General features: G+C 35.0%; 62 protein-coding genes and 1 riboswitch (1 of these 63 running past the window's edge). Of the genes, 33 read left to right on the forward strand and 29 right to left on the reverse strand.

The features are described from left to right. Window positions 1-227: 227 nt before the first annotated feature. The 6 genes from QZ136_RS01380 to QZ136_RS01405 all read left to right on the forward strand — a co-directional run bounded on the left by QZ136_RS01380 (window position 228) and on the right by QZ136_RS01405 (window position 4,371). On the forward strand, window positions 228-635 hold the full coding sequence (locus tag QZ136_RS01380; protein ID WP_291399534.1) for a cobalamin B12-binding domain-containing protein: 408 nt from the start codon (window positions 228-230) through the stop codon (window positions 633-635). A gap of 41 nt (window positions 636-676) precedes the next feature. Continuing rightward, a complete protein-coding gene (locus tag QZ136_RS01385; RefSeq protein ID WP_291399535.1) occupies window positions 677-1,459 on the forward strand; it encodes an enoyl-CoA hydratase-related protein in 783 nt (260 codons plus the stop codon). 125 nt (window positions 1,460-1,584) lie between these two features. After that, complete coding sequence (locus QZ136_RS01390) at window positions 1,585-2,988, forward strand: sigma-54 dependent transcriptional regulator (RefSeq protein ID WP_291399536.1); 1,404 nt, start codon at window positions 1,585-1,587, stop codon at window positions 2,986-2,988. A 256-nt stretch (window positions 2,989-3,244) separates the two neighbouring features. Further along, on the forward strand, window positions 3,245-3,562 hold the full coding sequence (locus QZ136_RS01395; protein ID WP_291399537.1) for a YtxH domain-containing protein: 318 nt from the start codon (window positions 3,245-3,247) through the stop codon (window positions 3,560-3,562). 12 nt (window positions 3,563-3,574) lie between these two features. Beyond that, a complete protein-coding gene (locus tag QZ136_RS01400) occupies window positions 3,575-3,922 on the forward strand; it encodes a phage holin family protein (RefSeq protein ID WP_291399538.1) in 348 nt (115 codons plus the stop codon). Beyond that, window positions 3,919-4,371, forward strand: coding sequence for a hypothetical protein (locus QZ136_RS01405; protein WP_291399539.1), 453 nt, complete (start codon window positions 3,919-3,921; stop codon window positions 4,369-4,371). The genes QZ136_RS01400 and QZ136_RS01405 overlap by 4 nt, the downstream gene beginning before the upstream one ends. Before the next feature lie 34 nt (window positions 4,372-4,405). Here the strand turns inward: QZ136_RS01405 and QZ136_RS01410 are convergent, their stop codons facing one another. Further along, window positions 4,406-5,335 carry a GDP-L-fucose synthase gene (locus tag QZ136_RS01410; RefSeq protein ID WP_291399540.1) on the reverse strand — a complete coding sequence of 310 codons (930 nt, stop codon included), beginning with the start codon at window positions 5,333-5,335 and terminating at the stop codon, window positions 4,406-4,408. A 55-nt stretch (window positions 5,336-5,390) separates the two neighbouring features. On the opposite strand from QZ136_RS01410, the gene trmB reads away from it, so the two are divergent. The 7 genes from trmB to QZ136_RS01445 all read left to right on the forward strand — a co-directional run bounded on the left by trmB (window position 5,391) and on the right by QZ136_RS01445 (window position 13,669). Beyond that, a complete protein-coding gene (gene trmB / locus QZ136_RS01415; RefSeq protein ID WP_291399541.1) occupies window positions 5,391-6,041 on the forward strand; it encodes a tRNA (guanosine(46)-N7)-methyltransferase TrmB in 651 nt (216 codons plus the stop codon). After that, window positions 6,042-6,383, forward strand: coding sequence for an MGMT family protein (locus tag QZ136_RS01420; protein WP_291399542.1), 342 nt, complete (start codon window positions 6,042-6,044; stop codon window positions 6,381-6,383). It begins immediately after the preceding gene. Window positions 6,384-6,402: 19 nt separating this feature from the next. After that, window positions 6,403-6,747, forward strand: coding sequence for a carboxymuconolactone decarboxylase family protein (locus QZ136_RS01425; protein ID WP_291399543.1), 345 nt, complete (start codon window positions 6,403-6,405; stop codon window positions 6,745-6,747). A 63-nt stretch (window positions 6,748-6,810) separates the two neighbouring features. Continuing rightward, window positions 6,811-7,380, forward strand: a complete 570-nt coding sequence (locus QZ136_RS01430) for a DNA-3-methyladenine glycosylase I (protein ID WP_291399544.1) — start codon at window positions 6,811-6,813, stop codon at window positions 7,378-7,380. 31 nt (window positions 7,381-7,411) lie between these two features. Next, window positions 7,412-10,228, forward strand: a complete 2,817-nt coding sequence (polA, locus tag QZ136_RS01435) for a DNA polymerase I (RefSeq protein WP_291399545.1) — start codon at window positions 7,412-7,414, stop codon at window positions 10,226-10,228. 752 nt (window positions 10,229-10,980) lie between these two features. Next, window positions 10,981-12,402, forward strand: coding sequence for a glycogen/starch synthase (locus QZ136_RS01440; protein ID WP_291399546.1), 1,422 nt, complete (start codon window positions 10,981-10,983; stop codon window positions 12,400-12,402). 1 nt (window position 12,403) lies between these two features. Further along, complete coding sequence (locus QZ136_RS01445) at window positions 12,404-13,669, forward strand: glucose-1-phosphate adenylyltransferase (RefSeq protein ID WP_291399547.1); 1,266 nt, start codon at window positions 12,404-12,406, stop codon at window positions 13,667-13,669. Window positions 13,670-13,812: 143 nt separating this feature from the next. Here QZ136_RS01445 and QZ136_RS01450 read toward each other — a convergent pair whose 3' ends face one another. From QZ136_RS01450 to QZ136_RS01470, 5 genes are all read right to left on the reverse strand, one after another. Further along, on the reverse strand, window positions 13,813-14,496 hold the full coding sequence (locus QZ136_RS01450) for a hypothetical protein (protein WP_291399548.1): 684 nt from the start codon (window positions 14,494-14,496) through the stop codon (window positions 13,813-13,815). A 14-nt stretch (window positions 14,497-14,510) separates the two neighbouring features. Further along, entirely contained in the window at window positions 14,511-14,666 is a 156-nt protein-coding gene (locus tag QZ136_RS01455; protein ID WP_291399549.1) for a hypothetical protein, read from the reverse strand. Between the two features lie 83 nt (window positions 14,667-14,749). After that, a riboswitch (SAM-I-IV-variant riboswitch) is annotated at window positions 14,750-14,843 on the reverse strand. Window positions 14,844-15,070: 227 nt separating this feature from the next. Then, window positions 15,071-15,505, reverse strand: coding sequence for a hypothetical protein (locus tag QZ136_RS01460; protein ID WP_291399550.1), 435 nt, complete (start codon window positions 15,503-15,505; stop codon window positions 15,071-15,073). 12 nt (window positions 15,506-15,517) lie between these two features. Beyond that, window positions 15,518-15,892 carry a hypothetical protein gene (locus tag QZ136_RS01465; protein ID WP_291399551.1) on the reverse strand — a complete coding sequence of 125 codons (375 nt, stop codon included), beginning with the start codon at window positions 15,890-15,892 and terminating at the stop codon, window positions 15,518-15,520. A 289-nt stretch (window positions 15,893-16,181) separates the two neighbouring features. Next, entirely contained in the window at window positions 16,182-16,583 is a 402-nt protein-coding gene (locus QZ136_RS01470; RefSeq protein WP_291399552.1) for a DUF3293 domain-containing protein, read from the reverse strand. 412 nt (window positions 16,584-16,995) lie between these two features. Between QZ136_RS01470 and QZ136_RS01475 the strand changes: the two genes are divergently transcribed. The 9 genes from QZ136_RS01475 to QZ136_RS01515 all read left to right on the forward strand — a co-directional run bounded on the left by QZ136_RS01475 (window position 16,996) and on the right by QZ136_RS01515 (window position 28,689). Continuing rightward, complete coding sequence (locus tag QZ136_RS01475) at window positions 16,996-17,193, forward strand: helix-turn-helix transcriptional regulator (protein ID WP_291399553.1); 198 nt, start codon at window positions 16,996-16,998, stop codon at window positions 17,191-17,193. Window positions 17,194-17,205: 12 nt separating this feature from the next. Next, the gene (locus QZ136_RS01480; protein WP_291399554.1) at window positions 17,206-18,558 is read left to right on the forward strand and encodes a DUF262 domain-containing protein; all 1,353 of its coding nucleotides are present in this window, start codon (window positions 17,206-17,208) and stop codon (window positions 18,556-18,558) included. A gap of 12 nt (window positions 18,559-18,570) precedes the next feature. After that, window positions 18,571-18,963: a hypothetical protein gene (locus QZ136_RS01485; protein WP_291399555.1), complete on the forward strand. Its 393-nt coding sequence runs from the start codon at window positions 18,571-18,573 to the stop codon at window positions 18,961-18,963. Between the two features lie 25 nt (window positions 18,964-18,988). Next, a complete protein-coding gene (locus QZ136_RS01490) occupies window positions 18,989-20,497 on the forward strand; it encodes a class I SAM-dependent DNA methyltransferase (protein ID WP_291399556.1) in 1,509 nt (502 codons plus the stop codon). Then, window positions 20,494-22,161, forward strand: coding sequence for an ATP-binding protein (locus tag QZ136_RS01495; protein WP_291399557.1), 1,668 nt, complete (start codon window positions 20,494-20,496; stop codon window positions 22,159-22,161). Before QZ136_RS01490 ends, QZ136_RS01495 begins: the two co-directional genes overlap by 4 nt. Before the next feature lie 200 nt (window positions 22,162-22,361). Then, the gene (locus QZ136_RS01500) at window positions 22,362-23,510 is read left to right on the forward strand and encodes a restriction endonuclease subunit S (RefSeq protein ID WP_291399558.1); all 1,149 of its coding nucleotides are present in this window, start codon (window positions 22,362-22,364) and stop codon (window positions 23,508-23,510) included. After that, window positions 23,510-26,701, forward strand: coding sequence for a type I restriction endonuclease subunit R (locus tag QZ136_RS01505; RefSeq protein WP_291399559.1), 3,192 nt, complete (start codon window positions 23,510-23,512; stop codon window positions 26,699-26,701). Before QZ136_RS01500 ends, QZ136_RS01505 begins: the two co-directional genes overlap by 1 nt. Before the next feature lie 42 nt (window positions 26,702-26,743). After that, window positions 26,744-27,358, forward strand: coding sequence for a hypothetical protein (locus QZ136_RS01510; protein WP_291399560.1), 615 nt, complete (start codon window positions 26,744-26,746; stop codon window positions 27,356-27,358). Between the two features lie 443 nt (window positions 27,359-27,801). After that, window positions 27,802-28,689: an HNH endonuclease gene (locus QZ136_RS01515; RefSeq protein ID WP_291399561.1), complete on the forward strand. Its 888-nt coding sequence runs from the start codon at window positions 27,802-27,804 to the stop codon at window positions 28,687-28,689. 371 nt (window positions 28,690-29,060) lie between these two features. Here QZ136_RS01515 and QZ136_RS01520 read toward each other — a convergent pair whose 3' ends face one another. The 15 genes from QZ136_RS01520 to QZ136_RS01590 all read right to left on the reverse strand — a co-directional run bounded on the left by QZ136_RS01520 (window position 29,061) and on the right by QZ136_RS01590 (window position 41,527). Then, window positions 29,061-29,933, reverse strand: coding sequence for a hypothetical protein (locus QZ136_RS01520; RefSeq protein ID WP_291399563.1), 873 nt, complete (start codon window positions 29,931-29,933; stop codon window positions 29,061-29,063). A gap of 116 nt (window positions 29,934-30,049) precedes the next feature. After that, window positions 30,050-30,847, reverse strand: a complete 798-nt coding sequence (locus QZ136_RS01525; RefSeq protein WP_291399565.1) for a hypothetical protein — start codon at window positions 30,845-30,847, stop codon at window positions 30,050-30,052. Window positions 30,848-31,045: 198 nt separating this feature from the next. Further along, a complete protein-coding gene (locus QZ136_RS01530) occupies window positions 31,046-32,068 on the reverse strand; it encodes an MBL fold metallo-hydrolase (RefSeq protein ID WP_291399567.1) in 1,023 nt (340 codons plus the stop codon). Between the two features lie 10 nt (window positions 32,069-32,078). Continuing rightward, complete coding sequence (locus tag QZ136_RS01535; RefSeq protein ID WP_291399569.1) at window positions 32,079-32,531, reverse strand: hypothetical protein; 453 nt, start codon at window positions 32,529-32,531, stop codon at window positions 32,079-32,081. A 196-nt stretch (window positions 32,532-32,727) separates the two neighbouring features. Then, on the reverse strand, window positions 32,728-33,750 hold the full coding sequence (locus QZ136_RS01540) for a hypothetical protein (RefSeq protein ID WP_291399571.1): 1,023 nt from the start codon (window positions 33,748-33,750) through the stop codon (window positions 32,728-32,730). An 896-nt stretch (window positions 33,751-34,646) separates the two neighbouring features. Then, window positions 34,647-34,991 (reverse strand): hypothetical protein, encoded by a 345-nt coding sequence (locus QZ136_RS01545; RefSeq protein ID WP_291399573.1) that lies wholly within the window; start codon window positions 34,989-34,991, stop codon window positions 34,647-34,649. A 3-nt stretch (window positions 34,992-34,994) separates the two neighbouring features. Then, window positions 34,995-35,426 (reverse strand): hypothetical protein, encoded by a 432-nt coding sequence (locus QZ136_RS01550; protein ID WP_291399575.1) that lies wholly within the window; start codon window positions 35,424-35,426, stop codon window positions 34,995-34,997. Between the two features lie 187 nt (window positions 35,427-35,613). Then, window positions 35,614-35,883 carry a hypothetical protein gene (locus tag QZ136_RS01555; RefSeq protein ID WP_291399577.1) on the reverse strand — a complete coding sequence of 90 codons (270 nt, stop codon included), beginning with the start codon at window positions 35,881-35,883 and terminating at the stop codon, window positions 35,614-35,616. 1 nt (window position 35,884) lies between these two features. Beyond that, window positions 35,885-36,175, reverse strand: a complete 291-nt coding sequence (locus QZ136_RS01560) for a DUF6804 family protein (protein ID WP_291399578.1) — start codon at window positions 36,173-36,175, stop codon at window positions 35,885-35,887. Window positions 36,176-36,989: 814 nt separating this feature from the next. Further along, on the reverse strand, window positions 36,990-38,243 hold the full coding sequence (locus tag QZ136_RS01565) for a HipA domain-containing protein (RefSeq protein ID WP_291399580.1): 1,254 nt from the start codon (window positions 38,241-38,243) through the stop codon (window positions 36,990-36,992). 5 nt (window positions 38,244-38,248) lie between these two features. Continuing rightward, window positions 38,249-38,485, reverse strand: coding sequence for a helix-turn-helix transcriptional regulator (locus QZ136_RS01570; RefSeq protein ID WP_291399582.1), 237 nt, complete (start codon window positions 38,483-38,485; stop codon window positions 38,249-38,251). A gap of 622 nt (window positions 38,486-39,107) precedes the next feature. Further along, the gene (locus QZ136_RS01575) at window positions 39,108-39,410 is read right to left on the reverse strand and encodes a helix-turn-helix transcriptional regulator (RefSeq protein ID WP_291399583.1); all 303 of its coding nucleotides are present in this window, start codon (window positions 39,408-39,410) and stop codon (window positions 39,108-39,110) included. Then, window positions 39,394-39,744 (reverse strand): type II toxin-antitoxin system RelE/ParE family toxin, encoded by a 351-nt coding sequence (locus tag QZ136_RS01580; protein WP_291399585.1) that lies wholly within the window; start codon window positions 39,742-39,744, stop codon window positions 39,394-39,396. The genes QZ136_RS01575 and QZ136_RS01580 overlap by 17 nt, the downstream gene beginning before the upstream one ends. Window positions 39,745-39,967: 223 nt before the next feature. After that, window positions 39,968-40,246, reverse strand: a complete 279-nt coding sequence (locus tag QZ136_RS01585) for a YbaB/EbfC family nucleoid-associated protein (RefSeq protein ID WP_291399587.1) — start codon at window positions 40,244-40,246, stop codon at window positions 39,968-39,970. Between the two features lie 69 nt (window positions 40,247-40,315). Then, on the reverse strand, window positions 40,316-41,527 hold the full coding sequence (locus QZ136_RS01590; protein WP_291399588.1) for a serine hydrolase domain-containing protein: 1,212 nt from the start codon (window positions 41,525-41,527) through the stop codon (window positions 40,316-40,318). Window positions 41,528-41,708: 181 nt separating this feature from the next. Here QZ136_RS01590 and fumC point away from each other — a divergent pair, with 181 nt between their 5' ends. The 8 genes from fumC (at window position 41,709) to QZ136_RS01630 (ending at window position 48,578) form a co-directional block, all read left to right on the forward strand. Beyond that, window positions 41,709-43,106: a class II fumarate hydratase gene (fumC, locus tag QZ136_RS01595; protein WP_291399590.1), complete on the forward strand. Its 1,398-nt coding sequence runs from the start codon at window positions 41,709-41,711 to the stop codon at window positions 43,104-43,106. A gap of 50 nt (window positions 43,107-43,156) precedes the next feature. Continuing rightward, on the forward strand, window positions 43,157-43,660 hold the full coding sequence (locus tag QZ136_RS01600; protein ID WP_291399592.1) for a fumarate hydratase: 504 nt from the start codon (window positions 43,157-43,159) through the stop codon (window positions 43,658-43,660). Window positions 43,661-43,666: 6 nt separating this feature from the next. Beyond that, complete coding sequence (locus QZ136_RS01605) at window positions 43,667-44,464, forward strand: S1/P1 nuclease (RefSeq protein ID WP_291399594.1); 798 nt, start codon at window positions 43,667-43,669, stop codon at window positions 44,462-44,464. Window positions 44,465-44,484: 20 nt separating this feature from the next. Continuing rightward, on the forward strand, window positions 44,485-44,928 hold the full coding sequence (locus QZ136_RS01610) for a low molecular weight protein-tyrosine-phosphatase (RefSeq protein ID WP_291399597.1): 444 nt from the start codon (window positions 44,485-44,487) through the stop codon (window positions 44,926-44,928). Between the two features lie 28 nt (window positions 44,929-44,956). Continuing rightward, entirely contained in the window at window positions 44,957-46,348 is a 1,392-nt protein-coding gene (gene hisS / locus QZ136_RS01615) for a histidine--tRNA ligase (RefSeq protein WP_291399598.1), read from the forward strand. Between the two features lie 356 nt (window positions 46,349-46,704). Next, window positions 46,705-47,142 carry a Rieske 2Fe-2S domain-containing protein gene (locus QZ136_RS01620; protein ID WP_291399600.1) on the forward strand — a complete coding sequence of 146 codons (438 nt, stop codon included), beginning with the start codon at window positions 46,705-46,707 and terminating at the stop codon, window positions 47,140-47,142. 12 nt (window positions 47,143-47,154) lie between these two features. Continuing rightward, window positions 47,155-48,030: a DUF5777 family beta-barrel protein gene (locus QZ136_RS01625; RefSeq protein WP_291399602.1), complete on the forward strand. Its 876-nt coding sequence runs from the start codon at window positions 47,155-47,157 to the stop codon at window positions 48,028-48,030. Beyond that, window positions 48,024-48,578: a YceI family protein gene (locus tag QZ136_RS01630; RefSeq protein ID WP_291399604.1), complete on the forward strand. Its 555-nt coding sequence runs from the start codon at window positions 48,024-48,026 to the stop codon at window positions 48,576-48,578. Before QZ136_RS01625 ends, QZ136_RS01630 begins: the two co-directional genes overlap by 7 nt. Window positions 48,579-48,643: 65 nt before the next feature. Here QZ136_RS01630 and QZ136_RS01635 read toward each other — a convergent pair whose 3' ends face one another. The 3 genes from QZ136_RS01635 to QZ136_RS01645 form a co-directional block, all read right to left on the reverse strand. Continuing rightward, window positions 48,644-50,953, reverse strand: coding sequence for a TonB-dependent receptor (locus tag QZ136_RS01635; protein WP_291399606.1), 2,310 nt, complete (start codon window positions 50,951-50,953; stop codon window positions 48,644-48,646). An 85-nt stretch (window positions 50,954-51,038) separates the two neighbouring features. After that, window positions 51,039-51,383, reverse strand: a complete 345-nt coding sequence (locus QZ136_RS01640; RefSeq protein WP_291399608.1) for a hypothetical protein — start codon at window positions 51,381-51,383, stop codon at window positions 51,039-51,041. A gap of 128 nt (window positions 51,384-51,511) precedes the next feature. Continuing rightward, window positions 51,512-52,528 carry a Gfo/Idh/MocA family oxidoreductase gene (locus QZ136_RS01645; RefSeq protein ID WP_291399610.1) on the reverse strand — a complete coding sequence of 339 codons (1,017 nt, stop codon included), beginning with the start codon at window positions 52,526-52,528 and terminating at the stop codon, window positions 51,512-51,514. A gap of 179 nt (window positions 52,529-52,707) precedes the next feature. On the opposite strand from QZ136_RS01645, the gene QZ136_RS01650 reads away from it, so the two are divergent. Genes QZ136_RS01650 through QZ136_RS01660 form a run of 3 tightly spaced genes read left to right on the forward strand, consistent with a single transcriptional unit; the run spans window position 52,708 to window position 54,533 of the window. Then, entirely contained in the window at window positions 52,708-53,046 is a 339-nt protein-coding gene (locus QZ136_RS01650; protein WP_291399611.1) for a hypothetical protein, read from the forward strand. A 12-nt stretch (window positions 53,047-53,058) separates the two neighbouring features. Then, a complete protein-coding gene (locus QZ136_RS01655) occupies window positions 53,059-53,760 on the forward strand; it encodes a peptidylprolyl isomerase (protein ID WP_291399613.1) in 702 nt (233 codons plus the stop codon). Between the two features lie 5 nt (window positions 53,761-53,765). Further along, complete coding sequence (locus tag QZ136_RS01660) at window positions 53,766-54,533, forward strand: exodeoxyribonuclease III (RefSeq protein WP_291399615.1); 768 nt, start codon at window positions 53,766-53,768, stop codon at window positions 54,531-54,533. On the opposite strand, the gene QZ136_RS01665 is transcribed toward QZ136_RS01660, so the two are convergent. The 5 genes from QZ136_RS01665 to QZ136_RS01685 form a co-directional block, all read right to left on the reverse strand. Then, window positions 54,534-55,106 carry a 5-formyltetrahydrofolate cyclo-ligase gene (locus QZ136_RS01665; protein WP_291399618.1) on the reverse strand — a complete coding sequence of 191 codons (573 nt, stop codon included), beginning with the start codon at window positions 55,104-55,106 and terminating at the stop codon, window positions 54,534-54,536. Window positions 55,107-55,246: 140 nt separating this feature from the next. After that, entirely contained in the window at window positions 55,247-55,807 is a 561-nt protein-coding gene (gene efp, locus QZ136_RS01670; RefSeq protein WP_291399619.1) for an elongation factor P, read from the reverse strand. A gap of 96 nt (window positions 55,808-55,903) precedes the next feature. Next, window positions 55,904-56,521 carry an ATP-binding cassette domain-containing protein gene (locus QZ136_RS01675; protein WP_291399622.1) on the reverse strand — a complete coding sequence of 206 codons (618 nt, stop codon included), beginning with the start codon at window positions 56,519-56,521 and terminating at the stop codon, window positions 55,904-55,906. Window positions 56,522-56,548: 27 nt separating this feature from the next. Then, window positions 56,549-57,334: an acyl-ACP--UDP-N-acetylglucosamine O-acyltransferase gene (gene lpxA / locus QZ136_RS01680; RefSeq protein ID WP_291399624.1), complete on the reverse strand. Its 786-nt coding sequence runs from the start codon at window positions 57,332-57,334 to the stop codon at window positions 56,549-56,551. After that, window positions 57,331-57,671, reverse strand: partial view of a bifunctional UDP-3-O-[3-hydroxymyristoyl] N-acetylglucosamine deacetylase/3-hydroxyacyl-ACP dehydratase gene (locus QZ136_RS01685; protein WP_291399626.1) — the 3' end only. Its footprint extends 1,072 nt past the window's final position; the window shows 341 of its 1,413 coding nt (coding positions 1,073-1,413); its start codon lies off the right edge, out of view — the gene reads right to left on this strand; its stop codon occupies window positions 57,331-57,333. Before QZ136_RS01685 ends, lpxA begins: the two co-directional genes overlap by 4 nt.

Raw genomic sequence — 57,671 nt, forward strand, 5'->3', positions numbered from 1 at the left:
TTGCTCATAAAATTTAAAAATAAGTCTTTATCATTTCAAAGATATATCTTTTACTTTACTGTTATTAGATTTTCTTTCGTTTAACGAAATTGATTTTCCAGTACAACAGTCAAATCGTATCTTCTATTGACTTTCAGAAGAGGCCCGCTTAATAAAACTGATATTTTAATACGAACGGCAATGCAAATTTCTTCTTACTTTTACTTTGTATAAATTATGATGGAAAAATGAATCGTCCAATACGAATACTTGTTGCCAAAGTTGGCCTTGATGGCCATGATAGAGGAGCAAAAATCATAGCCACTTCACTAAGAGATGCGGGAATGGAAGTAATTTATACAGGCCTCAGACAAACACCTGAAATGGTGGTTAATACCGCTCTTCAGGAGGATGTTGATGCTATTGGCGTTTCCATTTTATCTGGTGCACACATGACAGTTTTCCCCAAAATTATGCAGTTTATGAAGGAAAAAGGTCTAAACGATGTCTTAGTAACTGGAGGTGGGATTATTCCTGAAAATGACATGAACGCACTCCATTCAATGGGGGTTGGTAAGCTTTTTCAACCTGGCACAAATACTCAAGAAATCGTATCTTATATTAGCAATTGGGTGAAAGAAAACCGAAATTTTTAAAATTCGAATAGCTAAAACCCTTCATTTAAATCAATTATATTATGGATTTGACCAACCTACTTGTAGAAACACGCGACCGCATTTTATACATTACTATCAATCGTGAAAGTAAATTAAACGCTTTAAATAAACTAACTCTTGCCGAGCTTCATGATGTAATTACACAATCTTTTCATGATGATGCTGTTGGAGGAATCATCATCACTGGTGCTGGTCCCAAAGCATTTGTTGCAGGTGCAGATATCTCCGAATTTTCTGATTTCAATTCGGATGAGGCAAGAGAACTGGCACGCGAAGGTCAAACCAAAGTGTTTGACGTAATTCAAAACAGTGAAAAACCAATTATTGCAGCAATTAATGGCTTTGCCCTTGGTGGGGGATTAGAACTCGCCATGGCCTGCCACATTCGGGTAGCCTCTACAACAGCAAAAATGGGACTTCCAGAGGTCAGCCTAGGTTTAATACCCGGCTATGGTGGCACTCAACGATTAAGTCAGCTAATTGGCAGAGGAAGAGCCTTAGAAATGATTCTAACAGCGGATATGGTCAAAGCGGATGAAGCCTACAGAACCGGTTTGGTAAATCATACCGTTGAACCCGATCAACTAATCCCCAAATCAGAGGAAATACTTAAGAAAATGATGAGTCGCTCACCCTTTGCCATAGGATCAGCCATTCGAGCAGTAAATGCTGCCTTTATTGAAGGTGAAAATGGATTTGAAGCAGAAATTACTGAGTTTTCAAATTGTTTTGGTTCCGACGACTTTAAGGAAGGTGTTTCTGCATTTTTAGAAAAAAGAGCTCCCGAATTTAAAGGAAAATAGTATTTCTGTCTTTTTTCTAGGCAAGACTCTTTATTACGAGTGTAGAAAATATTTCCCAATTGTTAATAAAATTTATAAATTCGACCTGGTTTAGTCTATCCCAAATTAAAGGCTAGGCATTTACTATGAATAAAATATTAATAATTGACGATGAGGTAAACATCGGCATACTTCTTTCTAAGTTTTTAACAAGAAATGGATTTGAGGTTAGTACAAGCACTAGCGGTACAAATGCCCTTGAATTAATGACTAAGGAGTCTTTTAACCTAGTTTTATGCGATTATAGGCTTGAAGATACCGATGGGAGAGAAATATTAAGAACAATTAAGAATACCTATCCTAATACAGGAGTTATCATAATAACTGGATACTCAGATATCAAGCTAGCCGTTGAACTAATAAAAATGGGAGCTTATGATTATATCACCAAGCCTCTTTATCCAGATGAAATACTGAATACCATTAATAAGGCTATTGAAACACAAAGGCTTATTAATCAGGCTAATAGTGAGCCTCTAGAAACAGAAAAAGATGGCAAAGTAGAGCTGGCTGTAATGCCAGAAGAATTTGTAGTTGGTAAAGGCTCCGCATCGCAAGAACTCTTAAAACAAATAAAGCTTGTTGCTCCTACAAATTTTAGTGTGATTTTAAATGGAGATAGCGGAACAGGTAAGGAGTCTGTTGCTAAAAGCATTCACTTCAATAGTAAACGTAGAGATATGCCTTTTATTGCTATGGACTGCGGTTCATTAACAAAAGATCTTGCGGGAAGTGAATTTTTTGGTCATGAAAAAGGCTCATTTACTGGCGCGCTCTATACCAAAATTGGTCATTTTGAAATGGCAAATGGCGGTACTCTGTTTTTGGATGAGGTTGGAAATTTATCCTATGAAATTCAGGCCGCACTTCTTAGAACTGTCCAAGAACGAAAAGTTAAACGAATTGGTAGCACAAGCGAAATACCCCTTGATGTTCGCATTATTGTTGCAACCAATGAAAACCTGAGTGATGCCATTCAAAAAGGTAGGTTTAGAGAAGATCTTTTCCACCGCTTCAATGAATTTAACATTGTTGTGCCTCCACTACGTGAAAGAGGTAAGGATATTTTAATTTTTGCGGAACATTTTCTAGAGCAAACCTGTGAGGAGCTCAATAGAAAAGTGCCCATTTTTTCAGTTGAGGTTAGCGAATGTTTATTAGGCTATAGCTGGCCGGGTAATGTTCGCGAGCTTAAAAACGTAATCAGACGTGCGGCTTTATTAAGCGAGGGAAATGTAGTCCAGTTAAAGGCCCTACCACTCGAAATCTCTACTTTTTCGAAAGGTACAGACCTAGAAATTACACTTGAAGCAAAAATTGCTAAAAACTCCAACAAGTACGACCTCAAAAATGCCGCATTAGAGGCAGAATACGAAACCATCTTACAAGTATTAAAAGAGGTAAATTTCAACAAAACAAAAGCTGCCAAAATTTTAAATATTGATAGAAAAACCCTCTACAATAAAATGAAATTAATAAATCTGGAATAAAACCGAAAAGCCTTAAAACCTAATCATTTATTTGTTGTTCTATTAATAGTATAAATTGAATGATAATCAGGTGGCAGACAATATTGGCTTGATTATTGGGTTAATATCTTAGGATTTATAATTGCATATAGCTACGAACATCAATCCCTAATTACTTGGTTTATATGCATTTACTAAATTAATTATGCCTAAGGTTTATAATTTTAGATTTAGAGAGAAATAGTAAATTTTATAATTTTTAACCAAAAAGAAGATCATGAGCGATAACACAAAAGTTTTAGCAGCCTTGCTAGCAGGAGTAGCGGCAGGAGTAGCAATCGGAATTTTATTTGCCCCAGATAAGGGATCAGACACCCGCGATAAATTAACAGATTCTCTAAAAAATCTGGGAAATAGCATAAAAGATCGAGCAGCGGATGAAATAAATAATTTAAGTAATTTCAAAGAAAAAGTTGTTGACGGCATAAAATCAACCATAAAAACAGCAGAAAAGGAGTACTCAAAAACTCGCCACGACTTTGATTCGGCTTTAGATAAAACAGAAGGGGATTTAAATTCGATAATAAAATCTTAAATTTAAATTCTTATGGAAGAAGAATTTGAACATCAAAAGCTTATTGAAAAGGTTACCGACTACGTAAACGTTCGTAAAGAGCTAACACTACTCAAGACTGTTGATAAAGGATCGCAAATATTTGCCAATTTCTTAAGCGATATCCTCGTGCTGGTATTTGCAATCCTAGCATTCTTGTTTGGTAGCTTTGCTTTAAGTTTTTACCTATCCGAGATTTTGGGAAACTCATACAGTGGATTCCTAATTGTTGCCGGATTTTATTTGCTAGTGGCGATTATTCTAAATTCCATTAAAGACAAATACCTCGAAAAGAAGATTATGAATGTCATCATCGCAAAGTTTTTCAGAGATAGGAAATGAGAGCTAAAATTCAAAACATAGACGATTTACGAGCGGAGATTCAGCGTTTAGGTCAGGTCCGGGTAGAAATGGAGACTGACCTTAAAATTGAAGCAGAAAAAATCACGGCCAAAATCAAGGCCCCTTTCCTTCTTTTAAATAAGTTAAGTCAGTTTTTAGGCATTAGCAAAGGAAAAGAAGATGGTAAAGATGATGGCGATTGGGTATCAAGTATCTTCCGTATCGGATTACCTGTATTGATGAATAAATTTATTTTTCCGAAATCTGGTTTTCTCATGAAAGCGCTTTTAGCATTAGTCACACAAAATGCGGCAAAAGCTTTTAACAAAGATTTCATGGGTAAAATGATAGATAAACTAAGTGATTGGCTAAAAAAGCGTGGTGATAAAAGTAAAAAAGATCCAGAAATGGCAGATTATGGAATTCCACCAGATAGTGAAACATATTAAAAAAACCCCTTTTGATGAATCAAAAGGGGTTTTTTTATGCATGGTTTTTAAGGAAATCTTGATAAACAAGCTTTATTCCTTCTTCTAATTCTATTTGATGTTTCCAGCCCTTAGCATGAAGTTTTGAAACATCCATCAGCTTGCGAGGTGTGCCATCAGGCTTTGTGGTATCAAAAACTAAATTGCCTTCAAAGCCAATAACCTTCTGAATTAATAAAGCCAAATCCTTTATGGAGATATCGCTACCTGTACCAATATTTATAAAGCCAGTCTCATTGTAATTTTCCATTAAATAGAAACAGGCATTTGCTAAATCATCAGAAAATAAAAATTCACGCTTCGGACTCCCAGTACCTAAAATTGTGACCTCCGAAGCAGAATTTACCTTTGCCTCGTGAAATTTTCGAATTAAGGCTGGTAAAACATGTGAATTTTGAGGATGATAATTATCACCATAACCGTATAAATTGGTTGGCATTACCGAAATAAAATTGCAGTCATACTGTTCGCGATAAGCTTCACACATTTTAATTCCCGCAATCTTGGCAATAGCATAAGGCTCATTGGTAGGCTCGAGTAAACCGGTAAGTAAATACTCCTCTTTTAGGGGTTGTGGTGCCATTTTAGGATAAATACAGCTCGATCCCAAAAACATAAGCTTCTTAACTCCATGAACGTACGACTGATGAATAACATTCATTTGAATAGCCAAATTTTCATAGATAAAATCAGCCTTATAGGTACTATTTGCCAAAATACCACCCACTTTTGCAGCGGCCAAAAACACATAGTCGGGCTTCTCCATCGCAAAAAAATCGGCAACAGCCTGCTGATTTCTAAGATCAAGCTCCGCAGAAGTTTTAACCAGTAAATTAGTATAGCCCTCGGCTTCCAACTTACGTAGTATGGCAGAACCCACCATCCCTCGGTGCCCTGCAATATATATTTTTTGTCCTTTTTCCAATATTATAGAGTATTGAAGCAAAGATAAATTATTTTTACAGGCTTTAAGACATGAAATGGGTAAGGACAAACTAAAACGCTTTGCTGAGATCGCTACTTTTGATAATGTGATCGAGCTTGATAATGGAAAAATATTAAAAAGCCAATGGGCACAAACGCATTTTAAGAATAACAATCCAGTAATTCTTGAATTGGGATGTGGAAAAGGCGAATACACCGTAAATCTGGCACGTCTTTTTCCGGAAATTAATTTTATTGGTGTTGACTATAAAGGAAATAGGATATGGAGGGGAGCCAAAACAGCCATTGAAGAGAATATTCCCAATGTTGCCTTTTTAAGAATCCAAATAGAAAATCTATTGGATTATTTTACTGAAAAAGAAATCACTGAAATCTGGATTACTTTTCCCGATCCTCAACCTCAAATTAGCAGAGAAAAGAAAAGACTCACATCCCCAAGATTTTTAGAGAAGTACAAAACAATCTTAAAAAAGGGGGGACCTATTCACTTAAAAACGGATAGCGACCTTTTATATGCCTATACAAAAGAAAAAATTGAAGAATTAGGATTAAAAGTACATGTAATTACCAACGATCTTTATAAATCTGATTTGGTAGATGAAGTGCTTTCAATCAAAACATATTATGAGAAGAAGTATCTTGCTCATGATAAGAACATTAACTATTTAAAGTTTAGCTTCGAATAAATGGAGGAACTTGGTTTTTATGATCAGGTTTATCAGGTAGTTAGGCTGATACCCAGTGGAAGGGTGAGCTCCTATGGTGCCATTGCATCGTATTTAGGCAGCAGAGGCTCAGCAAGAATGGTAGGTTATGCCATGAATGCAGCGCACAGCGTCTTCCCACCGGTGCCAGCACAAAGAGTAGTGAATAGAAATGGTTTACTAACTGGTAAATTCCATTTTGGCTCTGAAAATTTGATGCAGCAACTATTAGAAAATGAGGGTATTCGGGTTGAAAATGATAAAATTGTAGATTTCAAAAATATCTTTTGGGATCCTTCAATTGAACTTGACATGAACAAATAAAAAATAAAATTATAAGGATATGGGAAAAATGGTCGAAGAATTCAATGCTTATCGCACAAAAATGAATGACCGCATCATGGAAACAGCAGACACCAATATCAAGCGATTTTTAGCACTTGATACCACTTGCTATGCTGATGGCGCACTCAATGTAAAGACAAAAGAAATGCTTGGTCTTGTTGCATCTATGGTTTTACGCTGCGACGATTGTATAAAATATCACCTCGGCAAATGCCATGAAGAAGGAGTTAGCCATGAGGAAATGAATGAAATATTTATGATTGCAAACTTGGTTGGTGGATCAATTGTTATTCCCCACTACCGTAGAGCACTCGAATATTGGGATGAACTTCACGAAGCTTAAAAAAACCGATATTTGAACGCGCTGTAAATTCAATTAGCTTTCTACCCTATAATAAATATTAAATTGGAATCGGATAAAAAATCAATCAGGTGCACATGGTGCGGTTCTGATTCTCTTTATGTAAAATACCATGATGAGGAATGGGGCAAGCCTATTTATGATGATCAAACTTTATTTGAATTTCTTATCTTAGAGAGCGCACAGGCGGGATTAAGCTGGATTACAATCTTAAGAAAACGTGAAAATTACCGAAAGGCATTTGCTGGTTTTGATGCTCAAAAAGTTGCAAGCTTTTCCGAATTGGATGTAGAGCGATTATTGCAAGATGAAGGGATCATTAGAAATAGATTAAAAATTATTTCATCCATAAAAAATGCCAAATTGTTTTTAGACATACAAAAAGAATATGGTTCATTTTCAGAATTTATTTGGGGATATTTACCTGATAAAAAGCCAATTATAAATAATTTTTCTGATCATAAATCTATGCCCGCTCGTACAGAAATTTCTGACCGCATCAGCTCAGACATGAAAAAACGGGGCTTTAAATTTTTTGGAACTACCATCTGTTATGCATTTATGCAGGCTACAGGAATGATAAATGATCATATTGAAGGCTGTATAGCCAGATAAAAACGGGATGATTCCCAAAATAAAAACACCAATGAAAAAACTATTTCTTCTAGATGCTTTTGCACTAATATATCGGGCACATTTTGCGCTAAGTAAAAATCCTAGGTTCACTTCTAGCGGACTAAACACTTCAGCCATAATGGGTTTCACAAATACCTTACTTGAGGTTCTCAAAAAAGAAAATCCAAGTCACATGGCCGTAGTATTTGATACCGCAGCACCAACTGAGCGCCACACCGATTTTGCCGATTATAAAGCACATCGCGAAGCAATGCCAGAAGATTTATCGGCCGCAATTCCATACATCATCCGATTAATTGAAGGTTTTAACATTCCTGTAGTTTTTGCTGATGGATACGAAGCCGACGATTTGATAGGAACATTAGCTAAAAAAGCCGAAAAAGAGGGTTTTACAGTCTATTGCATGACTCCCGATAAGGATTTTGGACAGCTAGTTTCTGAAAATATTTTCATCTACAAACCCGCAAGAATGGGAAATGGAATGGAAATTTTAGGAGTGAAAGAGATACTTGAAAAATGGGAAATTGAACGTGTTGATCAGGTAATAGATATTTTAGGCCTTTGGGGCGATGCCGTAGATAATATCCCAGGAATTCCTGGAATTGGTGAAAAAACCGCTAAACTACTCATTAAGCAATATGGCTCCATTGAAAATATCATCAAAAACAGTCACGAGCTGAAAGGTAAATTAAAAGAAAACGTTGAAAATTTTGCTGAACAAGGGCTAGTTTCCAAAAAACTTGCCACCATCCTGCTTGATGCCCCAGTAGAACTTGATGTAGATGCTTTACATATTGATGAACCTAATCGCGAGGTCCTTGAAGCCTTATTTGCAGAGCTTGAGTTTCGTACACTTGGCCGTCGTGTTTTTGGTGAAGACTTCCAAGTTGCCGAGGTAAAATCGGCGGCAGCCATGAACGGACAAATGGATCTTTTTGGATCAAACAATGATAATCCTGGGCGCCAAGACTCAAATCAAGAAGATACAAAGCAGAACGATACTCCTGTAAGCTTCAAAAACATAAATAATACCACACACCATTACGTCTTAGTGGATAGCTCCGAAAAAAGAGCCGCGCTAATTGAAGAACTAAATTCACAAAAAGCCATCTGTTTTGATACAGAAACTACTGGATTAGACGCTAATGATTGTGAGCTTGTGGGACTTTCATTCAGCGTAAAACCAGGTGAGGGTTGGTACCTCCCCCTACCTGCTGATCAAGAAGATTGTAAAAAATTAATCAATGAGTTTAAGTCGCTTTTTGAGAATCCTCAAATCGCAAAAATTGGACAGAACATCAAATATGATATTTTAGTCCTAAACTGGTATGGTATTCATGTTCAAGGAGAACTATTTGATACCATGCTTGCCCATTACCTTATCGACCCAGATTCTAGACATAATATGGATCTGCTAGCCGAAAATTACCTTCAATATACTCCGGTAAGTATTACAAGCCTTATCGGACAAAAAGGTAAAAACCAAGGCAGCATGAGAGATATTGACGTGGAATTGGTGAAAGAATATGCTGCAGAAGATGCAGACATTACGCTGCAATTAAAAAATACTTTTGAGCCATTGCTTAAAACATTAAATGCTTGGAAGTTGGCAATGGAAGTTGAAAATCCACTCGTTTATGTCTTAGCAGATATTGAGCGGGAAGGTGTAAAAATTGATCAAAACGCACTTGCAGAGGTTTCAAAAACTCTTGAAATTGATTTAAGACAGTTAGAACAAAGTATTTACGAAAAGGCGGGTGTGAAATTTAATATCGCCTCTCCTAAACAGTTGGGTGAAGTGCTATTTGATAAGCTAAAGCTTGATCCATCAGCAAAGAAAACAAAAACCGGACAATACCAAACCGGTGAGGATGTTTTAAGTAAGCTTGCTAATAAAAGTGATATTGTTGCCGATATTCTTGATTTCAGACAAATCCAAAAGCTTAAATCAACCTATGTGGACGCACTTCCACAAATGATAAACAAGAAAACTGGGCGAATCCATACCTCTTATAATCAGGCAGTTGCAGCTACTGGAAGATTGAGTTCAAACAATCCTAACCTGCAAAATATTCCTGTACGTACAGAGCGTGGAAAAGAAGTTAGAAAAGCTTTTATTCCTAGAGATGAAAACCATGTTCTACTTTCTGCCGATTATTCACAAATTGAATTAAGAATTATTGCAGAAATCAGCGAAGACGAAAATATGATGGAAGCCTTCGTTCAAGGCCATGATATTCATACCGCCACTGCAGCCAAGGTTTACGGTGTTAGTCTGGAAGAAGTGACCTCCACACAAAGAAGAAATGCAAAGGCAGTAAACTTTGGAATTATTTATGGGCAGTCGGCATTCGGACTTTCGCAGAACCTCGGCATACCACGAAAAGAAGCTGCAGAAATCATTGAGAACTACTTCAATACCTATCCTGGAATAAAACAATACATGAGCGATACCATGAACTTTGCAAGAGAAAATGGATATGTGCAAACAATTATGGGTCGCAGACGTTATCTACGAGATATAAATTCGGCAAACCAAACGGTACGTGGTTTTGCAGAGCGAAATGCAATAAATGCACCAATTCAAGGATCGGCGGCAGACATGATTAAAATTGCGATGATTCGTATTCATCAAGACATCATTGATCAAAAGCTGAACTCTAAAATGACCATGCAGGTTCATGACGAATTAGTGTTTGATGTACTGAAATCGGAAACTGAACAAATGAGGAAAATCATTCAAGACAGAATGCAAAATGCAATTCAAATGAAGGTGCCCATTGTAGTAGAGATTGGAGAAGGTTCAAACTGGCTGGAAGCACATTAAACGAATTTGAATTTAATGAGCTAGAAAGCCAAAGGCATCGCATTCATAAATTAAGCGTGTGGCATGGAGAAATCTAATGCTATGAACACAAATGGTATTAACAGCACGATACAGTTGTTATTGACATTTCCGCTCATAGCCGCGGGGGCCTTTCCGGATCAAGTCCGGAATGACAAAACGGATCAAGTCCGGAATGACAAAAAGAATCAAGTCCGGAATCACAGCAGCGTCAAGTCTAGAAGGGTAAAGTTTGGTAAGACAGGGGAATGCCTTTATTGTCTTTCCGGGCCTGAACCGGAACGGAAGAGAGGTGGGGAAAAGACAGTGCTTTTATTCCTGCTAAATAATGAGATTTTTTAGATACCTGAATGAGATTTCTCCACTCATCACGTTCTTGTTTAGATTCACGGTGCCAGCGGAGTGTTCGAAATGACGGGCTAAAGTCAAGCCACCACCGCGTCATCTCGAACATGCGAGTCAAGATGTGTTATTTAAGATTAACGTGTGGCATGGAGAAATCTCATGCTATTATAAATTAACTTCAAATGTACCTGGGTTTAGGCGTCATGCTTTTTCCCTCAACAGCTCTGTTAAACTGTCATCCCGAAACCTGCCCTTCAGCAGGTGAGGGACCTTCGCTTTCTTAGCACAAGACACCCCTTACCCAAACCCTCTCCTTCCAATCCTGTCCTTCCAGGGCCCCGACCCGGAACAAATCCCCCAAAAAATTGTTATACCCCCAAACCAATACCATGAATGTAATCCACCTTAGCGCAGAATGCTACCCAGTCGCCAAAGTTGGCGGACTAGGAGATGTTGTCGGTGCCCTACCAAAATACCTCTGCAAAGCAGGAGTAAATGCCTCAGTAGTTTTACCCTATTATAATCGCAAATTTGTTCAAGAAAACTCATTCGACCTCGAGTTTAAATCAAGCATAAATGTTGGAAAGCAAGTTTTTGATTACCAAATTCTAAAAGAAAGCAAAGGGCAACTCGGTTTTGATTTATTCTTAATTTATATCCCCAGACTACTCGACCGCCCCGAAATTTATTCCTACCCCGATGAAATTGAACAGTTTATAGCTTTTCAAATATGCTTTCTTGACTGGATCGTTAAATCGGGAAATAAGCCAGATATCATTCACTGTCATGATCACCACACCGGACTCGTACCATTTTTAATTTTACATGCATATCCCTTCAAATCACTTGCAAACATAGCCACGGTTTGTACCATTCACAATGCAGAATATCAAGGCTGTTTGGGCTGGGACAAAATAGACCTATTGCCCGAATTTGACCGTAGCAAATCCGACTTACTCAATTGGGATACTTGCATTAATTCACTTGCTACATCAATTAAATGTTCTAAAAAATTCACTACGGTATCCCCATCCTATCTTGAAGAACTTTCGCAAAAATCGAGCGGACTTGAAAGACTATTTAAAGAGCAAAAGCAGAAAGGTTTAGGAATAATAAATGGGATTGATACAGAGGTTTGGGATCCAGAACAAGATCATTTGATTTATAAAAACTATTCTATCGAAACGCTTATTGAAGGTAAAGAACAAAATAAAAAACAATTATGTGAAGGTTTTGGATTAGAGCCCCAAAAACCATTATTTATTTTTATCGGGCGATTGGTAACAGAAAAAGGCGCAGACCTCTTAGCCGAGACGATAAATACCAGCTTGGAAACCTTGAAAGACCAATTAAATATACTTGTCCTTGGCTCAGGAAACCCAATTACCGAAAAAGAACTAAGTAAAATTAAATCAAAACATAGCAAACATTATGGCCTTCATATTGGTTATAATGAAGAACTAGCGCATCAAATGTATGCTGGAGCAGATTTCTTGCTTATGCCATCAAGGGTTGAACCCTGCGGTTTAAACCAACTTTATGCCCTCCGATATGGAACAATTCCTATTGTTCATAAAACTGGAGGATTAAAAGACACAGTAATTGATATAGAAAACAAAGAGGGCTATGGATTAAGCTTCGAAACACTATCCATCGAAAACATCGTCCATTCCATTGAAAGAGCTATTTCGCTATTTGCAAATCGCGAAAAGCTTGTAAAAACAAGGAAAAAAATGATGGCATTGAACTTTTCTTGGGATAAGTCAAGCAAGGAGTACATCAAACTATATGAAAATTTATTAAGCGGGTAAAATGAATTCGAAAGTGATAACAGTAGTGTTAGGTGGCGGACAAGGTTCGCGTTTGTATCCATTAACAGATACCCGTTCAAAGCCTGCAGTACCCATAGCTGGAAAATATCGCTTGGTGGATATTCCTATTTCAAACTGCCTTAATTCTGGAATCGAACGGATTTTTGTCTTAACCCAGTTTAACTCGGCTTCCCTCAATAAACACATCAAAAACACCTATCATTTTAGCTTTTTTAGCGAAGCATTTGTAGATATCCTGGCGGCCGAACAAACTCCCGGAAATAGCACTTGGTTTCAGGGTACGGCCGATGCGGTAAGGCAAAGTCTTAATCACTTAGAGCAACATGAATGTGATTATATTTTGATCCTTTCTGGCGATCAATTATACCAGATGGATTTTAATGAGATGATTAAAAACCATGAGAAAAATGGGGCCGACATCAGCATCGCCACCATTCCAGTCCATGAAAATGATGCCAGCGATTTTGGGATTTTAAAATCAGACGAAAATAACATCATCACCTCCTTCATCGAAAAACCCAAACAAGAAGTACTCCACGATTGGAAATCAGACGTTAGCGAAACATTGAAAGCGAAGGGCAAAGAGTATTTAGCCTCCATGGGGATTTACCTATTCAATAGAAATTTACTGTTTGAGCTACTCGAAAATAATACGAGAACTGATTTTGGGAAAGAAATAATACCACAATCCATCGCTTATCACAAAGTACTGAGCTATCAATTTGAAGGATACTGGACGGATATTGGAAATATCAACTCCTTCTTTGAAGCAAACATTGGCTTAACAGATGATATCCCCGAATTTAACCTCTTCGAAAGAAAGCCCATTTTTACCCGAGCTCGGATGCTTCCCCCCTCAAAAATTCTAGGTACCACCCTCGAAAAAACTATTGTTGCCGATGGCTGCATCATTCACGCCAGCCGCATTGAACGTAGCGTAATTGGCATCAGAACCCGCATCGGGACCGGTACCACCATTGTAAACACTTATGTAATGGGTGGCGATCGCTATCAAACCCTCAAAGAATTACAAGAGTCTGAAGAGTCACAAACACCCATCATGGGCATTGGCGAACGTTGCTATATCAAAAATGCCATTATTGATAAAAACTGTTTCATTGGCAACGATGTCCGCATCAATGGGGGTACGCATCTAAACGACGGCGATTTTAAAACTCATACCATTAAAAATGGTATTATCGTGGTCAAAAAAATGGCGGTGATTGCAAATGGGACGATTATTTAGGGGGGCGCGGAGTTAAAAAATATTAATTTGAATTAAGAGGAGTTTGGAGAGTACTGATATTTATAAGATGATTTTTTAAATTATAGGATAGTGGTGATTTTTATCAAGTTTTTTTACTGACCCGATATAAAATCTCACAACTATTACCAAGGATTAGCCAATATTCTCGCCGCTTCTTCTCTACTTACCTTCCTGTTTTCCATTATTTCCTGTATAATTTGTTCTTTGAACTCCATGTCTCTATTTTTCGCCATATCTTTTTTCAAAATTATTTTTGAGTGAGTTCTAGGTTCTTGACCTTGTGTTTTTGTTGGCCGCTGATTGATACCAAGTTCTGACAGGATTTGTATTGCTTTTGAAAGTGTTAGACTTCCATGTTCATTATTTTTAATATTTTGTCTGGTTTCTCCATTATCTATTTTTTTTAACTGATGGGCTGGTTCTTGACCTTGTGTTTTTGTTGGCCGATGCGTAAAGCCACGATCTAACTCTGCTTGCCTAGCCACTGAAATAGTTAGTTTTTCCATTGAAGAAATTTTAATATCCTGTCCAATTTTTCCATTGTCTATTTTTTTTGACTTAAGGTCTGGTTCTTGACCTTGTGTTTTTGTTGTCCGATTCGTGAAGCCAAGTTCTGACGATATTCGTCTCGCTTCTGTAATTGTTAGGCCTCCATCTTCATTATTTTTAATATTTTGTTTAATTCCTCCATAATCTATCCCAGTTTTACTTTTCGAAAAATTCTTGAAATATTTAATTAATCTTAAAATTAGTTCGTCAAGATTTTTCAACATTTTATTTATGAATTTTCCATAGATTTCTTTCATGTTTGTCATATTTATTAAGCTGAATATTGTTTTAAATACGTAATAACTTGTTGATGATTGAATTCAAGAAATAATGGTAGAGTACCATTTTGAAGTTCATGCACTTTAAGAAAAGTGTCGGATATTGTTTTAAACGTGGCCTCAGACTGAATTTGAGTTCGGTCTTTCATTGTAATTTGAACGGATTTTTTCACACAAAAAACAAATTAAATGAATAATATTTTTTGTATTCCGATAAATAAGGTGTCTGGGTAAATAACGTTTATTTTGACTAGACTGTCCGTATTGTTTTACCACCGTGGTGTCTTCACTCGGTTGGTACCCTAAATGGGTTCGAAATACTGTGTAATGATAGGAAAGATTTTTTACTTTACAAAATTTTATTATGGGCTAGTTATAAAAAAATAGCAAATTAAATATTTAATAAGGCTTGCTCAAGATGTACTTTTTATAAATAGATATCTCTCTTTACTCATAATTGTTATGTTAAACTTGCTCATAACGTTTTATGTGTAGAAGAGTTAGACCTATGTTGCGTCTGCAACAGTGGTATATTTCTTACGCGCCGTTAGCTTTAGTTATTTGTTAACAACAATTCAATAGGTTCACTTTTAAGTTTAATTTCTACTGTGACAAAACCTTGTTCAACTATTTTTTTGTAATGACTTGAGGTGATTTTGTTGTATAATAATACATTTAAAGTTTCTAAATCAATTATGTTTTTTGAAGTGTAGCACGCCCAAATTGAAATTTGATTACCTTTATATTTGGCCAAAATTTCAAAGTGTACATTTAATTCTCCAGTATCTGATTTCAAAGGCACTTGATTGTAATTCACTATTTTTTCGAAAAAGAACCCGTTCACTTTGCTAATAAACTTACCTATAAATGCCCCAATTATACCTGATATGACACTAATTATTGTAAATTCAAAACCAAATATTAGACCTGCAATGCTATAAAATATTACAAAGCCAAAAAACTCATATATGTACTGTCTGATATTCATAGTTTTGTTTATTTAGATAATAAATAGGCCAAATATGAAACCAATGATTGGCGAAAAATTAAGGCTAAACTCATATGCAACAGGTTTTGTTTTGTCCCAAGATGTAATACTCAAATAGGATAATAAAACGATTGTCGTTACAATCCACCAAAAACTTACTTTAGTTTCAAATAATGATAACAGATAGGAAATTGAATAAACAACAAGAAGTCCCCTTACTATTCCTTGTATTAACATATCAGGTCTAAATCTATAAATCATGGGATTATTTTCGACTTTCGCAATTATCCATGTTATTGGTAAAGTAATAAGCGGTGTAGCAAAACTCAGCAATAAATTAATAATGTAGGCTCCAATTGGTGTCAAAACGTAGAATAATATCTCCATATTTAGTTTTCTTTAAAACAAGTCATTTTTATAAGAAACAAAATTTCTTTCAAGCACTTAAAATTAATAATATTGGCGAAATTGTTTTACTTTTTTAGGAATCTAATATATTAATTTATTACTATAAATAGTAAAAAAGGATATAACTACAAATCCTACATAAGCAGTAGAAACTAATATTCAGTTTCATAAAACCCTTAGAACAGTACTAATGTTTAGATTTTAACATATTGATATTCAAGTGTAATTTATGTACTGTTTCGTAATAATCTAGCAATTTGAACATGGTTTAAACTAAAATTAATAATTCAGGAGTACTATCAATTTTTCCATAAACTATTGCGTTTTGTTCAAATTTTTTCCCAATCAGGATTGCTTCTGCCTTACTGATACCAATTACAAGTAAACTTAGTTCAGGCTCCCAAGATGAATCGGTTCCAACTCCATGCCCTTCATATGTAAAAAATGATTTAGTAACTTCTTTAAGTTGAAGATGTCGGTCTTTGTTCTCTATTTCCGTCAATGCCTTTGAATAGGGATTAAATGCCGTAATATATGCCCATTCAGAAGCATTATTCTTACCCATTAAATCGTTAAGATCATTATTTATCACACCAATTTCAATTACCAAATTGGGATTAAACACCTTGTATTTAGTGTTTTTATACGCTTGTATTAAGTTATTTATCATTTTTTAGCTGTTTTTAATTGTTTTAATAAAATTTCCCACAATCTATTCAATTTTTTGCATTCTTCAATCCCCACTGTCCGTAAACTTCAGCGCAGCGGTGTCTACGGATTATTCAATGATTGGAGTCTTCAGACTCATTAAAACCCCACCGCTTGAGGCTAATACTATACAACAGCCCTTCTGTTGTATTAGAAAATCAATTTTTGAAATCGAAGGAAAATTATCGGGTACTGGGAGAATTAAAAGGAGTCTGAAAACTCCTGATATTTATAAATTCTTGGAGACCGCTGCGCTAAACTCTAACGGACAGTGAAAACGAAATCAGAGGTACAGTTTGCCCTTTCATTAATAATTAAAAAACAAGCAATAATTAAAATTTTACATTAACTTTAACGACACAAATTTATCTCCTATGTCTGTTGCACTTCGCATTAAAGAAATCATTAAAGAAAAAAAGATACATCAAAAAGATTTAGCCCAACAAGTGGGTGTGTCTAAAGTAACTATGTCCTATTGGTGTAGTAACCAAACAATGCCGAGTATTGAAACATTGGGTTCAATTGCTAAGGTGTTGAATGTTAGAATTGCTGATTTAATTGTAGAAAACTAAAATAATATTTAAATGGAAGAAAAGTACTTAACCCCTGATGAAGAGTTGGAAATTGACGAAGTTGGAGAAGATGATGCTGAATTAGATATTGAGGCAGGCCAAAGGAAAATAATTTGGCAAGCCAAGGATTTTTCAATTCGTGAGTTTTTAACGATGAAAAATGACGGAGAGTTAGTTCTGCAGCCGTTGTATCAGAGGAATTTCGTCGCAACAGACTCGATTGCGAGCAAACTTATAGAGTCAATTTTATTAGATGTCCCAATCCCCGTTGTTTATTTAGCCGAGGAGCAAGATGGAAGTTATTCTGTTATTGATGGTCAACAAAGATTAACGTCATTTCTCTCATTTCTTGAAGGAAAGTTTCCTGATACACGGCCATTTAAGTTATCGGGATTAAAGGTATTACCTGAGCTTAATCGTAAATCATTTACAGAATTAGATAATGAACTTCAAAAAAAGATAAGAAGTACCACAATTCACTCAATCATTATTAAAAAGGAATCTAATCCTGATATCAAGTTCGAGATTTTTGAAAGATTAAATACAGGTTCTACAAAATTGAACGAGGATGAAATCAGAAATACTGTTTATAGGGGAAGTTATATTGAACTTTTATCAGAGTTAAGTGAAAATGCGGTGTTTCATGGACTGGTTAAAAAGGACAACTTCAAAAAAAGGATGATTTATAGAGGTATGATTCTTCGATTCTTTGCATTATCTGAAAAATCATATATCAATTACAAGTCTTCAATGAAACAGTTCTCAAACAAAGAATTGCGAGATAACAGAGACCTTTCGCTAAATAAGGTGAAAGAATATAGGGCACGATTTGAACATTGTTTAGACCTTGTTAAGGTGGTTTTTGGGGACATGGCATTTAGAAGATATAAGCCAGGAAATGATGGGGAGTCAGGAAAATGGGGAGAAACTCAAATTAATATGGCACTTTACGACATTCAAATGGTCGGTTTTGTTAATTTTAGTAAAAATGATGTGCTGGCGAAAGCAGATTTAATTAGAGAGGGATTGTTAGATTTAATGACAACCAACCAACAATTTAAAGAACAATTAATTTGGCAAACTTCAGATACAGAAGTCCTTAAAAAACGATTCAGAACGTATATGGATATGTTAGATTCAATCATAGGTGACCCGCAATATTCTCAAAGAACATTTTCATATTCAGTTAAAGAACAACTCTTCAATAATAATCCTTATTGTGCCATTTCAGGACAAAAGATTTTAGCAATTGAGGATGCAGAAGTTGACCATATTGTACCTTATTCTAAAGGTGGAAAAACCGAAATTTCAAATGCTCAATTAGTACTTAGATATTTTAATAGAGCAAAGAGTGATAAATTATAATAACCAAAAGATATGAATTCAACAAATAATTCTGTTATTGAATTTTACGTTAAAAATAATTTAACGGTAAGATTTAATCTTGAAAAAGTTACAAGTTTAATAAGTGACTTATTGAGTGAGGGAGATAGGGTAGTTTATTATATTCCCGGAAACAAACTCACCTCTGAAATATTTTTTACCGTTGAGAAAGTAATAATAGCTCAAAGATTTGATGGAGAATGGGGAGGAGATTTAATTCTACCCTACAAAGAAATTCATAAGCTAAAAATAAAACGTCAAAACAAATTTTTATTTCTATTTAAGTTGGATTTAATGGTTGAATTAGAAGAAGTAACCTTTTATGTAAAAAAATCTGAAGCGGATGATTTTAGAAAACTAATGTGGAATGTGTTTAAGGTTAAATAAATTATAGAAAACTAAACAACCCCTAATGACTCAAGATTTAGAAAAGACCCTTTGGGCAACCGCAGATAAACTCCGCAACAATATGGATGCTGCCGAATACAAACACATTGTACTCGGTTTAATTTTTCTAAAATATATCTCTGATAGTTTTGAAGAACTTCATTCAAGATTACAGGGTGATAAATTGTCTGATGCTGAGGATAAAGATGAATACCTGGCAGAGAACGTATTCTTTGTACCTCCAACAGCTCGATGGAAATATCTACAATTTGAGAGAGCCAAACTCCCAACCATCGGAAAAGATATTGATGATGCGATGGATGCCATTGAGAAGGAAAACCCCAATTTGAAAGGTGTTTTACCGAAAGATTATGCTCGTCCTGCATTAGATAAAAAACGATTAGGTGAATTGATTGACCTAATTGGAAATGTTGGTTTTTATGAACCTGGTCTAAATAGCAAAGACCTATTGGGTAGAGTTTATGAATACTTCCTTGGGATGTTTGCTGATGCCGAAGGAAAACGGGGAGGTCAATTTTATACTCCCGAAAGTATTGTAAAGTTATTGGTTGAAATGTTGGAGCCTTACAGTGGCCGTATCTATGATGGATGTTGTGGTAGTGGTGGAATGTTTGTGCAAAGTGAAAAATTCCTTCAAGCACACGGTGGAAGATTAGATGATATTTCTGTTTACGGGCAAGAGAGTAACCCAACTACCTATAAATTGGCAAAAATGAACCTCGCTATCAGGGGAATTGATGCTAAAATTGAATTGGGTGACACTTTTCATAACGATAGACATAAAGACCTTCAAGTAGATTATGCCATCATGAACCCCCCATTTAATGTTTCCGATTATGGTGCTGAAACCTTACAGGATTCTCACTTGTGGAAATATGGTGTACCCCCTTCAGGGAATGCTAACTATGGATGGTTACAATTAGTGATTAACAAACTAAGTCCAAGTGGAATGGCAGGTATTGTACTTGCAAATGGTGCCATGACTTCAAACTCTGGTGGAGAGAATGAAATAAGAAAGAATATGATTTTGGATGGTATGGTTGATTGTATGGTTGCCCTACCTACCCAATTATTCTTTAATACTCAGATTCCTGCCTGTTTATTCTTTTTGGCACGCAATAGAACCAACGGTAAATTCAGAAATCGTAAAGATGAAATACTCTTTATTGATGCTCGTAAATCAGGGGCATTAGTATCAAGAAAAAACAAAGCGTTTACAGATGAGGATATCTCCAAAATCTCTGAGGTGTATCATAATTGGAGAAGTAAAGATGGAAACTATGAAGATATACAAGGTTTCTGCAAATCAGCCACATTAAAAGAAGTTGAAGCGAACAACTTTGTTTTAACTCCTGGCCGTTATGTAGGAACTGAAGACGTAGAAGATGATGGGGTTTCATTTGAAGATAAGGTTGCAGTAATTTCTGAGAACCTAAAATCTCATTTTGAGAAATCCATTGAACTGCAAGAACGCATTAAACTTAACCTAAAAAAAGTGGGGATTGAGATATGAATAATTGGCAGGAAGATAGTAACATAGATTTCAAGAGCTTAAAAAAAGCATTGGGGCCTAAGTCAGATGTTGAATCCTTAGCTGAAACTTGCGTTTGTTTTGCAAATGCTCAAGGCGGCAAGTTGGTTATTGGTATAGAAAACAAAGAATCAGAACCACCAGCTAATCAGAAGATAAATATTGAAGAAATGAATAAAGTAGTGAGCAGACTTCGTTCATTGACAGATGGTGTTGGCTTAGTTAATCCTGAAATTATTAAACACAATAATGGAGGTGAATATTTTGCAATTAACATTTTACCTTCAACTCGTATTATTGCCACAACATCATCTGGAAAAGTATTTGTTCGTATTACTGACAACTGCTATGCTGTCAAAAGTGAAGAGTTAACCGACCTTGCAGCTGAAAAAAATGCCTTTCAATGGGAATTGGTAGTTGCTCAAAAAATAACTATACAACAAGCAGATGCAGAGCAATTTAATTTTTTCATTAATCAAATTCGTAAATCAAATAAAGTATCTGATTTTATTAAAGATAAATCAGATATTGAAATATTAGAACACTACCAACTACTTTCTCCCGATGGTTATTTAACCAACTTAGGCATTCTTTGGTTGGGTACACCAGCTCAACGAGCAAGATTAAGTTATCCTATCACTTTTCAATATTTGGTGTATAACGAACGTGAAGAAAAAATAAGAGAAAAAAAATATCATTTTCATCAATATAACCCTATGCAGTTATTATTGGAAATTGAAAAAGAAGCCGTAGAACTTACCTACTCATCTGAATTAAGCAATGGCTTATTTAGAGATACTATCCGTAACTATCCAAAAGAAGTGATTAGAGAACTTTTAATAAATGCTATTGCTCATAAACGCTACACAAGTTCAGGCGATATTTTTTTAGAGGTTTATCCTGATAGAATTGTATTTACAAACCCTGGCGGTTTACCTTTGGGCATTTCAAAGGATAATATCTTGCACGAAAGACAAAGACGAAATCCTCACTTAATACAAACACTACATGACCTAAAATTAATGGAGGGTGAAGGCTCTGGTTATGACCTTGTGTATGAGAAATTAAGTTTGGATGCAAAACCATTCCCTGAAATAGAGAGTACATTTAATAAAATGTCTGTTACTGTACAGTCTGGAATTATTGACGAAGAGGCATTGTCAGTCATTGATTATATCAAAAAACATTTTCAACTTACGCAAAAGGAAACAATCACTTTAGGTATAGTTGCTACAAGAAAGAAAATATTAGCTACACAGCTATCTGTGGCTTTGCAATTAAACCAAGAAGACAAACTCAAATATTGGTTAGGCTCTTTATTAGATAAAAATATATTAATTAGTAGAGGTGTAAAAAAAGGAACGGAATATTTACTCAATCCCGATTTATTCTCCCAAGCAAAACTAAACCTTACTCCAAGTCTTAAAACCATTGAACCTCATAAATTAGAGGCTTTGATTTTAGAAGATTTAAAATACAATGGCAAAAGCGGTATGGTAGCAATTAAAGAACGATTAAACGAAGTTTATCCTGATGATATTCAAAAAATAGTGTACAAAATGGCTCGTAAGGGAATTATTGAGAAAGAAGGAGCAGATAAAAAAAGAGCATATTTTGTAAGCATAAAAAAAGCAAATGAAAAGTAAATCTAAAAAGAAAATAACATAAGTTATTGATAATGAGGTATTTAATTTCGTTTCATCTAAAAGCAAATGAAAACAAAACAACAGTTCTTTAAAAAATAAATGAAATTTAAAATCAACGACAAAAATATTCAATTGACTAACATACAGAATTTTATGTCATTTATTACGTCCTTGTTTTTTAAAATAAATAGTCAAAGATTATGAGTGAGTGGAAAGAATATAAATTAGGGGATTTGGTAACATTTCAAAGGGGTCATGATTTGCCTCGTGATGATATGAAGGACGGTGTATACCCTGTAGCTGGCTCAAATTCAATTATAGGTTATCATAATAAATATACATCCGATTTCCCTGGTATAACCATTGGGAGAAGCGGAAATATTGGGAATCCACAGTTACACAAAACTAAATTTTGGGCACATAATACAACTCTGTTTGTTAAAGAATTTAAGAATGTAGACCCTATTTTCTTTTATTATCTTCTTAAAACTTTAGATTTTTCACAATTAAATTCAGGGAGCGCTGTTCCAAGTTTGAATAGAAACTTTATTCATCCATTTAAAGTTGAAATACCGTCCTCCATCCCAACCCAAACCGCCATCGCAGAAATCCTCTCCTCTCTTGATGATAAAATTGAACTCAACAATAAAATCAATTATGAATTAGAGACCCTTGCTCAAACCCTTTTCAAACAATGGTTTATTGATTTTGAGTTCCCAAATGAAAATGGAGAACCCTATAAATCATCAGGTGGTGAAATGGTGGAGAGTGAATTGGGGGAGATTCCGAAGGGGTGGGAAGTGAATAGATTAAATGATATTGCTGATTGTTTTGATAATAAAAGAATACCATTGTCTTCAATGGAAAGAAATGTCAGAAAAGGTAATTACCCATATTACGGAGCTGCATCCCTAATGGACTATATTGATGATTATCTGTTTGATGGTGTTTATATTCTAATGGGAGAAGATGGTTCAGTTACCGACAACACAGGGTATCCTGTTTTACAATATGTCTTTGGAAAATTTTGGGTAAATAATCACGCACATGTTTTGAAAGGACGAAAAATATCAACTGAACTTGTTTTATGTTTATTAAAAAACACTAACATAAGTGATTTAGTAACAGGCGCGGTACAACCAAAGTTAAATCAAGGTAATATGAATAAAATTTCAATCCCATTACCTAAGGATTTATTAATAATATCTGACCTTGAAAAATTAATTACAGAATATTACAATCTCATTCGGAATAACATTTTGGAAATTAAAGAATTAGTTAACATCCGTGATATTCTTCTTCCAAAACTAATCTCAGGTGAATTAGAAATTAACGAAATCAACAATTAATGGCAGCAGTAATATCCGAAGACCATATAGAACAAATCGTCATTCAAGAGTTTATTGAATTGGGGTATTCCTACGTCAATGGAGCAGATATTTCACCTGATGGTATTGCCCAAGAACGAGAGTTTGATGAGGTAGTCTTGAAACAAAGATTACAAACTGCAATTGCTAAACTTAATCCGAATGTGCCTTTTGAAGCACAGGAAGAAGCCATTAAGAAAGTTCTTAGAACAGATAGCCCCAATTTATTTCAGAATAACTATCAGGTTCATAAATACCTAACCGACGGTGTTGATGTAGAATATAGAAAAGGAGACCGTATTGCAGGTGATAAAGTTTGGTTAATTGATTATGAAAATCCATCTAATAATGAATACTTGGTGGTTAATCAGTTTACCATTATTGAAAACAATATCAATAAAAGGCCTGATATCATCTTGTTTGTAAATGGTCTTCCATTAGTTGTTATTGAACTAAAAAACGCGGTTGATGAGAATGCGACGATACATTCTGCATTCAATCAATTACAGACCTATAAATCGGCAATTCCATCCTTATTCCTTTACAATGCCCTACTCATTATCTCAGATGGTTGGGAAGCTATGTATGGTTCTTTAACCTCACCAAAGCAATTTTTTGTGCCTTGGAAATCCATAGATGGGAATATAGTCGCAGATGAAGACATCCCCCAAATGGAGGTGATGGCAAAGGGCATGTTGAATAAAAAAGTACTGACTGACCTTATCAGACATTATATCCTTTTCCATCAAAATAAAGAACAAATCACCAAGATTGTCCCACGTTACCACCAATACTTTGCAGTAAATAAGGCTGTAGAAACTACAAAAACGGCTACAGCTATTGATGGAGACCAACGTGCAGGAGTAATTTGGCATACGCAAGGGAGTGGTAAAAGTTTGAGTATGGTTTTTTATGCGGGAAAATTAGTTTTGGCATTAAATAACCCAACACTTGTTATTTTAACCGATAGAAATGACTTAGACGACCAGTTATTTGATACTTTTTCACAAAGTCAGGATATACTTCGTCAAACACCTGTGCAAGCAGAAAACCGTGATGACCTTAAAAAGAAATTAAGTGTAACATCAGGAGGCATCGTGTTTACAACCATTCAAAAATTTCTTCCTGAGGTAATTGAGAAAATTGATATCGGCGAAGGGAAAACCAAAAATATTAAAGGTCAATTTGAATTACTATCAGACAGAAGAAATATTGTAGTTATTGCCGATGAGGCTCATAGAAGTCAGTACGACTTTATGGACGGATTTGCTAAACACATGAGGGATGCACTTCCAAATGCGTCCTTCATAGGTTTTACAGGAACCCCGATTGAGAATACCGATAAGAATACACAAGCCGTATTTGGAGATTATATTGATGTTTATGATATACAACAAGCTGTAGAAGATGGGGCTACTGTACGGATTTTCTATGAAAACAGATTGGCAAAAATTAGTATCAGAGAGGAAGATAAACCGAGAGTAGATGCTGAATTTGAAGAACTCACCGAGAGTGAAGAACAAGATGACCGTCAGAAACTAAAATCTAAATGGGCAAGATTAGAAGCCATAGTTGGTAATGAACACCGACTGGAACTAATTGCCAACGATATTGTCAAACACTTTGAAACTCGTAATGAAATATTAGACGGTAAGGCTATGATTGTGTGTATGAGTAGACGTATTTGCGTGGATTTGTATGCCCAAATAATTAAAATTAGACCCGACTGGCATAGCGATGATGATAATGAAGGAACCATTAAAGTAGTTATGACGGGTTCATCTTCTGACCCCTTAAATTTCCAACCACATGTTAGAAACAAAGGGAAACGGAAAGCATTGGGTGAAAGGCTTAAAGACCCTAAGGACACATTAAAACTTGCTATTGTGAGGGATATGTGGTTAACGGGATTTGATGCCCCATCTATGCACACCCTCTATCTTGATAAACCTATGCAAGGACATAATTTGATGCAAGCCATTGCAAGGGTAAATCGGGTTTATAAGGATAAAGAAGGTGGTTTAATAGTCGATTATATTGGTATTGCTAACGATTTGAAACGAGCCTTGGCATTGTACACCGAAAGTGGAGGGAAAGGTAAACCTGCATTCGACCAAGAAGAAGCCGCATCAGTAATGATGGGAAAATATGAAATTGTGGCTCAAATGTTTTCAGAACAACCTACTGATAAAACCGTTCAAAAGGGACTGGACTATAAATCATTTTTCACCTTAACATCAAAGGAAAAACTATATTTCCCGATTAAGGCTGCCAATTATATTTTAGGATTGGAGAATGGAAAAGACAGATTTGTAAATTCGGTAACTGCGCTGTCTAAATCATTCGCCATATCTGTCCCCCACCCCTACACCATAGATATTAGAGATGAGGTTGGATTATTTCAAGCCATTAAAGCTCGAATTGTGAAGGTTACCCAAAGTGGTAAAGGAAAGTCAGATGAAGAGCTAGAAACAGCCATTAAACAAATTTTGTCTGACGCTATTGTATCCGATGAGGTGATTGACATTTTTGATGCTGCAGGTATAAAAAAACCTGATATTTCCATTTTATCTGACGAGTTCCTTGCTGAAGTTAAGGGAATGACACATAAAAATCTCGCTTTAGAGTTACTAAAGAAGTTGTTAAATGACGAGATAAAAACAAGAAACAAGGTAAACTTGGTTCAATCCAAGAAATTCTCTGAGATGTTAGATAGCTCTGTAAGAAATTATCAATATAACCTGATTACATCCGCACAGGTTATTGATGAGATGATTCGACTTGCCAAGGAAATAAAAGAAGCCGATAGACGTGGAGAGGATTTAGGTCTTGATTTCAGGGAATATGCATTCTATTCGGCTTTAGAGGTTAATGATAATTCGGTAGCAGTTTTGGGGGATGAAATACTCAGACATATTGCCCGTGACTTAGTTGATACCGTAAGAAAAAACACTTCAATTGATTGGACGGTTAGAGAGAATGTACAAGCCAAGATGAGGCTTGCGGTCAAGAAGATACTTCGTAAACACGGCTATCCACCTGATATGGAATTGAAGGCTACAGAGACGGTTATTGAGCAGGCTAAATTATTGGCAAATGATTTTTCAAGGACTCAAACAGTTTATCCATTAAAAGGAGATGATAATTTATTTTTAGCTGCGGACAGTGAGTGATTTTTTGGAGATAGATAAGTTAGTTGAATAAAAGTTAATTATATGGAAGACTTTATATTTGAAAAGCCGAAGCATGGTTTTTTTGATGAGTTAGTAAGCTATTTTGCCTCAATATCTTCATTAGGAACAAACTTCGAACTACAAAAGACGGGAAGAGCAGAAAAATGGTTACCGGAACATTATTTAACTATCGAAGGAATAAAATCAGTTACAAATTGTGAAATTAGATTTTATCCACATGATACATTAAATGAAATTTCAATTAATAGTTGGCCAAATAAAATCAGGTTACAAAAAGCTCCTTTAACAAAGAATATACCTGAACACCCTATTGTTTTAAATGGTATACAAAAATTGCATGGTTCAATGATACAATCTGCATTTATACATTTTTATGAGAGGTATGTATCTGAAGTAAAATTAAAATTTGGAGAAAATACGATGAATTGGCCAGCGGTTTGGAACTTTGGTAGAGTTATAAGAAATGCTTTCGCTCATGGAGGGGAAATAAAGATAGAAAATCCAAATTCTCCAAAAGTTTCATGGAGTTCATTAGAGTATGACTCCACTTTTAATGGCCGAAATATTATGTATAAAGACATTACACCTGTTGAAACAATTTTTCTTATGGATGAAATGGATAAACAAAGGAGATAGGAATCCTATACCAAAATCATCTTAGCAAAATAACAGATGTAATATTAAGTTTAACGGTAGTTCCCCAAATAAACTTTTGTGCAAAAACTGTCTTTTCGTACTTCAATATTCGCCAGTCGTCAAAACTTTATTATAAGCATATTCTGCTATCTACTTAGTAAGTCAGCTTAGTTATAGGAATTTAATACTTAAAAATTTCCAACCGTAGATTTACATCAAAATAAACGAATGTACTATTCAATACAGATTTAGTTTAAATTAAATCGGTAATCTGTCGTTTTTAGAAGGTTTCTATTGGTAACCTTTATTTTGAGATAGATATTTTAATACAAGTTATTCAAGCTCTTAATTATTAAAAAAACGATTTTTGATTATCCTTTAAAATAATAAAACATCCCAAAAAACTAGTTAATTTCGGGAAATGAAATAATTTTTTACCTCGAATGTTTGAAATAGAATTTATTGTAATTTTCCTAGTGGTTATTTTTTTCCTTTATCAATCGAATAAATCAAAACCCATTAAAGTAAAAATAGTTACTCAAGTACCAGTACCCAAAGAACAACCAATAAATGCACCGATAACAATCCCTACGGTCTCCAAAAAAAATGAAAAAAGAAATAATTTACTGAAAGATAAATGGGTTGAAAAAATATTAAATGAAATTATAAATTTTAGCAATGTCCCAAATTTGCTTAAAAATACACCAATCAATAATATCAGATATTATAACCTTTTAAATTGTTTTGAATGGCAATTTAAAAGATTCAAGATATTGGTAAGAGATAATTTTACTTGTCAAGATTGTCAAGAAAAGGGTGATAGATTACATGTTCACCATAAATATTATTTAAGCAACTTTTTACCATGGGAAATTGATGATTCAGCATTAGTTTCACTTTGTAAAAACTGTCATAGCCAACGACATTTAAGAGAAACTATTAATATTTACGAAAAGGTAGGAAATCAATTACAACTATCAAATCATGCTTACTACATATGCTGGAAATGTAATGGTACAGGATATCTACCGCAATATGCCTATTATGAAAATGGAGTTTGTTTTGCTTGTTCAGGAAATGTAATCAATGCGACCATCTTCAGCAATCGATTAAATCAAATATCCGCTGATTTTAATTTGTATGACATAGGAAATATAGAAAATGAGTTTTTAGATTTCTGTAACTCAATTACGGTCGATTACTTTATGAATAATATTCACAATAATCTATACAGCGAAGAAGAATCAGAGATAAATGACTTTTTTTCGCCTGATAATAAAAATCTTCAAAAACAAAGTGAAGAAGCCCATGACGACGATTTACCCTTCTGACTTATATTTTCCAATTAAAAATTTACCAAAGCCAACATTCATTGCGTCACCTTTTTGCGTCACCTTTAGGTATATTTTGACCCCACTGTAGACTTCAGCGCAGCGGTGTCTACGGATTATTCAATAATTAGAGTCTTCACACTCATTAAAACCCCGCCGCTTGAGGCTAATACTATACAAAGCTCTTCTGTTGTTTAGACAATCAATTGTTGAAATTGAAGGAAAATTATTGGGTAGTGGGAGAATTAAGAGGAGTTTTAAGACTCCTGATATTTATAAATCTGTAGAGACCGCTGCGCTAAAACTAGCGCTCAGTGGGATTTTGATGGTACATTAATAAATTCACCAAATCTTAATTCCACATTTATAGCTTAATAGCAGTCAATTATATACTGAATTCGCTCCTTGTAACTATCAACTGTTTTGTGCTGAAGGTTGTCGAGATAAGAAACTCGATTTTTCACTGTAGAACTGTTGGTATACCCTCCATGTAAAATTGATCTTTTCCTTTGAATGTTAGTTAAAATTAAGGCTTCGATTTCAGCTATTACAGCTGGGAGATTTTCAATAGTAGTTAAGGATAAATGCGATGCTCTACCTTGCTTAATATTTTCCCAAACCACCACAACACTGTCCTTTTTTGTTAAGAAACGAAATATAATACTCTCTTCCCTTCCAATACTATTAACCTCCAAAATCGGTATGATGGGGAATTGGGGATCTTGAAGGCTAGCTAGATATTTAATAAAAGGTTCTTTTTCCTGACTTACATTAAAAAAGTCAGATATTTGTTCCCTTGCAATTGTGACCCCAATTTTAGAGTTTGAAGATGTTTTGAATTCGTACCTATGGATGGCGATTGTTATTGCCTCAGTTAGCTTTTTCCAACCACGTGAAAATTCCTGGTTAACCACTCCTTTAGCATGACAAAGCCGATAGGCTTTTCCCTTATAAACCCTTAAAAAGTAATCTTCTCGAATAGTATTTAATCCACTATGTACTCCCTTTAGGGTAGTAGGTTTTAAACTATATTTCGAATTTTTAAATATCAGCTTATCTTTTTCAAACCAAATGTCTGCCCACACTACGTGAATGTCTTGATACTTATCCTCTGGAAAGGATAAAGTCGGTTGTAGCGAATCAATTTTATGACCATGGCGTTTATTTAAATGTTGTTCCATGGAAACTGGATCCATAACCACACCACAAACTGGACATATCTTTTTATCAGGTCTTGAAACCATAGAGTGAGCTCAAATAATTCAATTCTACCTGACAAGATAAGAATTAAATGTCGCTTATTACTCCGTTCAATCTATATAATCAATGTCTTTAGAATTTAGCGCAACGCTTCTGCGAGTTATTCAATGATTAGTCTCTTAGGACTAATTAAAATCCCGTCATCAATTTTTTCAAGTTCTTGAGCAAATCGTTTCCATTCCCCTTTGGTCTTTGTTGATAGCTTGTCGTAAAGTTTTTTTATCAATTCTAAAGGCAAATTTTCAATTTCGTCTTTAGGAATTAAAATCCATTCTAAAGGATAATATTCTGGTGGAAACTTAGTGTCCGAAGCCAGTATTTCAAGTTTTTCAATTGTTGTTGAGTTTTTATATTTCTCTAAAAGTTCATTACGAATTTCTCCTCGCCTTTCAGGACTTAATTTCCTAAGTTCAGCAATTGCTTCTGCTCGTTTTTCTTTTCTGCCCTCAACTCTCTTTATAACTTTTTCATACCGGTCAGCTTTCACTTTGCTCTCACTAACCTTTGCAGTTCTGAAAGAAAAGTAGTCTTCAATTGTCCTATTGCCGTAATATGAACCACCAAATGGAACCCAAGGATTATCACAATTGCGTAGTCCAAAGTCAGCAATTTTATATTCTCTGTCTAAGCCACGATTTTGTATTACTCCATAAACCCAAATTGCACCAGCAACTGAACCACCAATCCATTTTAATTCTCGTTCAATACAAACAAGTGCTTTAAAAACAGAAATTAAATTATTGTGAGAAAGATTTGCAACAAGTTCTCTCCAAGTGTTACCGTGTTGTCGATTTATATAGTCTCTCGGCATGAAATACTTCAATACGGTTTCGTGAAGTTTGTCGATCGATTTGCCTATTAAAATAAGTTTCTGTATGTCTTGCGTTGTCAGTTGCATTTGTTTGTTTCTTACTGTTCGTTCAGGTTTTGCAGTGTCGTCATAGAGTTAAAGGTAACAGTTTTGCAGTTTCAAGTAGTTGGCGATTTCGAAGAACAAAACTGGCTGCGAGAACTGAACTTGATACGAAGAACAAAGCTTCACTTATCCGCTGAACCGCCAATTTCTTGTAGGTGCTGTTGGTGGCTGGTTTTCTGTCTATAAAGGTTCTGCACTTCCCCATCCTCTTTCTGGAAATAAATTTGTTGTCGAGTTAATATGTTTTGAACCTCCTTTGTGTGTGCTATATGTTTTACAATTAGGAAGATTTTTTTTGATACATTCTATCACAGCTTTTCTTGGATGTTTTTTATTTCCAGCTGCTGAAACCCAATACTGTTTTGGATTAAAATTGCAAATCCAATTAGTATTAACATTTCGTCTGCTGCCGTGATGAGGAAGTTGGGCAATGTGAAAGTCTTTCATATTAAACCCATTGTTTTGTGCTGATTCATATGAATCAACGCCACTGTCAGCAGTGAACAAATAGCGTCTATTACTACTGTCTGTTAATTGTATTATTGTACTTGTTAGATTTTCAGCTGATGTATCATTTTTTTCATCCACCACTACACAAGGTTTATTTCCCTCTTCAACCTCATTAACGTCTTCTTCTGCTTCTTTAAGTTGGTGCATTCTTTCTAATGAAGTCTTGTCAGTAAAAAATTGAACTTTCTGTTTATAAAAAGCTTCGCTTGGTCCTAACACCTTAAACAAACTGTGTTCAAGATTTGTGTCTGAAAATATTGGCTGCGGTGTTAGTCCATAATTTTTAAGTAGCGTTTTAAAATCATCAACATCTTTTAGTGATTCATACAATCCATTAATTTGTCTGTTTGCTATATATTTTTGATGGTATTCGGTTATTAAATTTCTCTGTATTAAATTAATATAAGCAAGAGGGTCATTGAAATAAACTCTTTTAATGTCAGTCCCGAAATGATTAATAATTTCAGGTAATCCACCAATATGGTCACGGTGCGGATGTGAATTTATTACAATCATTATTGGCTTTGCTATCAAATGTGGTTTTATATAAGCGTTGTAATGCTTTACAACTTCATTTCCGTCTCCAGGTTTGCCACCATCAAGAAAAATGATAAAGTCACCACCGTCCTGCTTTAACCATAAAATTATTGCGTCTGCGTCTCCAACGCTTAACATATCTATACTGAAGTCCATATTTTATATTTTATTTACTGTCTTTTGATGCTCTTGATTTTTCTATGCCCCAAGTAGCTTGGGCTAAGTCTTCAATTTTTGAAATGAATTTATCTACATTAAGTCCTGCAATAAAAGCAAGTGCATAGAACCCAAAATTTGAGGAGGTTGCTTCTGTTTGCGATTCAAGAAATAACAGTCCTGCTTTTAAGAATAAAAAACTAACTCCACCCGTCAAAATACTTACAAGTGGTCGGATAATATACCATGGATACCACTCGCTGCTCCATTGCTTTTTTACACTATAATTTAGATACAAACCTCGCAAGCAATATAGCACACCACCAAAGCCACCTGCTAGTCCGCAAGTAATTGGTAACTGAAAAGGTGTTGTCCAGTCTGGAAATTGTCCGCTAAGTAAGCAAACAACAAGAGTAAATAGTCCTGCTAAAAAAAGTAAAAGATAAATCGCTATTCCTATCATTTTGTTTGTCGTTTTATGTTGTTATGTCGATCGTTATGCTTGCAGCTAACGGTTTGCAGCTACCCGAAGGGCGGGACTTTTACCACAAAACTTGATTTGAAAAACTAATGTTCGTTTAACCACAAAACTGTCTTTGGAAAACGAAACCCCGCCTTTTGAGTAGGTGCTGTTATAAGCCGTTTTTCTGTTTTTCATTTCAAACTGTCGCAGGTGTCAGATGTGCTTGAAGTCTGGTTTCAATAATATTTAAAGGTGAAGCAATTGCATTTACATATTGAAAATTACCATCCCTTTTATTGTCAATAGAAAGCTGAATCGGACAAGCTTGACTTTGAATTGCATTGACTTTGAATTTGTCTGTTTCGCTGTCATAAAAAACGTACGGTGCACCGGATGAACCAAACCTAAAATATCCTTTTATTAAATATCGAATGCCCTCGAATGTATAGTTGCCTCCAATTCTGTCGGGGAAAATTCCAAAATGATCAATAAACCCCTCAATCTGTGCTTTGTTCAACAGTTTGCCAACTTCACTACTAGGAGAACTTTGTAAACAATAGAAGTTCAGTTTATCGTCATCAAATATTGTGTAATCAACTTCAACACTTGGTAGGCGATCAATAATATCTTTGTTAGTATTTACAATTTTGTACAATGCGATATCCTCATTATAAAATGCTTTAACTAATTCTACCTCTATGAAATAGGTATGTCTATTTGCTGCTGGTTCTGCCAAATACGTATTTGCATTGAAATGGGCAGTTAGTATAGGGTCGTTGTAAAATTGATTGTTTTTAAACTGAACGATTAAATGAGGTTTACAAATATTATTTTGAGCCAAAGTAATCCAACGTGTATCGTAATTAATCCGTTTTAATTCTCCAATTATTTTTTGTGCATCTGTTTCATTTATTTGCGTTATGTATCTTTTATTAGTTGCTGGGTCGAGCAGATATGAAGAGTCAAACAATGCTACTAATGTCGGATCAATTTTAGAAATGATGTCCGCTTGAAATGAAGTTTCAGTAATTGATTTGAACGCAGTTGCTTCAGTTCTCAAATTATGTGCTACGCTTAAAATAAATCCATTGCCAATGTGAAATGCACATATATTATTGTCATATTGTCTCCTTGTTGGTTCGTTAGGATTTTGTATCCACATTATTCTAAATAAAGGGGATTTTTGTTCATTTGTTAATTCTAACTTCTTTGCTATCATATGTTCTGTTTTTTAAAATGGCTTATAACTCCTTTATACCCGATAAAAAATTTCACCCATCCACCCAAATCTAACCATATTAACGAAAATTTTTATCGTTTTAATTAGCTTCGAATATATAATATTATCTCAAAAAGACACAAAAAATAATAAATAAGAAACATAATATACTAAAAAATTAATAAATTTCAAAATATGCAATCTGTAATCGCCTAAAAAAGACGCCATTACAAGCTAAGCCTTCCCACTGTAAACTTCAGCGCAGCGCTGTCTACGGATTATCCAATGATTGGAGTCTTCACACTCATTAAACCCTTTTTCAATGATTATCGTCTTCACACTCATGAAAACCCCGCTTCTTGAGGCTAACACTCTACAAAGCTCTTCTGTTGTTTAGACAATCAATTTTTAAAATCGAGGGAAAATTATCGGGCACTGGGAAAATTAAGAGGAGTTTGAAGAGTCCTGATATTTATAAACTATTAATTTCTATTGAGTTTCTATTGAGTATTTGTTGTTTTTCTAACATAATCTACTCAATAGAATATCTTGCCCAACGATTAACCCACTGTCCGACTTCAGTGCAGCGGTGTCTACGGATTATTCAATGATTGGAGTCTTCAGACTCATGAACCCCTTTTTCAATGATTATCGTCTTCACACTCATGAAAACCCCGCTGTTTGAGGCTAACACTCTACAAAGCCCTTCTGTTGTTTAGAAAATCAATTTTAAAAATCGAAGGAAAATTATCGGGCACTGGGAAAATTAAAAGGAGTCTGAAAACTCCTGATATTTATAAATCTGTAGGAGACCGCTGTGCTAAAAATAGGGGATAGTGAAAGAATTAAGAGGAGTCTGAAGACTCCTGACATTTACAGCAATAGCTATAGGTTTTTTACGAATTAACCACGTTTAAGAAATCTTCAACATCTTTCTTTAGTAAAGTTAGTGCATCATAGTTCCGTTTTGCTTTTGTAATTCTTGCGGCTAATTCTGTGGCCTCCTCTTTTTTATCATGTGTAAATCTATCAGGATGCACTTTAACTATTAATTCCTTATACAATGCCTTGCTCTTAGAGATACTATTTGCTATGTTTTGTGCAGTACGAATGTAGTCGTTAGTTCCATCTGCTAGTACTTTTTTCCTTAGGTTGGATTTTTTTCGTTGACTAATAATTATTTGTATGATGAAAGGTACAACTGTGATAATTGAAAGGACCTTTAAAATTTTTGATTTCATATATTATTTATTTAACATATAACTGTGAAGATTAGCAATTTCTTTTAGTGGTATGTGTACGCCCATGTATGAATTTTTACCTTTGATAATTAAGGTATCATAACCTAATGCCATTAATTGTCTAACAAAAGCTGCACTTTCAATAACATAACGTGAGATTTCTACAAAATCATTTTCTTGTAAATTATTATCGTTTTCAATTGTTATTTTAAAACCACTTCTTAAATAAAATGTGCTTAATTCGTGTTTAAAATTTGGATTCCCAGGTGATGTTGTTACTGTACAAAGCCGGTCAATATCACGACCAAAATAAGCTTCTTTGAAAACTAAGTTAAATTCTCTTATTATCCTTACTCTTTCAAGATTACCTTGAGAAACAACATCAACTACTCTGTTTAAAAGTTTTGCTAGTCGGGAAAAAATGTTTTCTGCCATATTTTATTTCTATTTAGTTTTTATTTAATATACTATCTATTCAAACTCAACAACAACGATTAGTGCCTCTCATGCAGTAGAGATTTTGCCACAAATATTGAAGAGAAGTGATAATGTTTACTTAACCACAAATGTCTTTGAAAAACACTTAACCCTCACTTTTTCATTATCCGGTCTATAAGTAGTTTTATCTTCTTGCAGCTGAACCACCGCCACCAAAACCACCTATTCCAAAAATAAAACCTAACCAATAGAAGAAGCCTGTATTGTGTTCTGCATAAATGCCAATATCAGCACCAAACAGCTTGCCTATTATAGAAAATGCGATAATAAATCCGTGCCAAATTCCAGAGAAAAATCCTGCTTCATTTGATTCATAGCCATTCGGCGCACAAGAAGAAAACGTTGTAATACAAACCAATAAAATTAATCCAAGGACACTATTTTTTACTTTCATTTTATTTTTGTTTTAGAGTGAATGTTTTAATTAAAAAAAATAAGCCACTAATAATATCAAGTGGCATCCAAGCTGATTTATCATTTAGATAAATTGGGATTAGCGGATTAAATAAAATTGCAATTAGGCCAAAAGTAATAACCCAAAAGTTTAGTCCATTTTCGAATTCCGTTACAACAACTATAACTGAACCGATTGTGACTGCTATTCGCAATAAAGTATAATACCCTATCGGCAAGTCTAATAATCCAATAAACAATAGCCCTGCACAGATTAATAAAAGTATTTTCATACAATTTAAAGTCTATTAATTTACCTACACAATTTTCCAATTCGATTTCTGATTTAATATTCAAAATCGCTATTTTCGATTTGCAATTTGATTAGATAGTTGAAAAATCAGACTTATACACTCATAATAAGATATATAAGTCAAATTAATCCCATAAAATATAATTTCTCTAAACTATAATAATTAATTAAAATCAACAATTATAATGCCCAAAAATCAAAAAAATTTATTTTTTAAATAAAAAATAAGTTGCATTAAGTACTAAACGATTCAAAATCAATACATTCCAATAGCGGCTAATCTTTTGCTTTACAAACACCATCATTTAAAAAGCTCTCTAAAATTTTACCTTCAAGTAAATTAGCTTTAAATCACAAATAAATAAGAATTCTAAAAATATTGCTAATCGGGGTAAATAACTTACGGGAAACCGTATTCTATTAAGTATTTACTTTTATACTTGGTAACGTTTTGGGGCTTGGCGAAGAGGCGGATTTCGAAGCACTAAACTTTCTGCCCACTGTCCTTAGACTTCAGCGCAGCGGTTTCTACGGATTATTCAATGATTGGAGTCTTCAGACTCATTAAACCCTTTTTCAATAATTATCGTCTTCCCACTCATTAAAACCCCGCTGCTTGAGGCTAACACTTTACAAAGCCCTTCTATTGTTTAGAAAATCAAGTTTTAAAATCGAGGGAGAATTATCGGGCATAAACATCAATTAATTTGAAAACCCCGTAGGGGCAGGTCGCGACCTGTCCGCTATTTATTAGAGCTAACAATTTATGCTGGTAAAATAGTTAGAATGACTGTTTATAATATATTAAAAGCGGTTTCCATAATAAGTTGTTCACTTCTTGAAATACCAATTTTATTGGCAACAAATTTCCATTGAGCAACAGCAATGTTTACCTCCATGCTTATTTGTATCATTTTCTCTTGATCCAATCTAAAATATTCACCTACACTCATTGCCAAATTAAGATCTAAGGCATTATTGTCCATGTCAATATTTAATGAAAGTCCATGTTTATCTATTGATGGATTTAAATCATAAGCAGGCGATAAAATCCAACCTTCATTAGTCAAAATGAAACCATGATTTCTTAGATGGTCATCTGTATTGGAAATTGCAATATTAAAAACTATTCTACGCCAAAGCTGATGTAAATTGGCTTCAATATTAACACCATAATTACTAATAAATTCGGCTATTTCTAAATAACTAGGCTGTTTATCTTTGATGCTTTCTTCGTTATTCCCAGTCATGGTCATGGCAGATGCGAAATGAATTCTTTTTCCTTGGTCTCTATCAAAACGTTTTGTGAAAAAGGTGTTGTACTTGCCACTAATTCGCTCTATCCTACAGGGTGCCATTTCTATACCCGCTTGTATCGCCAATTCATAAGCTAAGTATTCCCAGGCAGCTTTATCCGTAGTATCTGATTGGGAAGGGAATTTGGCTATCCAAAGACTTTTATCTATATCTAAAATATTAGCTTTCGGTCTTGCTCCACCTAAGGAAGAACCCGGTGCTATTAAAATGGAAAGCCATTTTCTAATTTCGTCATTGTCATTATCTTCCTCAATACATTCTGCGGCGTATTGCAGTTCTCTAATCGACGACCAAGGCGGAGTAGATGTAGTTTTATTCGAATCTAAAAAATCTCCGTTTGGATCTATTTTAAAACGCAATGCTCCCATTCGACTTTCATCATAAACACCTAAAAGAAAATCGATATCATAAAGTATTGCTGTTTTTATTTTTTTTTCGTTTGCTTCTTGGGTAGCTTTTCGTTTCATCAATGTTTTACCCCAAGTATCAGGCATACTATCTAAAAAAACTCCGAAATTTTCTTTTTGATTTGGGTATTGTGCACCCGCATAAAAACTTATGTCGGGGTCGAATAAAAATTTTAGACCACCTTTGAGCCAAATCTTATCATATTGGAAACTAAATGCCTTTTTACCCTTTGCTTGTTGGGCTGAAAGAATTCCAATAATCTGGGGTTCTTCCATACCTAACCAATCAGCATAAACGTAAATATCCGTTTTGTTTAGTGCCATAATTCTTAATTTAGAAGCTCAAGGTCTTGTAACCTTCTACCTAATTCATCATCAGCGGCTAACTTAAGGAAGTCTTCTTGTAATCCTAATACCCTCAACACATTAAAATAAGCACCCATGGCCACACCAGGATTACCCGACTCTATGAGGTATAAGGTTGACCGCGCAATATCTGCACGCTCAGCCACTTGTGTTGTTGTTAGCTTACGTCTTTTACGGGCCAATTTTATATTTTCTCCCATTTGTTCCAATAGAGAATTATACTTGGGAAAAATTGATTGCCTCCTACTATTCATAAAATTGATTGTTATTATAAACAAATATAATATTTATGATTTAAATAACAATCAATTTTTGTTTTACGATTTTGTTGAATTTTATCCCCGACCCCGTAGGGACAGGTCGCGACCTGTCCACTTTACGCGACCTGTCCACTTTGCGCGACCTCTTTACAAGCGCTAGCTGAGGCCTCTGTAACGTCTTAAAAAATTTTAAAATTTTTGATTTAATCCTGCAATGAGTTTACAGTTTTAAAGAAGGTCCCTCACCTGCGGAAAAGCTACACCTGCGGAAGGTCCCTCACCTGCGGAAGAGCAGGTTTCGGGATGACATTGCTTTAATTTGACATTGTATTTTTATGCGCCATGCACCTGTCATCCCGAACGTTTGAGGGAACTTATTTAAAGATGTTTTTTGTGTTAAACGAAGGTCCCTCACCTGCAGAAGAATAGGTTTCGGGATGACATTGCTTTTTAAACGTTAAAGAAAATTAGCAGGAGTTTAAAGAGTCCTAATATTTATATATACGTAGGAGATCGCTGCGCTAAACTCCAACGGACAGTGGTAGAGTGCTTATTTCAGTCGTTAAAGTTCTAGTGTCAATTTTAAGTGTCCGCCCAAACCTTGCTGAATTATTTTCATAAGCGTTGAAAGTCGTATGTCCGATGAGTTGTTTTCTATGCGTGAAATGTAAGATTTGTTTGTCCCACATTTGGTTGCAAGTTCCTCTTGTGTCATTCCAAGTTTTATCCTTGCTTCTTCAAGCAAAACACCAAGTCTAAAAGCTTCAAATTCTTGTTCCCATTGCTCACGTTTAGCTTGTCCTTTTTTACCGTACTTTTTGTCAAGTATTTGATCTAATGTTGTTATATTACTTTTGGTTTTCATTTTGATATTCCTCCATTATTTTAAGAGCTTTTTCTATTTCTTGTTTAGGTGTCTTTTGGGTTTTCTTTTGAAAAGCATTTCCCAGAACTACCAAATTTCCTTTGTCGAAGAATGAGAAGATACGATAAATGTTGCTTCCTACTTCAACTCGAATTTCATAAAGGCCTTTCGTGCCTTCCAAGTGCTTAAAATATTTTTCTGGAACTTGCCGAGTTACCCGAATTAGATTTAAGGTCCATTCAATTTTTGCTTGAACGTTATCAGACTGCTCCTCGTAGAAGTCGAGAAAATAATTTTTATAAGCTATTAATGCCTGTCGTAAGTCACAATACAAAGTTAACTATTTAGACAACATATTGAAAAATTATTTTTACCAGTTTATTGAAGTTATTTCGGTCATATTGCCATTAACTTATAAAGCTTCGCCACTTGGCGAAAAAGCGGATTTCGAAGCACAAAACTTTCAACCCAGTGCAAAAGTTGATACGAGGTACAATATTCTTGAAAATCATACAAATCTCAAGAATCACCGTTCAGACAATTTCAACAACAATTTATCACATCATATTCCTCATAACTGCCTGCATTTCAGTCTGATGCACATTATCTGCCTGCTCCAAAACCTTATTCATAGCAGTTAAAAGTAAATCCTCCAATTCTTCCGCATCGGCAGAAGCCAAAAATTGTGGGTCAATACTAACGCTCGTAATACGTTTATTTGCTGTTGAGCTAATCTTAATCTTGCCGCCTTCTACTTCTGCCACAACAGAAATATTATCTAAACGCTTTTTAATCTCTCCGGCCATTTGTTGAGCCTGCATTAATTTATCGAACATAATAAAATTTTAATCTTGCAAATTTAGGATACATAAATCATATCCGCTAAAGCTTTAAAATAAAGCTATTTAATCTTCCTCGTCAGACGCTTGTCCACTGCCACTATAAGCACTTCTTCTAACTACTGGCATACCTGCCGCATTAAAAAGTTCATCTAATTTCAGCAGACTACCATTGGTCAAATTGGTTAACAAAATTATAGTCACATCCTTATCTAACTGACGTAAATAGATATGTCGGAAACCATGCCACCAACCAGTATGATAAACAACTTTATGCTTAGCATCGGTAAAAGTCCGCCAGCCATAGCCATAATTAAAATGACCTTTTTGCATTTCATTATGTGGGGCATACATTGAATCTAGAGTTGAATCATCAACTAATCTGCCCTTCCGCATCGCTCTATCAAAAAGATAAAGATCATGAATGGTACTATAAATTCCTTTATCACCAACAGGGCCATCCAAAAAGTTTTGCGCCACCGAACGGCGCCAAGTACGATCGTGACCTACCACATCAACCGGTATTTTTTCATATTCGGCCTTCGAGTAAACCGCCGTTTGCTTCATCCCAAGGGGCTTAAATATATTTTCGGCCATAAAAACAGAATACCTTTGTCCGCTAACCTTTTCAATAATAGCCCCCAAAACCATATAATTCGAATTATTATAGTGGAATTTTCGGTCTGGCTTCATGTATGGATTGGGTTTGTGCTCCGCTATCTGCTTCATCACCTCCATATTGGTGATTCCCATGCGCTCATTTTTTTTCTGAGACTTCCATAAATCATCAATAAAATAAACATAATTCATCATACCCGATCGATGGGTGAGCAATAGCTTAACCGTAATTCCATCGTATGGGAAATCTGGGAAAAACTCTTTCACATCTTGGTCAAGTCTGAGCTTTCCACTTTCAACAAGCATCATTACAGCTGTAGAGGTAAAAGTCTTAGTGATGGAGGCTAATTCAAAAACAGAATTTATTTTTAAGCTATCGCGATGTAAATAATCTGCCCAGCCAATAGCCTTTTCATAAATAATTTTACCATCCTTGGCCACCAATACATTTCCATTAAAGCCAGATTTCTGATGTAATCTCATCATAATATCATCAATCTTTTTGTCGGCCTTCTTAGGATCATAAACCAAAGCAATACTATCTAATTGCTCATCTGTGAGGGTTCTCTCCTTTCGTTTTTTATCAGGTTCGGAACTGCAGCCTTGAATAAAAATAAAACAAGCTGAAACAAAAAGTAGGCGATGTAGGAAATTGTTCATTATAAATGTTCTTGGTAGAATAATGTGGAAAATTAAAAAATATTATGCGCAGCATCACAAAAGAGTTATAAACAATCTGAGCATTGTTATTTTTTATAGAAACATTGTAAAATCTGTAATTTTGACCCTAAGACTAGGTAAAAAAATCTAAATTTGCAGTTTAACAAATAATTCCATTACAATGACTTACAGATTAGAACACGATACGATGGGCGAAGTGAAAGTGCCCGCAGATAAATACTGGGGAGCACAAACCGAACGCTCAAGAAATAATTTCAAAATTGGTGCCGAAGCATCAATGCCAAAAGAAATAATTGAAGCTTTTGCTTACCTTAAAAAAGCTGCTGCATTTACAAATGCAGATAGCGGAATCTTATCAGTCGAAAAACGTGATCTTATCGCTCAAGTATGTGATGAAATTTTAGCAGGTAAACTTGCATCAGAATTTCCATTGGTAATCTGGCAAACAGGATCAGGTACTCAATCAAACATGAACGTAAATGAGGTTATCGCAAATCGTTCTCATGTTTTACAAGGAAATAAATTGGGTGAAGGAACAACCTTTATTCACCCAAATGATGATGTTAACAAATCTCAATCTTCTAATGATACTTATCCCACAGCAATGCACATTGCGGCATATAAAATGGTGATGGAAGTGACTATTCCCGGGGTTGAAAAACTTCGTGATGCACTCCAGGTAAAAGTGGAAAAATTTAAAGATGTAGTAAAAATTGGTCGTACTCACTTAATGGATGCTACTCCATTAACTTTAGGTCAGGAGTTTTCGGGTTATGTTTCACAGCTTAACCACGGACTAAAAGCATTGAGAAATACCCTTGACCATTTATCGGAGTTAGCATTAGGCGGGACTGCCGTAGGTACAGGAATTAATACCCCAAAAGGTTATGATGTTAAGGTGGCGGATTATATTGCTAAGTTTACCGGACTTCCATTCATAACTGCAGAAAATAAATTTGAAGCACTTGCTGCACATGATGCAATTGTGGAAAGCCATGGAGCACTCAAACAAATTGCTGTTTCTTTGATGAAAATCGGAAATGATATTAGATTATTAGCTTCTGGTCCGCGTTCTGGAATTGGAGAAATTCATATTCCTGATAATGAGCCCGGTTCTTCTATCATGCCTGGAAAAGTTAATCCTACCCAAAATGAAGCCATTACCATGGTTGCTGCACAAGTTATGGGAAATGATGTAACAATTAGCATAGGTGGTTCAAACGGTCATTATGAACTCAATGTATTTAAGCCAGTAATGGCTGCTAACTTTTTACAATCAGCACGTTTAATTGGAGATGCATGTGTTTCATTTACAGATAATTGTGTTTCAGGTATTGAGCCAAATTATGAGGGTATTAAAAAACACCTTGAAAACTCTTTAATGCTTGTTACGGCTTTAAATCCGCATATTGGCTATGAAAATGCAGCAAAAATTGCGAAAAAAGCATTGAAAGAAAATAAATCGCTCAGAGAAGCTGCCCTTGATTTGGGTTTACTTACAAACGAACAATTCGACCAGTGGGTACGTCCTGAAGATATGATTGGTGGTTTAAAATAATTCACTATGCCCTCCGGATTTATTTCGGAGGGCTTTTTAAAATATTAGCTATGGCAAAACACGCTTATTGGTTTTTATTCGTATTAAGCGTCCTTGCTTTTACATCTTGTAAATTTAATCCCAACCTTCAAGGAAAGGGAAATGATAGTATTCAGGGTGTTTGGGAAGAAGATTCTGTTGATTACCAAGATCAAAAATTGCAATATTCGAAACATAAATTTCGATTTACCTGCGATTCGGTTTATGTAACTATCGAAACCTTTGCCAAGGTCAATATGTACCCAGATTCATGCTTCAACAATGGTAAATGGACCGAATATGCAAAAGGAACTTATTTAACCAAAGAGGATACACTGATGCTAACAGCTACTTTCACAAAGCCGAATTTTAAACAAAAAATTTCAGGTTGCTATCGTATCGGACAATATCTTCCTGCTTTTGTTATCAGAAAAACAAGTAAGGATAGCTTATATTTGGAGAGTATTCAACAGCATCTACAATTAAAATTAGCATTAAAAGAAAGAACAACTTGCGTTCAAAAACCCCTAAACTAATTGATTATGAAATTCTGGTCCCTAAAAAAACTATTTTTTGCAGCCATTTTACTCAATATTCCCTTTCAAAGTATGGCATGGGGTATGCTTGGTCATCGTGTTGTTGCACATGTTGCCGAGAGCTATTTAACTAAAAAGGCTAGTCGCGAAGTAAAAAACATCCTTGGCAACGAGAGCCTGGCTATGGCTAGTAATTGGGCTGATTTTATAAAATCTGAACCAGCATACGATTATTTAGGAAATTGGCATTATATCAATTTACCAGCAGGGATGAGCACCGAACAGCTCCAAAATCACCTTCAAAATGATACTACAACCAATGCATACACTCGAATTAATTTTTTGAGTTCAGAGCTTAAAAACAAAGCCCTAGAACAAGAAAAAAAGGCGATGTACCTTAAAATCTTAATTCATTTAGTGGGAGATATTCATCAACCAATGCATACTGGGCGTTTTGAAGACTTAGGTGGCAATAAAGTGCAGCTTAAATGGTTTGGTCAAAACACAAATCTTCACCGTGTTTGGGATAGTGATTTAATTGACTATCAAAACCTTAGCTATACAGAATACGCTCAATCAATCAATTTCCTTGATAAAAATAGATTGCATTCTCTTCAGCAAGAAGCTGCATCACAATGGGTTATCGATTCTTATAAAATTAGTGAGAAATTATACTCTGGAGTAAAAACAGATGATAAATTGAGCTATAGATACATTTATGATCATATCGATATCGCCAATCAACAAATGTTAAAAGGTGGGGTACATTTAGCTGCACTTTTAAATGATATTTTTAAAAATTAATAAAGTAACCGCTAAAATCTATGAAGATCTTAATGGTTTGTTTAGGTAATATCTGTCGCTCGCCACTAGCTCACGGTGTTTTAGAACACATGGTAAAAGAAAGAAAGCTAAACTGGGAGATTGATTCGGCTGGCACTGGTAACTGGCATATTGGTGAGCAACCCGACAGACGATCGATTGCTGTCGCTAAAAAATATGGCGTGGATATTAGCAATCAATCTTGCAGACAGTTTCAAACTGATGATTTTGAAAATTTTGACCATATTTTAGTAATGGATCAAAATAATCTTTCGGATGTAATTTCTTTAGCACAAAGGGATGCTGACTTTGGGAAAGTTAGGCTTTTTCTCAAAAATGGCATCGTTCCAGATCCATATCATGACGACAAGCAATTTGATCCGGTGTATCACATGATCGAAAAGCGTTGTTTAGAACTTATTGAGGAGCTCGACACAAATCGTTAAGCTTCTACTCTTTTTGTACATTTGACACATGGCAATTATTAAACCATCAATTCCTAAGGGAACCCGTGATTTTTCTGCAAGCGAAATGGTAAAACGGAACCATATTTTTAATACGATCAGTTCAGTATTTAAAAAATATGGCTACCAAGAGATTCAAACTCCAACAATGGAAAATCTGAACACCCTAACCGGAAAATATGGCGATGAAGGTGATAAGTTAATTTTCAAGGTTTTAAATTCTGGAGATTACCTATCCAACATCCCATCCGAAAAATTAGAAAGTCGAAACTCTCAAGCACTTATCTCAGAAATAAGTGAAAAAGCACTTCGATACGACCTTACCGTTCCTTTTGCACGCTATGTGGTGATGCATAGAAATGATATTTCTTTCCCTTTTAAAAGATTTCAAATTCAACCGGTATGGCGTGCCGACCGACCACAAAAAGGAAGATACCGCGAATTTTATCAATGTGATGCAGATGTTGTTGGATCAGAAAGTTTAATTAATGAGGCTGAATTTGTTTTAATTTATCATGAAGCTTTAAGCAAACTCGGACTCAAAGATTTTACCATTAAAATCAATAATCGCAAGATTTTATCTGGCATAGCTGAAATTATTGGTAAGCCGCAACTCATTGTAGATATGACTGTTGCCATTGATAAACTAGATAAAATTGGTTTAGATGGCGTAATTAAAGAATTGATAGAACGTGGTTTTACGGAACAAGATATTGAAAAACTAAAGCCAATTATCTTGCTCAATGGTTCAAATGAAGAAAAACTAAAGAGTCTGAAGGAGGTACTTTCTTCTTCTCAAACTGGACTAAAGGGAATTGCTGAAATAGAAAGTATTTTTAATTATTTAGAAGTGCTAACAAGTGAGACTAAAACTTCAGTAAAACAAAATCTTGAATTAGATATTACATTAGCTAGAGGCTTAAACTATTATACCGGTGCAATTTTTGAAGTTAAAACTAATGAGGTTGCTATGGGTAGCATCGGTGGCGGTGGTCGCTATGACGATTTAACTGGTATGTTTGGCCTAAGCGACTTAACAGGTGTGGGGATATCATTTGGTGCCGACCGCATCTATGATGTGTTAGAAGAGCTAAAACTATTCCCAGAGAGCACTTCTGAAAGTACCAAGGTGTTAATTAGTAATTTCGATGAACAAGCTGAAATTTTTGCATTGCCTTTACTTCAAAAACTAAGAGCAGAAGGAATTAGCGCTGAGATTTATCCTTCATCTACAAAGCTCAAAAAGCAAATGACTTATGCAGATGATAAAAAAATTCCTTTCGTAATTCTAATTGGAAGCGATGAAATGGAAAGCGGGTTATTAACATTAAAAAATATGAAGAGCGGTGAGCAGCAAATGCTTTCATCGAATCAAATAGTAGAATTATTACTAAATAAATAAGCTCAGTAAAATACATCACCAATTTATACGCTTAAACAATTATTGTTTAAACAGCATAAATTTTCTATTATTTGTTAATAATAATAAATCCTGCTATCAAATTGGTCACCATATCCAAGCAAAATCCTTTTGTTGAATATTCATAATATTGTCATTAAATTTCTAGAACAATCTGTTTGAGCTTTTTAATCTGTAATTTTATTATACACCTTATTGTAAATCAGTTGTTTGTGTTTTAAAAACAATAATTGTATCGCAATGGTTATACAATTAAAAAACATAGAAATCGATTTGATTAATTGTTTTGATTAATTAATTTTAAAGAAACATTATATAATCACTTATTAATTAAATTTATGGAACGTAAAGATTTTCTTGCCGCACTTGGATTAGGAGCTGGCTCATTAATAGTATCTTCATGCTTAGGGGCATGTGGTAAAGGCGATTCAGCAACACCATCAACCTCAACAGGTGGCACTAATACCAAAGTTGATTTCACAATCAATGTAGGTACGAATGCAGACATCAATTCAAAAGGTTGGACAATTCAAAACAATATAATTATTGCTAAAAATGGTTCAAATTATATTGCACTTTCAAGTGCATGTACACACCAAAATAATCCATTAACGTACGATTCTGCAAATAATACATTTCCCTGCTCACTTACAGGTCCATCACATGGTTCAGTGTTTGATGCAAACGGAAATAGAACTCAGGGTCCAGCCAACTCTAATTTAAAAAAATATAATACCTCATTAAGCGGTACTACATTACGCGTATTTGAAGCTTAATAATCAGATATAATGAAAAGAATATATTTGATATTATTACTCCTAATTCCACAGGCACTAAAAGCACAAGATGAGCTGATGGATTTGCTTTCCGATAGCACAGAAGTGAGTTATAAGAGTGGAACATTCAAAGCTAATAGAATTATAAACGGACATTCAGTTGAAACCGTTGGTAAAAAAAATCTAGACTTTGTAATTTCACATCGCTTTGATAGGCTCAATAGAGGTTTTGATGAGTTTTTTGGCTTAGATGCGGCAACTATAAGATTAGGTCTTGAATATGGGATCAATGATCGATTAATGGTAGGAATGGGTAGAAGCTCTTATCAGAAAGTATATGACTATTTTGGTAAATACAAATTACTTCGCCAAACATCCAATAGTGAAAAAATACCGCTTTCATTAACCTTAGTATCTGGCTATGCCATAAGAACGCAAAAAACTAATCCGAGTCTCTCATCATTCGATCGAAGCAGTTACTTCGGGCAATTTTTATTAGCAAGGAAGTTTGACGCTGGATTTTCTCTACAAGTATCGCCAACGCTAATTCATAGAAATCGTCCGGATACTTTTAATGATTCCGAAACAGTGTTTTCAACAGGTTTTGCTGGTATGTATAAAATATCTAAAAGAGCTTCAATAAATGGTGAGTATAATTATGTTTTACCGAACCAGATTGATGACAGTTATACCAATAACTTCTCTTTTAGCCTAGATTTAGAAACGGGAGGACATGTTTTTCAATTATTGTTTACCAATTCTTTTGGGATGACAGAAAGACAATTCATCACAGAAACGAATGGAGGCTGGGGTAAGGGAGATATACATTTTGGATTTAATATCTCAAGGACTTTCTCGTTCGAAAAGAAAAACAAAAACAAATGGTAAAAAAACTATTTATAATAGCGTTTTTCTGTTTTGGGGGCAGTATTTTACCTGTTGAAGCTCAATTATATACTGCCAAGAATAGTGAGGTCGACTTCTTTTCAAAAACACCAATAGAGGATATTAAAGCTTTAAATACAAAATCTAGCTCTATTATTAATACAGCTAATGGCGAAATTGTAGTGAAAATACCTGTCGACCAATTTCAATTTAGTAATAAATTGATGCAACAACATTTTAACGAAAATTACCTTGAAAGTGAAAAATATCCATATGCTACTTTCAAGGGAAAAATAAATGAAGTGATAAATTTTACTAAAACTGGTGTATATGAAGTTAGCGCAAGCGGAATTTTAAATATTCATGGTGTGAATCAGGAAAGAACAATAAAAGGGAGCTTAACTGTTGGCGATGGAATAATAAACCTAAACTCTAAGTTTGATGTTTTATTAATTGACCACAAAATCGATATACCAAAACTTGTGTTTAAGAAAATAGCTGAAAAAATAGCTGTATCTGCACGAGTAACATATATTTTGAGTAAAAAATAAACACATTCCTTATTTATAAAAAAAGCCCTTAAAAGGGCTTTTTTATGCAATTTAGCTAAGTAATTCTATTTAAATACGAAAGGTAAGTACAAACCAACTGAAATGTTTCTTCCTTGATTATAATATCCATTTGTTGGATCAGCTTCATCTAAACGACCAGGTTTAAACCTACTTAAATGGTCATAATAGGCCTTATCAAATAGGTTATTTGCTGAAACATTTAATCTTAATGGCTGGTTTTTAAGCATGAAGGTTGTCCCCATTGCCAAATTAACCAATGTATAACCAGCTGTTGATGTTTCAAAAACGTCAACTTTATTTTGCTTAAACACATTATCAAGAGCAAGAGAAAAATAAGTGTTTTTCAAGCCTTTTTTAAATTCTGGTTCAAGTCGAATTTCATTTCTTAATACAGCTGCTGGGATAAATGGAAGTGCCTTATTTGTGGCACGATTTACTCCTTTAGTATATGAAAAACTGTTTTCAAAGTGAATTAACTCAGCAGGGTGAAGTGTAAATCCGAGTTCAAGTCCCGAAAGATTTGCATTATCTTGAACAAATCTATAAACAGGAAACGTTTCGGTATCAACCACAATTGTTTCATTGCTCAATTGACGATTGTAGATATAATTATTAATATGATTATTAAATGCACCTACACTAGCACTTACCACATTATTGTTAAACTCAAATGCAAAATCACCATAATAGCTATTTTCAGGCTTTAAGTTATTGTTTCCAATCTCATACCTAAATGTGCCTTCATGTACCCCATCAGAGCTTAGTTCAGCTATATTTGGCGAACGGAAAGCAGAGCCAAGATTAGCTTTAAAATTAAACTGCTCCGTAAACTCCTTTGTAAAACCTAAAGCTCCACTGAGGTTTGAAAAATTATTGGTGAAATTATTGAATTTAGGATTACCGTCTTCCTCCATCTGTTCTGCTGTGATGCTGCGATAATCAAAACGTGCACCTACATTAAATGTGCTGCTGTTCCAAGATTTTTTAGCATAAGCAAAAAGACCTAATTCATTAGAGCTATAATCAGGAATTAATAATTCTTCGGCTCTGTTTTTATTATCTTGTAAACTACCAGATAATCCAATAACAGGCTCCCAACCATTATTCTCATTAAAATAGTATTTGAAATCGGAGCTATAAGTCTTTAAATCAAAAAATAAAGATGGGTTAATACGATCATCTTCCAACTCTCTTCTCTGATTGTTCTGATAAGCTATGGTAGTTCTTAATCTTCCACTGTTGAACAAAAGGTGACTATTTAAAGCAACTTTATAATGTCGAATATCTTGAAAAGGCAAGAATAAAGTACGATCTTTTAGCTGTTTATCAGTCAAAATTTCACCATTTTCATCTTCAAATTGACCATCATCATTTCTTGAAAAATCTGGCAGACCGATATTGTTTTTAAAACTTGAAAGATTTAAATGCGCATAACCCCACTTTTTGTTAAGTCCCAGCTGACCACTAAAATTTCTTTCATTAAATCCGGTATTAGCAATTCTGCCACCAGGTGCATTATAACTATAAGCACTTTTTACAGATCCTCGAGCGCGCCAAACAAATCCATTACTATTTCCTTGAAGCATTACAGAACTACCACTTAGTCCGTTATTAGATTGATAAGAACTCAATACCTCTCCCTTAATCTGACCTTCGGGCGATGGCAATGCATCAACCACATTGATCACACCTCCAAGAGCATCAGATCCATACAATAAACTAGCTGCACCACGCAATATTTCTACACGTTCGGCACTGTATTGATCCACTTCCATTCCATGCTCATCTCCCCACTGTTGTCCTTCTTGCTTCGCTCCATCAACCAATGTTACTACACGGTTATAGCTCAATCCACGAATTACTGGCTTTGAAATACCTGCCCCAGTAGTAACCTGAGAAACACCAGGAACCTTAGCAATTGCATCAATTAGGTTTCCAGAAGGACGGTTTATTAATTGATCTTTATTTACTGCCGAAACCGATGTGCTATTTTTTCGATTATCAGAACTAAACGCCGTTCCCGTTATTACCACCTCTTTAGTTTCAATAATACTAGGATACAACTCAAAAACAAGTGGCATTCTTGAAGAAAAATCAATGGTCTCAATAAGAGTTTTATAGCCAATATATCTAATTTCGACAAGGAATTTTCCCTTTTCAGGAATATTGTTAAATTGAAACTTTCCATTACTATTGCTAACAACAGAGATTTTTAAATCCGGAATAGTAATAAGTGCGCCCGGTAAAGATTCTTTTGATTGGCCATCGATAACCTTACCTTCAAGCGATACTAATCTAGCACTTGCGCTAGAAACTGATAAAAATAATAGTAGATATAGAATAATAGATTTCATTTCTATGATTTAAGATTAATTAAAAAATAAATTAAATAAAAGCATCACAAGAATTGTGATAGCTCAAAAAAAGAAAAAGAAAAATTTATTCTGAAGGGGGACCTCTTAAACTAGTGAGGAGTAATTCTACAACATATCCTGTAACCTCATTGTTGAGAAATACAGACATAATAGGCGAAAGCCTAATTTTTTCAATGAAAGATGATTTGGTAAATGTTTTATCAAAATGAACTGCACAAACCCAGCAATAATCGGTCTGGTTATGAACATTTACATCTTGCTTAGTACTAGAATTGATCTTCTCGGCACTAGAAACTGGTGGGATTGGAGCGTGATTATGAAAAACATCTAAAGGCAGAAAAACAGCCGAAAAGGCCATCAGTAGAAATACTGATAGATAAAGGCTTAATGATTTTCTAATTCTTTTCATAAATATCTAATTACAAAATTAGACAAAAGCCTTCGCATTACCTAATACATGAAATTTGAGATTGTAACAATTTAATGTTTTATTAAATATCTGAAAATAAGCTATGTAAGAATTGAATGCATCAATATCTACTTTGATTCCAAAATTTCAATTTGAGTTAATACCTCGATTTCTTTAATTGGAAAATCCGCTCCATTTCTAATCGTTTGAACAACAGCTTCAAAAAGATCCATGTATTTACCTTTAATTGAAGGCACCAAGTCAACAGTTTTAACTCCCTGATCAGTCATTAAAGTTAAACGACCCTCCTTACCAGCTTCCTCCTCGCCAAAACCAATATCACCTGGTTTCATTCCTGCAATAAGCTGATCTTCCTGCCTATCGCAAAAAGCCTTAACAAATGAGCCTTTTGTACCATGTATAATTATTCCAGGCTGCGGATCAGCCACCAATAAACTAGTCGTAATAAATACATTAACTTGTTTAGGATAGCTTAAGTGAATATGCCCATAATCATCAACAAGCGAGTTTTTACGATAAACGCCAGTAACCTTTCTAAAACTACTTGGCTGCCCAAAAATGCAAATCGTTTGGTCTAATAAATGAGCAGCAAGGTCATAAACAATTCCCGCAGCAGGTAATGGGGTTTCTTTGAAAACTTTAGGTCCGATTTGTGCTCGATAACGATCATAACGCAAATGTACCTCAATAATATCCCCCAAAATTCCACTATTTATGGTATCTCTTGTAACCGCAAAATCACTTGAAAAACGTCTATTCTGATAAACCATAACCTTTCGGCCAAGCTTTCTACCCAAATCAAATATCTCTTGAGCCTCCTTAACAGTTGGAGCAAAAGGCTTTTCAACCAAAATATCCTTACCCGCCAATAAAGCCTTTTTTGAATAATCTACATGGGTATTGCTTGGCGTATTAACTATTACCAATTCAATTTCTGGATCATTTAGAATTTCTTCAAGCTTATCGTAGCTTTTTATTGCTGGATAATCGGCATTAACTTTTTTGGTATTATGCTCTAAAACACCTTTGAAGTCAAATCCGGGATGTGCATGTACAAATGGGGCGTGAAATAACTTACCCGACATGCCATAGGCTAAAAGGGCGGTAACTATTGGTTTTTGCATAAACAAATATAATATTTGAAAGCAATTTCATGGCTTGATTTTAATTGTTCTATCCTGATTTTTCTTAAAAATTTAACGCATAAGATTTAAAAAGAGCATTCATCCTTGATTTATCAATATCTAGTGGTTTAAAAACAAATCATTCCTCTAAATCGCTAATTTTTACTGACTTTTGCATCATGACACCAGCAGAAATAAATAAAAAATGGAAAGAACTTCAGGAAAGAATCGCTAAAGATTTTGATTCAGAACTTCCCGACATGAAAGTGATGCTTTTTTTAATTGGTGTTCAGGAACTCGGAAAAGGGCCTTTAAAGTTTAGTAAACGCCAAAAAGAAGAATTAATGCATATCGCGAATTGCAGAATTTTTAGTGAATTGGGCTTTTATGAGCTTGAAGGCATCGATCAGGACGGTTGGCCGCATTGGAAAATAGTGAAAAAGATTCCAGCCTATACTCTTTTAGAACAAGAGATGATTATGCGATCTTTAATAATAAGCTATTTTGAAAATCTATAAATAATTTAAACAATGAAAAAATACCTATTAATAATTCTATTTCTTTCTGTTAGCACTGCTTTCGCAAAACCTAAACATCATTTTGTACGAATTAAAACCAATAAGGGTGAATGCATTATTATGCTTTACAATCAAACCCCAAAGCACCGTGATAACTTTTTAAAACTTACAAAAGAAGGCTTTTATAATGGTACTTTATTTCATAGAGTTATTCAAGAGTTTATGATTCAAGGTGGCGACCCAAATTCTAAAACCGCAAGTCCTGGTCAGGCATTGGGTTCTGGCGATTTAGGCTACCGCGTACCAGCCGAATTTAGAGATAGTTTATTTCATAAAAAGGGAGTATTGGCTTCTGCAAATGATGGTAATCCAGAAAAAGCATCTAGCGCAAGCCAGTTTTATATTGTTCAGGGTAAAAAGTGGACAGACGATAGCCTTGACGAACTCAGAAAAAAAAGAATGAATAACCGGGTAATTCCTGAATCACATCGCAAGGTTTATAAAGAAATTGGAGGCAGTCCTCACCTCGATCAAGGCTATACCGTTTATGGTGAAGTTGTAATGGGACTAGAAATGGTTGATCTTATTGCTGCTGTGCAAAAATCTGCTACTAATAGACCCTTAGAGGATATAAAAATGGAGGTCAGCATCCTTAAAAATAAAGAGGCTAAGAAAATTGAGAAAAAACTAGGCTTAAAAAATAATACTCTTTAGAATCTATGAAAATAATCTCTTATAATGTAAACGGCATCCGAGCGGCGCTCAGCAAAAATTGGTTAGACTGGTTAAAAGCGGCCAACCCAGATGTGATTTGTTTACAAGAAATAAAAGCAACACCCGATCAAATTACTGACTTGGTTTTACTTGAGCAATTAGGCTATGAACACTATTGGAATCCTGCCGAGAAAAAAGGTTATAGTGGGACAGCTATTTTTACCAAAATTAAACCTAAACATGTAGAGTACACATCAGGAATGGATGATTATGACCGTGAAGGACGAATTATTCGAGCTGATTTTGATGGAGTATCCGTAATGAGTACCTATTTTCCTTCTGGATCAAGTGGTGATGAGCGTCAAGCATTTAAATATCGCTTTTTAGACGATTTTCAAGAATATGCCGATAAATTAAAGCTTGAATTCCCCAATCTGGTAATCTCTGGTGATTATAATATTTGTCATAGGCCGATTGATATCCATAATCCGAAATCGAATGCTAATTCGTCTGGCTTCTTGCCTGAAGAAAGAGAATGGATGGAAAATTTCATAAAAAGTGGTTATATCGATTCCTTTAGACATTTTAATGCCGAACCACATAATTATACTTGGTGGAGCTACCGCGCAGGTGCACGAAATAAAAACTTAGGCTGGAGAATCGATTATAATATGGTGTCGGAGGGACTTCAAAATAAGCTAAAGCGGGCAGCAATTTTACCTGAAGCTAAACATTCTGATCATTGCCCAATATTGTTGGAGTTAGATTTATAATTAAAAACGCCAAATTTTATCCGGACAAATACAGAGGTCGAGTTTGGTATCAAACTCATTTAAATCGCTGATTTGATTTACGGGTTCAAAAAATGAAATTCCTGCTTTTTGAACATCTGAGCGACATTTACTTAAAAATCGATCATAAAAGCCCTTTCCATAACCGGCACGGTTCCCCTGCTTATCAAATGCTAGTAAGGGGACAAAAACTAAATCAATCTGATCATTTGCTAGTATTCTGCCATGAATTGGCTCCGGAATATCAAATTTATTTCGGACTAAAACCGTGTGATCATGATCATAAAGAACATTTTCCATTTCAAAGGTTTCGAAATTTGTTCTTGGGATAACTATCTGTAATTGAGGGTAATTGTGTTTAAAATAATTAAGAATAGAGAAGGTATCAATTTCTTGATGCTTCTTGATAGGCAAAAAAATATGAACCACCTTGTATTTAGACCAATCAAATGATTTTATTTGATCCAATAAATTATCCATCAAGATCCAATACTGAGACCTTGATAAGCCCTGTCTCTTTTCTAGAAATTGTTTTCGCAAAGAAGCTTTATCCACGATTCTAATTTATGAAACTATATTAAAAATAATCGAGGAAATTATGATTTAAAAGAGATAATATCCTGAATTAAAAAAGCTTATAAAAAACAAACGGCCTTTCCAATTCTGAAAAGGCCGTCATATTAAAAAAAACAAAACTATTTTACTCTTTCAATATAGTCGCCAGTACGCGTATCTACTCTTACCTTATCTCCTTGATTAACAAATAAAGGAACACGGATTTCAATACCTGTTTCAACAGTTGCATTTTTCAATGCATTGGTAGAGGTATCACCCTTAACAGCAGGCTCGGTATATGTGATTTCTAATTCAACACTTGCAGGTGCTTGTGCCATAATTGGCTCATCACTTTCAAAAGAAACAATAACATTCATTCCTTCTTTCAAAAATCTAGCGGCAGATCCGAAAAGAGTTTTTTCAACGCTAAATTGCTCGAATGAAGTATTATCCATGATCACAAAATAATCACCCTCTTCATAAAGATATTGGTAATCACTTGTCTCTACACGACAAATCTCTACTTGCTCATCAGTCCCCATTCTAGCCTCTACAATTTTTCCGCTACGAATATTACGCAATTTACCAATGTAAAATGCACCCCCTTTACCGGGTGTACGGTGAATAATTTCATCAACAGTCACTAATTCGCCGTTGTAACGTAAAATGTTTCCTGATTTAATTTCTGACGCTTTTGCCATGATTTATTGAATTATTTCGAGGTGCAAAGATACAGGCATTTTGTTAAATTTCCAAAGGAAAACGCTTGATGTTATGGAGTTTAGGTGCTAGATAGGCTATTTATAATCGGCAAGATTTATCTTATGCCGACAAAAACTGTATTCTTGCTCTTGATTGGAGCAAATAATTACCAAACGATCTGCACATTGACTTGATGCTAGTTGCAGGTACCATTCTAGCCCTTGTTGATCTAAATTGGAGCTCGGTTCATCTAGCAATAATAATTCTGTATCTGAACAAAAGGCTAAGGCTAATTTTACTCTTTGCTTCATGCCCGAGGAAAAATGTTTAAGAGCCTTAAATTCTGAATTTTTTAAACCAAGTAAGTTTATCAGACTTCGCTTATCAAATCCTTCTCGGTATTTCTTGAAGCGAAAGTGGAAATCAATGATTTCTGATAGAGTAAATTCTTCTATTAATTCTAAATAAGGGGCCGCCATGCTTTGATGGATAAAAACCTGATCCTGATCAAGTAATGTATCTCCCTGAAAATACTTTATGGTACCTTCAGAATTAGTAAGACTCCCAGATATAAGCTGCAATAATGTTGATTTTCCGGCACCATTGGCACCTAAAATGGCATAGGTTTGACCACTTATAAACTCATAATTCACATCCCTAAAAATCCATTCGCGATTAAATCGTCTACCGATATGCTCTAAGCTGATTTTCATATGGAATGTAAATCCAAGGGTTTATTTTTAAGAATTACCAAAACCCTTCATAACACCTCTATTTGAATTACGGATAAAATCAAGGATTTCATCACGTATTTCAGTAGGTTCACGCTCGGTCTCAATAATATCTAATGCCTTACTAACATTAAATTTCTTTAAGAAAATGGTACGGTAAATATCTTGAATTTCATTAATCTGGTCAGAAGTAAATCCTCTACGACGTAATCCCACAGAATTAATTCCAACATAAGACAATGGTTCACGTCCAGCCTTAGTATAAGGTGGAACATCCTTGCGGACTAATGAACCACCCGAAATTATAGAGTGAGCCCCAATAGATACAAATTGATGAACTGCCGAAGCCCCACCAATAAAAGCAAAATCTTGAACCTCAATGTGTCCGGCTAACTGAACCGAATTAGCAATAATTACATTATTACCAATAACACAATCATGCGCCACGTGCACATAAGCCATTAACAAGCAGTTACTTCCAATAGTGGTAGTGTTTTTGTCAAGCGCCGTTCCACGGTTTAAAGTCACGCATTCGCGGATAATGGTATTATCACCGACAGTAACCGTTGATGGTTCGCCTTTATATTTTAAATCTTGTGGTGGAGCCGAAACAACCGCACCAGGAAAAATGCGGCAATTCTTGCCAATTCGGGCACCGTCCATAATTGTAACATTGGATCCAATCCAAGTACCTTCACCAATTACAACGTCCTTGTAAATGGTAACAAATGGTTCAATAACTACAGTATCGGCTATTTTAGCCTGAGGATGTATATATGCTAAGGGTTGAATCATACGCTTTCTTCGGTTTCTTTTACTCTGATTATTTGGGCCATCATCTCTGCTTCAACCACAACTTTATCTCCAACCATTCCCACTCCTCTCATCTGGCAAATACCTCTACGAATAGGTTCCATTAGGTCGCAACGGAAAACTATCGTATCGCCAGGTAAAACTTGAGCACGGAATCTAACCTTATCAATCTTTAAAAAGTAGGTGAGATAATTTTGTGGATCAGGAACAGTACTTAAGACCAATATTCCGCCGGTTTGTGCCATAGCTTCAATCTGGATTACTCCAGGTAAAACAGGCGCGCCAGGGAAATGACCTTTAAAGAACTCTTCGTTCATGG

Origin of the sequence: Daejeonella sp. (assembly GCF_017495225.1) — a bacterium.
GTDB lineage: Bacteria > Bacteroidota > Bacteroidia > Sphingobacteriales > Sphingobacteriaceae > Daejeonella.

Bases quoted from the DNA above. Each gene is read 5' to 3' on its own strand.
- QZ136_RS01380 (WP_291399534.1), top strand. From the start codon at position 228: ATGAATCGTCCAATACGAATACTTGTTGCCAAAGTTGGCCTTGATGGC.
- QZ136_RS01385 (WP_291399535.1), top strand. From the start codon at position 677: ATGGATTTGACCAACCTACTTGTAGAAACACGCGACCGCATTTTATAC.
- QZ136_RS01390 (WP_291399536.1), top strand. From the start codon at position 1,585: ATGAATAAAATATTAATAATTGACGATGAGGTAAACATCGGCATACTT.
- QZ136_RS01395 (WP_291399537.1), top strand. From the start codon at position 3,245: ATGAGCGATAACACAAAAGTTTTAGCAGCCTTGCTAGCAGGAGTAGCG.
- QZ136_RS01400 (WP_291399538.1), top strand. From the start codon at position 3,575: ATGGAAGAAGAATTTGAACATCAAAAGCTTATTGAAAAGGTTACCGAC.
- QZ136_RS01405 (WP_291399539.1), top strand. From the start codon at position 3,919: ATGAGAGCTAAAATTCAAAACATAGACGATTTACGAGCGGAGATTCAG.
- trmB (WP_291399541.1), top strand. From the start codon at position 5,391: ATGGGTAAGGACAAACTAAAACGCTTTGCTGAGATCGCTACTTTTGAT.
- QZ136_RS01420 (WP_291399542.1), top strand. From the start codon at position 6,042: ATGGAGGAACTTGGTTTTTATGATCAGGTTTATCAGGTAGTTAGGCTG.
- QZ136_RS01425 (WP_291399543.1), top strand. From the start codon at position 6,403: ATGGGAAAAATGGTCGAAGAATTCAATGCTTATCGCACAAAAATGAAT.
- polA (WP_291399545.1), top strand. From the start codon at position 7,412: ATGAAAAAACTATTTCTTCTAGATGCTTTTGCACTAATATATCGGGCA.
- QZ136_RS01440 (WP_291399546.1), top strand. From the start codon at position 10,981: ATGAATGTAATCCACCTTAGCGCAGAATGCTACCCAGTCGCCAAAGTT.
- QZ136_RS01445 (WP_291399547.1), top strand. From the start codon at position 12,404: ATGAATTCGAAAGTGATAACAGTAGTGTTAGGTGGCGGACAAGGTTCG.
- QZ136_RS01450 (WP_291399548.1), bottom strand. From the start codon at position 14,496: ATGAAAGAAATCTATGGAAAATTCATAAATAAAATGTTGAAAAATCTT.
- QZ136_RS01455 (WP_291399549.1), bottom strand. From the start codon at position 14,666: ATGAAAGACCGAACTCAAATTCAGTCTGAGGCCACGTTTAAAACAATA.
- QZ136_RS01460 (WP_291399550.1), bottom strand. From the start codon at position 15,505: ATGAATATCAGACAGTACATATATGAGTTTTTTGGCTTTGTAATATTT.
- QZ136_RS01465 (WP_291399551.1), bottom strand. From the start codon at position 15,892: ATGGAGATATTATTCTACGTTTTGACACCAATTGGAGCCTACATTATT.
- QZ136_RS01470 (WP_291399552.1), bottom strand. From the start codon at position 16,583: ATGATAAATAACTTAATACAAGCGTATAAAAACACTAAATACAAGGTG.
- QZ136_RS01475 (WP_291399553.1), top strand. From the start codon at position 16,996: ATGTCTGTTGCACTTCGCATTAAAGAAATCATTAAAGAAAAAAAGATA.
- QZ136_RS01480 (WP_291399554.1), top strand. From the start codon at position 17,206: ATGGAAGAAAAGTACTTAACCCCTGATGAAGAGTTGGAAATTGACGAA.
- QZ136_RS01485 (WP_291399555.1), top strand. From the start codon at position 18,571: ATGAATTCAACAAATAATTCTGTTATTGAATTTTACGTTAAAAATAAT.
- QZ136_RS01490 (WP_291399556.1), top strand. From the start codon at position 18,989: ATGACTCAAGATTTAGAAAAGACCCTTTGGGCAACCGCAGATAAACTC.
- QZ136_RS01495 (WP_291399557.1), top strand. From the start codon at position 20,494: ATGAATAATTGGCAGGAAGATAGTAACATAGATTTCAAGAGCTTAAAA.
- QZ136_RS01500 (WP_291399558.1), top strand. From the start codon at position 22,362: ATGAGTGAGTGGAAAGAATATAAATTAGGGGATTTGGTAACATTTCAA.
- QZ136_RS01505 (WP_291399559.1), top strand. From the start codon at position 23,510: ATGGCAGCAGTAATATCCGAAGACCATATAGAACAAATCGTCATTCAA.
- QZ136_RS01510 (WP_291399560.1), top strand. From the start codon at position 26,744: ATGGAAGACTTTATATTTGAAAAGCCGAAGCATGGTTTTTTTGATGAG.
- QZ136_RS01515 (WP_291399561.1), top strand. From the start codon at position 27,802: ATGTTTGAAATAGAATTTATTGTAATTTTCCTAGTGGTTATTTTTTTC.
- QZ136_RS01520 (WP_291399563.1), bottom strand. From the start codon at position 29,933: ATGGTTTCAAGACCTGATAAAAAGATATGTCCAGTTTGTGGTGTGGTT.
- QZ136_RS01525 (WP_291399565.1), bottom strand. From the start codon at position 30,847: ATGCAACTGACAACGCAAGACATACAGAAACTTATTTTAATAGGCAAA.
- QZ136_RS01530 (WP_291399567.1), bottom strand. From the start codon at position 32,068: ATGGACTTCAGTATAGATATGTTAAGCGTTGGAGACGCAGACGCAATA.
- QZ136_RS01535 (WP_291399569.1), bottom strand. From the start codon at position 32,531: ATGATAGGAATAGCGATTTATCTTTTACTTTTTTTAGCAGGACTATTT.
- QZ136_RS01540 (WP_291399571.1), bottom strand. From the start codon at position 33,750: ATGATAGCAAAGAAGTTAGAATTAACAAATGAACAAAAATCCCCTTTA.
- QZ136_RS01545 (WP_291399573.1), bottom strand. From the start codon at position 34,991: ATGAAATCAAAAATTTTAAAGGTCCTTTCAATTATCACAGTTGTACCT.
- QZ136_RS01550 (WP_291399575.1), bottom strand. From the start codon at position 35,426: ATGGCAGAAAACATTTTTTCCCGACTAGCAAAACTTTTAAACAGAGTA.
- QZ136_RS01555 (WP_291399577.1), bottom strand. From the start codon at position 35,883: ATGAAAGTAAAAAATAGTGTCCTTGGATTAATTTTATTGGTTTGTATT.
- QZ136_RS01560 (WP_291399578.1), bottom strand. From the start codon at position 36,175: ATGAAAATACTTTTATTAATCTGTGCAGGGCTATTGTTTATTGGATTA.
- QZ136_RS01565 (WP_291399580.1), bottom strand. From the start codon at position 38,243: ATGGCACTAAACAAAACGGATATTTACGTTTATGCTGATTGGTTAGGT.
- QZ136_RS01570 (WP_291399582.1), bottom strand. From the start codon at position 38,485: ATGGGAGAAAATATAAAATTGGCCCGTAAAAGACGTAAGCTAACAACA.
- QZ136_RS01575 (WP_291399583.1), bottom strand. From the start codon at position 39,410: ATGAAAACCAAAAGTAATATAACAACATTAGATCAAATACTTGACAAA.
- QZ136_RS01585 (WP_291399587.1), bottom strand. From the start codon at position 40,246: ATGTTCGATAAATTAATGCAGGCTCAACAAATGGCCGGAGAGATTAAA.
- QZ136_RS01590 (WP_291399588.1), bottom strand. From the start codon at position 41,527: ATGAACAATTTCCTACATCGCCTACTTTTTGTTTCAGCTTGTTTTATT.
- fumC (WP_291399590.1), top strand. From the start codon at position 41,709: ATGACTTACAGATTAGAACACGATACGATGGGCGAAGTGAAAGTGCCC.
- QZ136_RS01600 (WP_291399592.1), top strand. From the start codon at position 43,157: ATGGCAAAACACGCTTATTGGTTTTTATTCGTATTAAGCGTCCTTGCT.
- QZ136_RS01605 (WP_291399594.1), top strand. From the start codon at position 43,667: ATGAAATTCTGGTCCCTAAAAAAACTATTTTTTGCAGCCATTTTACTC.
- QZ136_RS01610 (WP_291399597.1), top strand. From the start codon at position 44,485: ATGAAGATCTTAATGGTTTGTTTAGGTAATATCTGTCGCTCGCCACTA.
- hisS (WP_291399598.1), top strand. From the start codon at position 44,957: ATGGCAATTATTAAACCATCAATTCCTAAGGGAACCCGTGATTTTTCT.
- QZ136_RS01620 (WP_291399600.1), top strand. From the start codon at position 46,705: ATGGAACGTAAAGATTTTCTTGCCGCACTTGGATTAGGAGCTGGCTCA.
- QZ136_RS01625 (WP_291399602.1), top strand. From the start codon at position 47,155: ATGAAAAGAATATATTTGATATTATTACTCCTAATTCCACAGGCACTA.
- QZ136_RS01630 (WP_291399604.1), top strand. From the start codon at position 48,024: ATGGTAAAAAAACTATTTATAATAGCGTTTTTCTGTTTTGGGGGCAGT.
- QZ136_RS01635 (WP_291399606.1), bottom strand. From the start codon at position 50,953: ATGAAATCTATTATTCTATATCTACTATTATTTTTATCAGTTTCTAGC.
- QZ136_RS01640 (WP_291399608.1), bottom strand. From the start codon at position 51,383: ATGAAAAGAATTAGAAAATCATTAAGCCTTTATCTATCAGTATTTCTA.
- QZ136_RS01645 (WP_291399610.1), bottom strand. From the start codon at position 52,528: ATGCAAAAACCAATAGTTACCGCCCTTTTAGCCTATGGCATGTCGGGT.
- QZ136_RS01650 (WP_291399611.1), top strand. From the start codon at position 52,708: ATGACACCAGCAGAAATAAATAAAAAATGGAAAGAACTTCAGGAAAGA.
- QZ136_RS01655 (WP_291399613.1), top strand. From the start codon at position 53,059: ATGAAAAAATACCTATTAATAATTCTATTTCTTTCTGTTAGCACTGCT.
- QZ136_RS01660 (WP_291399615.1), top strand. From the start codon at position 53,766: ATGAAAATAATCTCTTATAATGTAAACGGCATCCGAGCGGCGCTCAGC.
- efp (WP_291399619.1), bottom strand. From the start codon at position 55,807: ATGGCAAAAGCGTCAGAAATTAAATCAGGAAACATTTTACGTTACAAC.
- QZ136_RS01675 (WP_291399622.1), bottom strand. From the start codon at position 56,521: ATGAAAATCAGCTTAGAGCATATCGGTAGACGATTTAATCGCGAATGG.
- lpxA (WP_291399624.1), bottom strand. From the start codon at position 57,334: ATGATTCAACCCTTAGCATATATACATCCTCAGGCTAAAATAGCCGAT.